The sequence below is a fragment of the Peptoniphilus gorbachii genome, from assembly GCF_016908115.1.
Lineage (GTDB): Bacteria > Bacillota > Clostridia > Tissierellales > Peptoniphilaceae > Peptoniphilus_A > Peptoniphilus_A gorbachii.
On the sequence record NZ_JAFBDH010000004.1, the window covers coordinates 1 to 57,671 of the forward strand.

At 32.0% G+C, this 57,671-nt stretch carries 50 protein-coding genes, 2 tRNA genes, 1 pseudogene, 1 riboswitch and 1 other annotated feature (1 of these 55 running past the window's edge); of the genes and pseudogenes, 15 read left to right on the forward strand and 38 right to left on the reverse strand.

Annotation, left to right across the window (positions count from 1 at the left end; translation table 11 throughout):
* Nucleotides 1-361: 361 nt before the first annotated feature.
* From bioB to JOD41_RS04715, 22 genes are all read right to left on the reverse strand, one after another.
* Nucleotides 362-1,327: a biotin synthase BioB gene (bioB, locus tag JOD41_RS04610; protein WP_205051789.1), complete on the reverse strand. Its 966-nt coding sequence runs from the start codon at nucleotides 1,325-1,327 to the stop codon at nucleotides 362-364.
* A gap of 88 nt (nucleotides 1,328-1,415) precedes the next feature.
* Nucleotides 1,416-2,057: a tRNA (guanosine(46)-N7)-methyltransferase TrmB gene (gene trmB / locus JOD41_RS04615; protein WP_205051790.1), complete on the reverse strand. Its 642-nt coding sequence runs from the start codon at nucleotides 2,055-2,057 to the stop codon at nucleotides 1,416-1,418.
* A gap of 145 nt (nucleotides 2,058-2,202) precedes the next feature.
* On the reverse strand, nucleotides 2,203-2,883 hold the full coding sequence (locus tag JOD41_RS04620; RefSeq protein ID WP_205051791.1) for a DNA/RNA non-specific endonuclease: 681 nt from the start codon (nucleotides 2,881-2,883) through the stop codon (nucleotides 2,203-2,205).
* 148 nt (nucleotides 2,884-3,031) lie between these two features.
* Nucleotides 3,032-3,553: a HutD family protein gene (locus JOD41_RS04625; protein ID WP_205051792.1), complete on the reverse strand. Its 522-nt coding sequence runs from the start codon at nucleotides 3,551-3,553 to the stop codon at nucleotides 3,032-3,034.
* The gene (fni, locus tag JOD41_RS04630) at nucleotides 3,554-4,570 is read right to left on the reverse strand and encodes a type 2 isopentenyl-diphosphate Delta-isomerase (RefSeq protein WP_205051793.1); all 1,017 of its coding nucleotides are present in this window, start codon (nucleotides 4,568-4,570) and stop codon (nucleotides 3,554-3,556) included.
* A 45-nt stretch (nucleotides 4,571-4,615) separates the two neighbouring features.
* On the reverse strand, nucleotides 4,616-5,584 hold the full coding sequence (locus JOD41_RS04635) for a gluconeogenesis factor YvcK family protein (RefSeq protein WP_205051794.1): 969 nt from the start codon (nucleotides 5,582-5,584) through the stop codon (nucleotides 4,616-4,618).
* Entirely contained in the window at nucleotides 5,569-6,435 is an 867-nt protein-coding gene (rapZ, locus tag JOD41_RS04640) for an RNase adapter RapZ (protein WP_205051795.1), read from the reverse strand. Before rapZ ends, JOD41_RS04635 begins: the two co-directional genes overlap by 16 nt.
* A 17-nt stretch (nucleotides 6,436-6,452) precedes the next feature.
* Nucleotides 6,453-7,346 (reverse strand): UDP-N-acetylmuramate dehydrogenase, encoded by an 894-nt coding sequence (gene murB / locus JOD41_RS04645; RefSeq protein WP_205051796.1) that lies wholly within the window; start codon nucleotides 7,344-7,346, stop codon nucleotides 6,453-6,455.
* 163 nt (nucleotides 7,347-7,509) lie between these two features.
* Nucleotides 7,510-7,656 (reverse strand): YvrJ family protein, encoded by a 147-nt coding sequence (locus JOD41_RS04650; RefSeq protein WP_205051797.1) that lies wholly within the window; start codon nucleotides 7,654-7,656, stop codon nucleotides 7,510-7,512.
* Between the two features lie 2 nt (nucleotides 7,657-7,658).
* Nucleotides 7,659-7,874: a DUF2922 domain-containing protein gene (locus JOD41_RS04655; RefSeq protein WP_205051798.1), complete on the reverse strand. Its 216-nt coding sequence runs from the start codon at nucleotides 7,872-7,874 to the stop codon at nucleotides 7,659-7,661.
* A 43-nt stretch (nucleotides 7,875-7,917) separates the two neighbouring features.
* The gene (locus JOD41_RS04660) at nucleotides 7,918-8,142 is read right to left on the reverse strand and encodes a DUF1659 domain-containing protein (protein WP_205051799.1); all 225 of its coding nucleotides are present in this window, start codon (nucleotides 8,140-8,142) and stop codon (nucleotides 7,918-7,920) included.
* Nucleotides 8,143-8,216: 74 nt separating this feature from the next.
* Nucleotides 8,217-8,693, reverse strand: coding sequence for a peptidoglycan recognition protein family protein (locus JOD41_RS04665; protein ID WP_205051800.1), 477 nt, complete (start codon nucleotides 8,691-8,693; stop codon nucleotides 8,217-8,219).
* Between the two features lie 34 nt (nucleotides 8,694-8,727).
* The gene (locus JOD41_RS04670) at nucleotides 8,728-9,309 is read right to left on the reverse strand and encodes a sigma-70 family RNA polymerase sigma factor (RefSeq protein ID WP_205051801.1); all 582 of its coding nucleotides are present in this window, start codon (nucleotides 9,307-9,309) and stop codon (nucleotides 8,728-8,730) included.
* Nucleotides 9,310-10,315: 1,006 nt separating this feature from the next.
* Nucleotides 10,316-10,984, reverse strand: a complete 669-nt coding sequence (locus JOD41_RS04675; protein ID WP_205051802.1) for a hypothetical protein — start codon at nucleotides 10,982-10,984, stop codon at nucleotides 10,316-10,318.
* Nucleotides 10,985-11,090: 106 nt separating this feature from the next.
* Complete coding sequence (locus JOD41_RS04680; protein WP_205051803.1) at nucleotides 11,091-13,784, reverse strand: S-layer homology domain-containing protein; 2,694 nt, start codon at nucleotides 13,782-13,784, stop codon at nucleotides 11,091-11,093.
* Between the two features lie 391 nt (nucleotides 13,785-14,175).
* Nucleotides 14,176-15,297 (reverse strand): pyridoxal-phosphate-dependent aminotransferase family protein, encoded by a 1,122-nt coding sequence (locus JOD41_RS04685; RefSeq protein WP_205051804.1) that lies wholly within the window; start codon nucleotides 15,295-15,297, stop codon nucleotides 14,176-14,178.
* A gap of 89 nt (nucleotides 15,298-15,386) precedes the next feature.
* Nucleotides 15,387-16,313, reverse strand: coding sequence for a glutaredoxin domain-containing protein (locus JOD41_RS04690; RefSeq protein ID WP_205051805.1), 927 nt, complete (start codon nucleotides 16,311-16,313; stop codon nucleotides 15,387-15,389).
* A 166-nt stretch (nucleotides 16,314-16,479) separates the two neighbouring features.
* Nucleotides 16,480-17,085 (reverse strand): ECF transporter S component, encoded by a 606-nt coding sequence (locus JOD41_RS04695; protein WP_205051806.1) that lies wholly within the window; start codon nucleotides 17,083-17,085, stop codon nucleotides 16,480-16,482.
* A gap of 52 nt (nucleotides 17,086-17,137) precedes the next feature.
* A riboswitch (FMN riboswitch) is annotated at nucleotides 17,138-17,250 on the reverse strand.
* Nucleotides 17,251-17,995: 745 nt separating this feature from the next.
* Complete coding sequence (locus JOD41_RS04700; protein ID WP_205051807.1) at nucleotides 17,996-19,432, reverse strand: L,D-transpeptidase family protein; 1,437 nt, start codon at nucleotides 19,430-19,432, stop codon at nucleotides 17,996-17,998.
* A 214-nt stretch (nucleotides 19,433-19,646) separates the two neighbouring features.
* Nucleotides 19,647-19,730 (reverse strand) — tRNA-Leu (locus tag JOD41_RS04705).
* Between the two features lie 188 nt (nucleotides 19,731-19,918).
* Nucleotides 19,919-20,194 (reverse strand): type II toxin-antitoxin system YafQ family toxin, encoded by a 276-nt coding sequence (locus JOD41_RS04710; RefSeq protein WP_205051808.1) that lies wholly within the window; start codon nucleotides 20,192-20,194, stop codon nucleotides 19,919-19,921.
* Nucleotides 20,191-20,412: a type II toxin-antitoxin system RelB/DinJ family antitoxin gene (locus JOD41_RS04715; RefSeq protein WP_205051809.1), complete on the reverse strand. Its 222-nt coding sequence runs from the start codon at nucleotides 20,410-20,412 to the stop codon at nucleotides 20,191-20,193. The genes JOD41_RS04710 and JOD41_RS04715 overlap by 4 nt, the downstream gene beginning before the upstream one ends.
* Before the next feature lie 157 nt (nucleotides 20,413-20,569).
* Here JOD41_RS04715 and JOD41_RS04720 point away from each other — a divergent pair, with 157 nt between their 5' ends.
* The 3 genes from JOD41_RS04720 (at nucleotide 20,570) to JOD41_RS04730 (ending at nucleotide 23,141) form a co-directional block, all read left to right on the forward strand.
* The gene (locus tag JOD41_RS04720) at nucleotides 20,570-20,971 is read left to right on the forward strand and encodes a hypothetical protein (RefSeq protein WP_205051810.1); all 402 of its coding nucleotides are present in this window, start codon (nucleotides 20,570-20,572) and stop codon (nucleotides 20,969-20,971) included.
* Between the two features lie 93 nt (nucleotides 20,972-21,064).
* Complete coding sequence (locus JOD41_RS04725; RefSeq protein ID WP_205051811.1) at nucleotides 21,065-21,955, forward strand: copper amine oxidase N-terminal domain-containing protein; 891 nt, start codon at nucleotides 21,065-21,067, stop codon at nucleotides 21,953-21,955.
* Nucleotides 21,956-22,070: 115 nt separating this feature from the next.
* On the forward strand, nucleotides 22,071-23,141 hold the full coding sequence (locus JOD41_RS04730) for an FIVAR domain-containing protein (RefSeq protein WP_205051812.1): 1,071 nt from the start codon (nucleotides 22,071-22,073) through the stop codon (nucleotides 23,139-23,141).
* Nucleotides 23,142-23,200: 59 nt separating this feature from the next.
* Here the strand turns inward: JOD41_RS04730 and JOD41_RS04735 are convergent, their stop codons facing one another.
* From JOD41_RS04735 to JOD41_RS04760, 6 genes are all read right to left on the reverse strand, one after another.
* The gene (locus tag JOD41_RS04735) at nucleotides 23,201-24,496 is read right to left on the reverse strand and encodes a bifunctional folylpolyglutamate synthase/dihydrofolate synthase (RefSeq protein WP_205051813.1); all 1,296 of its coding nucleotides are present in this window, start codon (nucleotides 24,494-24,496) and stop codon (nucleotides 23,201-23,203) included.
* Nucleotides 24,493-27,144: a valine--tRNA ligase gene (locus tag JOD41_RS04740; RefSeq protein ID WP_205051814.1), complete on the reverse strand. Its 2,652-nt coding sequence runs from the start codon at nucleotides 27,142-27,144 to the stop codon at nucleotides 24,493-24,495. Before JOD41_RS04740 ends, JOD41_RS04735 begins: the two co-directional genes overlap by 4 nt.
* Nucleotides 27,145-27,211: 67 nt before the next feature.
* Nucleotides 27,212-27,413: a binding site (T-box leader), on the reverse strand.
* Nucleotides 27,414-27,710 carry a sodium ion-translocating decarboxylase subunit beta gene (locus JOD41_RS04745; RefSeq protein WP_019107804.1) on the reverse strand — a complete coding sequence of 99 codons (297 nt, stop codon included), beginning with the start codon at nucleotides 27,708-27,710 and terminating at the stop codon, nucleotides 27,414-27,416.
* Nucleotides 27,711-27,773: 63 nt separating this feature from the next.
* Complete coding sequence (gene trpS, locus JOD41_RS04750) at nucleotides 27,774-28,766, reverse strand: tryptophan--tRNA ligase (RefSeq protein WP_205051815.1); 993 nt, start codon at nucleotides 28,764-28,766, stop codon at nucleotides 27,774-27,776.
* Nucleotides 28,759-29,619, reverse strand: a complete 861-nt coding sequence (locus JOD41_RS04755) for a CPBP family intramembrane glutamic endopeptidase (RefSeq protein ID WP_205051816.1) — start codon at nucleotides 29,617-29,619, stop codon at nucleotides 28,759-28,761. Before JOD41_RS04755 ends, trpS begins: the two co-directional genes overlap by 8 nt.
* A 3-nt stretch (nucleotides 29,620-29,622) precedes the next feature.
* A complete protein-coding gene (locus JOD41_RS04760; protein WP_205051817.1) occupies nucleotides 29,623-30,906 on the reverse strand; it encodes an amidohydrolase in 1,284 nt (427 codons plus the stop codon).
* Nucleotides 30,907-31,004: 98 nt separating this feature from the next.
* Between JOD41_RS04760 and JOD41_RS04765 the strand changes: the two genes are divergently transcribed.
* From JOD41_RS04765 to JOD41_RS04785, 5 genes are all read left to right on the forward strand, one after another.
* Nucleotides 31,005-31,652 carry a trimeric intracellular cation channel family protein gene (locus tag JOD41_RS04765; protein ID WP_205051818.1) on the forward strand — a complete coding sequence of 216 codons (648 nt, stop codon included), beginning with the start codon at nucleotides 31,005-31,007 and terminating at the stop codon, nucleotides 31,650-31,652.
* 9 nt (nucleotides 31,653-31,661) lie between these two features.
* Complete coding sequence (locus tag JOD41_RS04770) at nucleotides 31,662-31,973, forward strand: MTH1187 family thiamine-binding protein (protein WP_156700247.1); 312 nt, start codon at nucleotides 31,662-31,664, stop codon at nucleotides 31,971-31,973.
* A 70-nt stretch (nucleotides 31,974-32,043) separates the two neighbouring features.
* On the forward strand, nucleotides 32,044-33,006 hold the full coding sequence (locus JOD41_RS04775; RefSeq protein WP_205051819.1) for a P1 family peptidase: 963 nt from the start codon (nucleotides 32,044-32,046) through the stop codon (nucleotides 33,004-33,006).
* 47 nt (nucleotides 33,007-33,053) lie between these two features.
* Complete coding sequence (locus JOD41_RS04780; protein WP_205051820.1) at nucleotides 33,054-33,803, forward strand: ECF transporter S component; 750 nt, start codon at nucleotides 33,054-33,056, stop codon at nucleotides 33,801-33,803.
* A gap of 1 nt (nucleotide 33,804) precedes the next feature.
* Nucleotides 33,805-34,587: a type III pantothenate kinase gene (locus tag JOD41_RS04785; RefSeq protein WP_205051821.1), complete on the forward strand. Its 783-nt coding sequence runs from the start codon at nucleotides 33,805-33,807 to the stop codon at nucleotides 34,585-34,587.
* 181 nt (nucleotides 34,588-34,768) lie between these two features.
* Here the strand turns inward: JOD41_RS04785 and JOD41_RS04790 are convergent.
* Nucleotides 34,769-34,844: transfer RNA gene (locus JOD41_RS04790), tRNA-Lys, on the reverse strand.
* 101 nt (nucleotides 34,845-34,945) lie between these two features.
* Nucleotides 34,946-35,614 carry a GntR family transcriptional regulator gene (locus JOD41_RS04795; protein WP_205051822.1) on the reverse strand — a complete coding sequence of 223 codons (669 nt, stop codon included), beginning with the start codon at nucleotides 35,612-35,614 and terminating at the stop codon, nucleotides 34,946-34,948.
* A gap of 182 nt (nucleotides 35,615-35,796) precedes the next feature.
* Here JOD41_RS04795 and JOD41_RS04800 point away from each other — a divergent pair, with 182 nt between their 5' ends.
* Nucleotides 35,797-36,450 (forward strand): PepSY domain-containing protein, encoded by a 654-nt coding sequence (locus JOD41_RS04800; protein WP_205051823.1) that lies wholly within the window; start codon nucleotides 35,797-35,799, stop codon nucleotides 36,448-36,450.
* A 157-nt stretch (nucleotides 36,451-36,607) separates the two neighbouring features.
* Here the strand turns inward: JOD41_RS04800 and secA are convergent, their stop codons facing one another.
* Nucleotides 36,608-39,346, reverse strand: a complete 2,739-nt coding sequence (gene secA / locus JOD41_RS04805) for a preprotein translocase subunit SecA (RefSeq protein ID WP_205051824.1) — start codon at nucleotides 39,344-39,346, stop codon at nucleotides 36,608-36,610.
* 218 nt (nucleotides 39,347-39,564) lie between these two features.
* Here secA and guaA point away from each other — a divergent pair, with 218 nt between their 5' ends.
* From guaA to JOD41_RS04830, 5 genes and pseudogenes are all read left to right on the forward strand, one after another.
* The gene (gene guaA, locus JOD41_RS04810) at nucleotides 39,565-41,085 is read left to right on the forward strand and encodes a glutamine-hydrolyzing GMP synthase (protein WP_156700233.1); all 1,521 of its coding nucleotides are present in this window, start codon (nucleotides 39,565-39,567) and stop codon (nucleotides 41,083-41,085) included.
* Between the two features lie 400 nt (nucleotides 41,086-41,485).
* Complete coding sequence (locus tag JOD41_RS04815; RefSeq protein WP_205051825.1) at nucleotides 41,486-42,817, forward strand: RNA-binding domain-containing protein; 1,332 nt, start codon at nucleotides 41,486-41,488, stop codon at nucleotides 42,815-42,817.
* A 117-nt stretch (nucleotides 42,818-42,934) separates the two neighbouring features.
* Nucleotides 42,935-46,657, forward strand: a complete 3,723-nt coding sequence (locus JOD41_RS04820) for a hypothetical protein (protein ID WP_205051826.1) — start codon at nucleotides 42,935-42,937, stop codon at nucleotides 46,655-46,657.
* A gap of 810 nt (nucleotides 46,658-47,467) precedes the next feature.
* Nucleotides 47,468-47,665, forward strand: a complete 198-nt coding sequence (locus JOD41_RS04825; protein ID WP_205051827.1) for a hypothetical protein — start codon at nucleotides 47,468-47,470, stop codon at nucleotides 47,663-47,665.
* Nucleotides 47,666-47,820: 155 nt separating this feature from the next.
* Nucleotides 47,821-48,015, forward strand: a pseudogene (locus JOD41_RS04830) (MobC domain-containing protein); the annotation flags it as partial.
* 288 nt (nucleotides 48,016-48,303) lie between these two features.
* Here JOD41_RS04830 and JOD41_RS04835 read toward each other — a convergent pair.
* The 7 genes from JOD41_RS04835 to kdpF all read right to left on the reverse strand — a co-directional run bounded on the left by JOD41_RS04835 (nucleotide 48,304) and on the right by kdpF (nucleotide 55,899).
* Nucleotides 48,304-50,229, reverse strand: coding sequence for an ATP-binding protein (locus tag JOD41_RS04835; RefSeq protein ID WP_205051828.1), 1,926 nt, complete (start codon nucleotides 50,227-50,229; stop codon nucleotides 48,304-48,306).
* A complete protein-coding gene (locus tag JOD41_RS04840) occupies nucleotides 50,216-50,950 on the reverse strand; it encodes a response regulator transcription factor (protein ID WP_010248337.1) in 735 nt (244 codons plus the stop codon). The genes JOD41_RS04835 and JOD41_RS04840 overlap by 14 nt, the downstream gene beginning before the upstream one ends.
* Nucleotides 50,951-51,041: 91 nt before the next feature.
* Entirely contained in the window at nucleotides 51,042-51,641 is a 600-nt protein-coding gene (kdpC, locus tag JOD41_RS04845) for a potassium-transporting ATPase subunit KdpC (protein ID WP_195443482.1), read from the reverse strand.
* Between the two features lie 10 nt (nucleotides 51,642-51,651).
* Nucleotides 51,652-53,706, reverse strand: a complete 2,055-nt coding sequence (gene kdpB, locus JOD41_RS04850) for a potassium-transporting ATPase subunit KdpB (RefSeq protein WP_205051829.1) — start codon at nucleotides 53,704-53,706, stop codon at nucleotides 51,652-51,654.
* A gap of 8 nt (nucleotides 53,707-53,714) precedes the next feature.
* Nucleotides 53,715-55,457 carry a potassium-transporting ATPase subunit KdpA gene (locus JOD41_RS04855; protein ID WP_205051830.1) on the reverse strand — a complete coding sequence of 581 codons (1,743 nt, stop codon included), beginning with the start codon at nucleotides 55,455-55,457 and terminating at the stop codon, nucleotides 53,715-53,717.
* A gap of 25 nt (nucleotides 55,458-55,482) precedes the next feature.
* On the reverse strand, nucleotides 55,483-55,800 hold the full coding sequence (locus tag JOD41_RS04860; RefSeq protein WP_205051831.1) for a hypothetical protein: 318 nt from the start codon (nucleotides 55,798-55,800) through the stop codon (nucleotides 55,483-55,485).
* Between the two features lie 21 nt (nucleotides 55,801-55,821).
* A complete protein-coding gene (gene kdpF, locus JOD41_RS09320; RefSeq protein WP_099321785.1) occupies nucleotides 55,822-55,899 on the reverse strand; it encodes a K(+)-transporting ATPase subunit F in 78 nt (25 codons plus the stop codon).
* A gap of 286 nt (nucleotides 55,900-56,185) precedes the next feature.
* Here kdpF and JOD41_RS04870 point away from each other — a divergent pair, with 286 nt between their 5' ends.
* Nucleotides 56,186-57,671 carry the 5' portion of a sensor histidine kinase gene (locus JOD41_RS04870; RefSeq protein ID WP_195443494.1) on the forward strand. 440 nt of this gene lie beyond the right edge of the window, so only the first 1,486 of its 1,926 coding nucleotides appear in the window; its start codon is at nucleotides 56,186-56,188; its stop codon lies off the right edge, out of view.

The following is a 57,671-nucleotide window of genomic DNA, read 5'->3' on the forward strand; positions in this document are numbered from 1 at the left end:
TTCTTTTACGAATCTGTGATTCATTACGAATCTTTTTATCTTCACACTATTTAATTATCATGTTTCTTGCTACTTTTTTAAGTAGCTTATTTATTGTACTCTTGTAAGTTCTTTTTGTCAAGTATTTTTTACAACTTTTTTGAAGTTTTTTTACTCGACTTTTACAAAAGTCTTGCTGTCTTAATGAGACAACTATTACAGTTTAACATCTCATCACTTTATTGTCAACAGCTTTTTTGTTATTTTTTAATTTTTTATTAATTTTAAAAAAATAACAGCTGCATTTGTTACAGCTGTTATATATTACTATTTTTATTTTTCTTTGTCAAGTATTTTATAATAAATATTTTAAAGAATATTTTTACACTGCTTTTACAGTATAATCTAGTTCTCTAAATCTTTCCATATCTTCTTCTATGCTGGCTCCCTTTGTAGTTAATAAGACTCCAGATATTGCTGCATTGGCTCCTGATTTAAAGGCTGATTTTCCAAATTCTTCCATTAATGATCTACCACCTGCTAGTCTTATTAGTGCTTTTGGTAGTATAAATCTAAAAGTTGCACAAGTTCTATTTACATCTTCCATTGATAAAGGTTCGTTGTTTTCAAGTGGTGTGTTTTTTATTGGATTTAATAAATTTACTGGAACTGAGTGTACGTCAAGTTCTCTTAATTGTAGTGCCATGTCGATTCTATCTTTATAGTCTTCTCCAAGTCCTATAAGTCCACCTGAGCAAATTTCCATTCCCGCTTCTTTTGCTGCTTTTATTGTGTCAATTTTTTGATCATAAGTATGAGTAGTGCAAATTTCTGGGAAGAAATTTCTTGATGTTTCAAGATTATTGTGAATTCTTGTAATTCCTGCGTCTTTTAATTTTTCAAAGGATTCTTCAGAAATTATTCCACCTGATATACATACTTTTATTCCTGGTGCTTTTTCATAAATCTTTCTTGTTATGCTACAAACTTTATCTATGTCTTTAGCTGTAAGTCCCTTTCCACTAGCTACCATTGAGTATCTTGGAATCCCTCTATTGTATTTATCTAGGGCATCATTTACAATTGTTTCTTCATCTAATAGGTCGTATTCTTTTATATGAGTGTTGTAATGAGCTGATTGTGCACAGAATTTGCAATTTTCAGAACATTTTCCACTTTTCGCATTTATTATAGTACAAACATCAAAATTATTGCCGCAAAAGTATTCTCTAAGTTCATCTGCTGCTTTTGTCAAAGCTTCATAATCGCTATTGTATATTTCTTGGGCTTCTTCTCTTGTTACAGTGTATCCATTTTTTACTTTTTCTTTTAATTCAATAATATCCATCTCTTCAACTCCTGAAATAATTATATATTTCTAAAGGAATATTGTCAATCAGAATAATATTTTAGTTAACATTAAAAATTTTTGAATTTTAATCTCTATAATACTCAAATACGCCGAACTTTATCTTTTGATTTAGCTTTCTGAATTTTCTTTCATATTCAGTAACTATATTTTCTGGATAGTCTTCTAGTTTCATGTCAAATTCTTCAATAAGAGTGGAGAATCCACAGTCAGTAAAATAGTCTAAACTTTCTTCAAATAATTCTAAATCATCTGTCTTAAAATAAATTTGTGATTTTGGCTTTAAAATAATTTTATACTTTTCTAAAAATCTTGGAAAAGTTAACCTTCTCTTCTTATGTTTTAGTTTTGGCCATGGATTACAAAAATTTATATAAATTCTACTTAATTCATTTTTATCAAAATAATCTAAAATATTTTCAGCATTAATTGGCATGGCTCTGACATTAGTTAATTCTTCATCTAAAATTTTACGAGTGGCATAGATAAGTGCATTAGTTTCAATGTCTACCATTATATAATTAATATTCTTATTTCTTTTTGCTGATTCTATAGTAAAAGTGCCCTTGCCTGCGCCAATTTCAAGATAAATTGGATTATCATTTCCAAAAACTTCTCTCCATCTTCCCTTATTTTCTTCACCATTAAAAAATACATAGGGATTTTCACGCATTTCAGGGATTGCAAAATGTTTTTTTCTAAGTCTCATAATACTCTCCTTTTTTTGCTTTAAGCATTATAACATAAGTTGCAAGAGAATCAACAAGATAATTATATTTAATTAAATTTATTTTTCAAAAAAATAAAAGCCCTAAGGCTTTTATAAAATTTAAATATAAATTTATCAAATAAAATCAATTTTTGAAAAGTCTAGTCCTTCCAGTTTTGTAATCAATCCAAACTCGCTTTTCAATATTTTTAACAAAGACCCTGAAATTTATTTTTTTGCCATGGTCTTCAATACTGTAAGCTTCCATAATAAGGCCTCTTGCCACTAATTCATCATCAACAAAAATTGGAGTAACCCTATATCTAACTTTTTTACCAGTATCATTAATATAATTAGCAACAGCATTTTCAAAGGGCAACATTCCCTTGGCATTAAAAGATCTAGTGCCAGTCATAAGATTTTTCCAGTTGTCATTTTCGCCAGTTAACTTATAGGCAATTAAATGACATCTATTATAAACAGCTCCCCCTTCAACAAAATCATAAAACTTTTGATGCCAGCCTGTTGGATAAACCTTAGAAATATCACCTCTGGGACCTTTTGGCATAGACTCGGGACCAATGAGGGCATTAGCAGGTCCAACCCTATTTAAACTATCTAAGTCAGAATAAGATTCAAAATCAGGACCCATCTTCAAATCATCAGAAGAAAACTGAGGCGGATCTTTATCAATTTGATAGTAGGGACTTTTTTCAGTAACCTCATATTTGTTTCCAAAAATATCAAAACTATTTTCAGTAAATAAAAGAAGGGCAACAAGAACAAAAATAGCAGCAATGCCCTTTAAATTTTTATTTTTCATCATATCTTATACACCTTTATTGAAATTAAAAATTTTAATTAACATAACTATTATAGATTATATTAGAATTTAAAAATTATCAAATTTTAATTTTCCAAACTAAAAAAACTCCCTACTTTTATAAAGTAAGGAGCTTTTCCTCTAATTTTTATTAAAATTCGCAAACTATTATTTTGCCAAGGCCTTTTATTTCTATTTTTTCTTTTTCAAGGTATATTGCTGAAAATTTTTCAAATTCTTTTCCATCAACTTTTAAATCTGCATCATAATTAAAAATTACTGCACGAGATTTTGCGTAAAATTCAAAGTTATTGATGTTAAGAGAGTACATTTTTGCGTCATTACCCTTTTTATAAATTAAATTAAAATCCCTAACATCGCCAGAGGATTTTGTTTCGTCATCTCCATTGAAGAAAAGCACTTCAAAGGGAGCTAAGACAAATTTTTCTCCTGCTGTTTCTATATTCATGACATTATTTATTGGGGCAATGTATCTATTAAATCCCTTGTAAGGTGTGTAATTTGAAACTTTTTCATTGCAAGTTGCCGTTGAAATTCTAAAATCAAAATTCTTTTCTCCAACACTTGCATTCTCTGGATAAATAAAAACTTCTGTTGTTACTCCTGCTGACCATTTTGAATCTTTAAATTCATCTTTTTTTATAAATTTCATTTAATCCTCCAATAATTCCTTCAATTTTCCCGTAATCTTGTAATCAACTTTTTGTAGTTCTTCAATATTTTTTGCACCAGATAAAATCATTAGCATCTTAGTTTTTTCAATTAGTCCATCAACATATTTAAGAGTGTATTCATATCCACCACGCACAATGTAAGATAAGATTTCACCACAAATTGCTGTCATTGATGCACCTACTGCTAGACTTTTTACTATGTCTAGTGAATTTTTAATGCCACCAGCAGAAATTATATTTAAGTCCTTTAGATTTAATCTCTTTGCTTCAATTAAAGACATGGCTGTAGGTATTCCCCAAGTAAATAAATCCGAAATATCAGAATTTGGATCTCTCAAATTTTCAATTTCAAGAAAGTTTGTACCACCGTAGCCAGAAATATCCACATATCTAACTCCAAGGTCATAAAGTTTTTTTACAGTTTTTGGAGACATTCCAAATCCAACTTCTTTTACTATAACTGGCACTTCAGATTTTTTTACAATTTCTTCTACATTTTTTAATATGCCAGAAAAATTTCTTTCCCCTTCCACTTGCACAAGTTCTTGTGCAGGATTTAAGTGAATTTGAATTGCATCGGCAGACAAAAGATCAACGGCTTTTTTTGCATCTTCAACGCTAGAAAAACCACTTAAATTGGATATAACAATCCCATCATCTATAATTTCTCTTACAATCTCAAAAGATTTTCTAGAATCTTCATCTTCAAGGGCAATAGTCTGTGAACCAACAGCCATTGGCAAATTAAATTCCCTTGCAACCCTTGCAAGATCTCTATTTATTTCCTCTGAAAGATTGCTACCACCAGTCATGGCATTAATCATAAGGGGAAAATTTATTTTTTTATTTAAAAAATTTACGCTTGTATCAATTTCGTCGTAATTTATCTCTGGAATAGAGTCATTATACAAAAAGATATCAGAAAAAAGTGCATCGCCAACATAAGTAGAGCGAAGAAAATTTTCTATATGCTCTGTCTTTCTATATTTCCTCATTGTATCCTCCTTTAACAAGTAAATAATATCATTTTATAAAAACATTTACAAGAAAGTCCTTTCAAAAATGCAGGAACCAATTTTCTTGCCGTCATGTCTAATAAATCCATCTTTTACATCAATAAATTTTCCCTCAGTTAAGAGGACATTTTTTTCTTCAAAATATTTTCTGTCATCGTCACTGGCAAAAATAGGCATAGATTCTTCTTTCTTGTAATAATAATTATAGACATCATCAGTGGCTCTATAACTATTGGCAATTACTTCGTCAATAAATTCATAACTAGAATGTTTTAAAATTGCCTCAAAATGATCCCTCAAAGAATAATTTTTTGTCTCGCCCCTTTGAGTCATAGCATTGGCAATATAAATTATGTGTGCCTTTGTGTCCCTTAGGGCTTCATTTATTCCAGCCACCAAAAAATTTGGAATAACAGATGTATAAAGAGAACCTGGACCAATAATAACAATATCGGCATCTAAAATTGCCCTTAGGGCATCATCATTGGCACGTGGATAATGAGGAATCATGCTCATTTTTTCAATTCTAGTATTTAACCTATAACACATTTTTGGAATGTAGGACTCGCCAACAACTTTGTCCTTGGAAAGAAATTCTGCCACAAGATGAGTTTCATCTAAGGTTACTGGAATAATTTTACCAGTAACATTAAAAACGCTACTCATTTCAATTAAAGCCCTGTCAAAGGACCCAAAAATATCTGCAAGGGCAGCAATTAAAATATTTCCCACATTTTGATTTTTTAAAGTGCCAGACTTAAATCTGTAATTCAAAAGTTCCTTTAAGGTTTCATCTGTATTAGATAGGGCAATTAAACATCTTCTCACATCGCCTGGTGGCAGGATATTTAATTCTTCACGCAAAATTCCACTTCCACCACCATCATCAGACATGGAGACTACAGCAGAAATATTTTTCGAATAAAATTTTAGTCCACGCAAAATAGTGGAGATTCCCGTACCTCCACCAAGGACTGCTATCTTTTTTTCCATAAATTTTTCTCCATATCTCTGTGAGTTACATAAGTGGACTTATATTCCTCTTTTAGGATTCTTCCAATTTCTTCAGCAATGGCAACAGATCTGTGAAAACCACCAGTGCAACCAATACCTATAGTTAAAACTCTCTTTTGCTCTGCCATATAATTTGGAATCAAAAATTCAAGTAAATCAATGGTTTTTTTAATAAATTCCTTAGTAACATCCCACTTCATTACATAATTTTTGACCTCTTCAGTCTTGCCATTTAAGTCCTTTAACTCCTTAATATAAAAAGGATTTGGCAAAAATCTAACATCAAAAACAAGGTCCGCATCCTTTAAAATTCCACTTTTATAACCAAAACTAGAAACCTCAATAGCAAAATTGTCCTTCTCCTTATAAGAAACAAAGGCCATAAGTTGGGTCCTTAAATTTTTTGTAGAAAGACCAGTAGTGTCAATGACAAAATCAGCATTTTTCTTGACCTTTGAAAGAGTTTCTTCCTCAAATTTGTAGCCCTTAACTATGGAAGCATTCATAGGATGAGGACGTCTAAGCTCCTTATATCTTGCAATAATAGTTTCCATATCTGCATACAAAAACAAAAGCCTAGTCTTGACATTCATTCCCTTTAAATCTTCATAACTAGAGAAAAAAGAATTAAAAAACTCGCCACTTCTAAGGTCCACAACAACTGCAACCTTGTCAAAATTTTTGCTCTTAGCATCAAGAGCCATTTCACAAAACTTTGGCAGAAGGGCAGGCGCAAGATTATCCATGGCATAATATCCCAAATCCTCAAAAACATCTAAGGCATAAGACTTGCCCGATCCACTCATACCAGTAATAATAATAAGTTCCATAAAATCACCAAATAAAACTAATCCCCAATAATTTTAACTTCTCTCTCCAAATTCACACCAAACTTATCATGAACAACCTTTTGTACGATTTCAATAGTTTCAAGAACATCTTTTGCAGTGGCATTATTTTTATTAACAACAAAACCACAGTGCTTTTCACTAATGCCAGCACCATTGTGAGTAAAACCCCTTAGACCTGAATCATCAATTAACTTGCCAGCAAAATATCCACTAGGTCTTTTAAAAGTTGAACCAGCAGAAGGAAGGTCAAGAGGTTGCTTTTCAGCTCGTCTTTTGTCAAATTCCTCGTACTTTTCTCTTATATCATCTTTATTTCCATGGCTTAGAGAAAAAGTTGCACCAAGAACAACTAAATCCCTTTCTTGCACAAGAGAATGTCTGTAAGAAAAATTCATATCCTGGCAAGAAACTTCAATTACCTTAAAATTTTCATCCAAAAGTCTAACACTTTTAATTACATTTTTCATCTCGCCATCATAAGCACCAGCATTCATGACAACACCACCACCAAGAGATCCTGGTATGCCATGAGCAAATTCAAGACCAGTAAGAGAATTTTCCATAGCAAACTCACTTACTTTTTTTAAGCTGACACCGGCGCCAGCATAAATTTCTGTGTCAGAAACTTTTTTCAAGTCCTTCAATTTATTTTTAAGTTTAATAATAATTCCGTCAAAACCCTTGTCTTTCACAATAATATTTGTGCAGTTGCCAAGAATATAAAAATTATAATTATTTTTTTTGATTTCCCTTAAAATTTCAATGAGAGTTTCCTCATCCTTTGGCTTGATAAGAAGTTTAGCAGGCCCACCAAGGCAAAAAGAAGTATGATTTCTCATTGGCTCATCATAAAAAAACTCTCCCAAATTTTCATTTATATTAAAATCCATAAAACACCTCAAAGTTATATTAAATTAATTATAACATTAATAAAAGATATTGGGAAAAATAAAAAACCAAGAGCCTAGCATATTTTTGGGCATAAAAAAAAAGGCTTTCGCCCTATGTAAATTATTAATAAAAATATTAATAACATAAAATAAATAAAATAAACTAATTACTAAACTTTTCTATTGCAGTGCTAAGTTCAACTATAACTTCCTTTAGCTCCTCCATTTTTTTCTCCAATCTCACCAAAAGGTAACAAGAAATAGCAATGGGAAAGCCAATATTTGAAATATTAGATAATAAATCTTCCATGATTAAATTTCATCTTCAGTTCTAGTAACAAGTAGGGCACCATTAAAACTTTTAACATGACCAACCTTGCCATTTACAAGATTGTTGTTAGTTATAATGTCGCCAACAGCTTTAGCTTCAACAGAAGTTATACCTTCTTTTGGATTTAAAATAGTTAAATTCCAAGGATTTCCACCCTCATCTGCAAAACTCATCTTTAAAGTTTTAGTTTGTTTCATAAATACATCTCCTTTCATAAAAAACATCATACTGCCAAAAATATTAGGCTTCACTTTCAAAAACTTCTTCAGTAATTTTAGAAGAAGAAGCAAAATTGCCATCGACTAAATTGCCAATTCCCTTAGATAAATCATAAAGAAAATCATTAGAAGCATTATCATCAATATTTCTAATAGTTATACTTTTCTTTCTAATATTACCATCAGAATTAGTCTTAGTAGTAACAGTCTTTAGCATAGCTTTTTTTTCATTAACCTTAATTGCCATTTTTTTCACCTCCTACTATATATATAGAATAAAAAGTCAAAAGTTACTATGATAAAATAAAAAAATTTTAAAGATTATAAACTTTCCTTAAACTCCCACCACTTTTGCCAATTATTTGCACTCATAGAACGAGGACAAATCTTGTGAGAAGCATCAAAATGACGCACAACCCTTTCAAGGGGAATCTTGTAAAAATCCATGAGAAATCTAATAAGCTGACGAGCATTTTCAAGTGCGAGATTATAATTTCCATCACTATTAATGCAAATTTCAATGCCAATAGAATTAGAATTAGTGATGCCGTACTTGCCATGGCCGTCACCACAGTGCCAAGAAGCATTGGCAGTTTCCACAGTCTCAACAATTCTCTTATCATCAACAAAATAATGAGCAGATGCCTTTCTGTTGCCACCATTAAAATATTTATAATGATTAAGAGCATCAGCACCAGGACTAGGATTTCCCGTATCGTGGACTACAATATAAATAGGCTTAATATTGCCCTTCCTCTTCATATAATTAAATCTAATAAGTTTCTTCTCGATTAACATAAAATCACCTCCAAAAAAATTTTCTAGCAAGCCACTACTTATAATGGCAAGAAATAAACTTCCTAATATTATTTATGGCACTTACCTTTAAATTAATTACAGTTCTCTTAGAAATACCAAGAAAATCAGCAATCTCAGAAAGAGCAAGCCTTTCATAAAAAAACAACCTAACAACAGTTTCCTGCCTTGGAGTGAGAGAATCAATAGCATCCTTTAAAATGCCAAGCCTTTCACTTTCCAAAAAGTCGCCCTCAATATCAACACCAGCATCAAGACTATCAAAAATACTTAAATCTTCATCATCAGAAGAAGGATTGTCATGGACATCACTACTTACCTTTAACAAATATTTATAAGTATCTAAATAAAAATACATAAGACTAAGCTTTACATACTTAAGAAAAGACCTCTTGTTGTCAAAATCTTCAATGCAGGATAAAACAATGGCCTTTCCGTCAGAATAAAGATCGTCAAATTCATTAAAAACTGGGCAATATCTCTTAATAGAAGATCGTATCAGGGGATCAAGCATATCAAGAAGCTTGACCTTGGACCTCTCTTCACCAACGAGGGCAGACCTCAAAACTCTGTTAAAATCTTTATAATCATTCATCATAGAACCCCCTCTTTATGTCTATGAGATTATTATAAAACCTTTGTTTTATTTTGTCAAACAAAAGTTTAAACTTTTTTTCTTTGATAAGAAAAAAGGAAGAAGCTTTTTTGAAAAGCTTCAAGTAAAAAGTTTTTATTTCAAAGCCTGCGGCTTTAGGGCTAATAAGTAAATTATTTTTTTAATTAAATTGTTTTTTAATTTTTAATTCTTTTTTTATTTAAGGAGGGGGTAAAGGGGGCGGCAATGCCCCCTCTACCCCCTCCTTTGACCTCCCCCACACCTCCGTGCCCTGGCAGGGGCCTTTGCCAACAACCCCGAGCAGCAGCCAGCCTAAAATTCAAAACTTGCTCTCTTACATATTTATAATTACAAAATTATTTTTTCATCAGAATTATTTTAAATGCAAATATTTTATTTCATCGAGAGCTTCGCGCGAACCTAATCAACTCAAAGTTCGCTTCGCTCCTTTTCGTTGTTAGAGTTCGACGGTTGAGCGACTGAATTTGCTTCGCAAATATCAATCGCTCATTCACAGTTGAATTTTTTAACGGCTGTCTTGCTTTACGGGGTTTTAAAAGATTACAGTTTGGTTTTACCTTTACAAAAATTCCCCGTTACTATTCTCCAAAAACTTTTATTGCTACAATTAAGATCTATTTAAGAAAAGCTTTAAAACAAAAAATAAACTGAGCAAGAGTGCCCAGCTTATTGGTGTGTAGTAATGTGAACACCTTTTGCTAGAACAGTAAACTTATGGGAGTGTTTAAGATAAGCAAAAAAATCGGTTATGCGTTAAAAATTTTCAACTGTTTGAGCTCGAAGAGCGAGTTTTGAAAATTTAGCATGACCGATTTTTTTGGACTTTCAGCGCGTGGGGTTCAAAGGGGGTGGTTTAAGGAGGGGGAAAAGGGGCCTCGCAATGCCCCTTAACCCCCTCCTTATAAGTGATAAAGCCGACGGCTTTAAAATATAAGTTCTTAATTTTTTCTTATAAAGAAAAAAGAAGCTAATCAGCTTCTTTCTTAATATTTTCCCAAACTTCTTTAAATATTTCTGCAAAAGATTTTTCGACATTACTTCTTAATTTTCCAAAATTTTTTTTGTATTTATAATATGTAAATTTTTTTACCTCATGAGTGTCTTGCGACTCTAATTCAATTATTCCCTTTCTTATTTTAATATTCCTTACTAATTCTCTTCCAAAAATATAATCATTGTAGGTTTTTATTGCATCTAGTGCCTCTTTATCATTTTCATGGTTTATATTTAAGATAATTTCATAATAAAGTTTTCTAACTTTATCTCTATCAATATCTTTAGCTTTGCCAGAACTTGTAAGCACCAGATATTCTGAAAGATTCTCCTGCATCTTATGTAACCACTCTATTCTCTCTTTAGTGACAATTTCCTTGTACTTTTCCCTTTTGTTGTAATAAAAGCCTGCAAAAACACCAATTACAGCAATAAGAGCAGAAAGAACTTTAGCTACAAGATCAGAACTAAGTGCCTTGTAGTGAAGTAATAAAAGAAATACAATAACAAGAATCAAAAGATTAAAGGAACAAATTCCTGTAAATGTGCATAAAGTTTTTTCTTCTGATGATTTATTATTAACAAAATTTTTTTTAATCTCTGCTAATCTTTTATCAATACTTTTATTATTGTCTTCGCTCATACAACCACCTCCTGCCCTAATTTTACCAGAAAAATATTTTTATGTAAAAAGAAAAACCCGAGGTTTCCCTCGAGTTTTATCTTTAAAGTTTAATTAGTTAGACTAATTATTTTGTAAAAGTTGCTGTAATTTCTTCAACCATAGTTTTTCCACCGTTAGTTAAAGTAACTTTAGCTTTTACTGTATCTTCTTTTGCATAAGTTTCTTTAGCATCAACTAATTCAACAACAGCAGTTGATCCATTAGTTACTTTTGCTGCAACTTTAGTTTGTAATTCAGTTAATACTTCTGTCTTAGAAAGTTTAGTATTAGTTAAATCAGCAATTGCTGCAGCTTTAACTAATTCATAATCTTTTCTTAGGTTATCAGAAGCAGTTACTCTTGCAGCTAATGCTGCATCAGCTGTGTCTAGAAGACCTAGAGCAGTGTTAGCATCTGTTTTTGCAGTAGCTACTGCAGTTGTTTTAATATCTGTATTAGCTGCTAATTTTTCAAATTCTTCAACAGCTTTTTCAGCGTTTAGTTTTAATGCTGCATCTACTCTCTTTTGAAGTTCTTCAGATTTTTTAGTAGAAGGTTCATCATTTACTACTTTTACTGCATCAGTTTTTTGTTGAGTTGTAGCTTTGCCTTTTTTAGCTGCTTCTTCTAATTTAGCTATAGCATCTTTTTCAGCTGGTTTTTTGTCTTTGTCAAGTGGAGTCTTCATTCCATCGTTTAATACAAAGTCATAAGCTCTAACTGCTTTATCAAAGTCTTTGTTTTCAGCTTTGAATCTAACATTTTCGCCAACGTATTTTGCTAAAACTTTTGCAAGTTCTTCGTCTACTTTGTAAGTTCTAGTTGTTTTGTTAAGACCTGCATCCCAGTTATCAGATTCAATTCTGATTTCAACTTGGTCTTTACCAACCCAAAGAATTTTACCAACAACAGTGTGGTCTTCGATTCCATTTACAACGTTTAGAACTGATCCTGATTTAGCAAATAGGTCTCTTGTGTCTTTAGAATCTTCAAGAATTGATACAACTTCGATGTCTCTAGCGTCTTTGTGGTTAGCAGTGAATTGTAGGTAGTCACCTTTTTCTAAATCTTTGTATTGTTTAGCGTTAAAGATGTCTGCATCGCCTACATAAAGAAGAGTTTCGTTTCCGAATCTATCTTCTACTCTAATTTCATCGTTGTCAAAGATTTGAGCAACCTTAACTACAGGATATGCTTTTTCATCGCTGTGGTCAAGAAGTTTGTCAATAACGTCTCCACGTACTTCGATAACGTCAAGTAGGTCACCGTAGTTTAGTGGGAAGTTAGCTTTGTTAAGAACATTGTCTCTGTCGTAAAGTTTTCCATCAGTATCTTCTAGAGTTGTAGAGAATTTAGAAGATGAAGAGTTAAGAACTCTGTATCTGTCTCCATCATTGTCTTTAGATACTACGTTAAATACGATAACTTTAGCAGTTTCTCTCTTAGAATCGAAAGATTTTACAGCTGATGTGTGATCATCTGTGTCGAATCCTGCATAAACATTAGGAATCTTATAGTCTTTTCCATAGTTGTGGAAACCGATTAATGAAAGTGCTTCATTAATGTCTTTAACTTCTTTCATAATGTTGTTGTATGGGTTAGCAACATAGATTTCAGTTTTATCGTTAACTTTTAGGTCAGCGAAAACATCTCCATTAGCATAGTGGAATCTGATGTAATCAGCTTTAGTGTTTGAAGAGTTTAATTTAACAGTAGCGTAAGCTTTGTTAATATCTTTTTGAGCAATTTCTTTTAGTGATGCTTTTTCGAAATCATAGTTTGTAGTTTCAGCAGTTGCATCAGCTACACCTTCCCAAATGTGGTTGTCTTTGTCAAGAAGTTCATCTTTTGCGTCAGTTCTTGCAAGAACTTTTGGGTTACCAAGTTCAAGAATGTGAGTTACTTCGTTCTTGTCATTTGTAAGAATTCTTACTAAAGAACCTTTGTAAAGATCTAGATTGTCAACAGTGTTAACTTTAACAATTTGTCTTCTAGTGTTGTTACCATCAACGATAACTGTATCACTTGTGATTTTGTATTCTTTGTCGCTATCTTGGTTAAGAGTAAGTTTGCTATTAGTTAAGTTAGAAACAATACCTCTTGTTTCGTTAGCTGGTACTCTCTTGAATTCTTTCATTGCATATAGAGCATTGTAAACCATAGTGAATGCATCTGCTCTGTTAGCTGCTTTGTCAGAATTTTCGATAGTTACATCATCAGTAATTCCAAGTAGAGCTGCCCATCTCATCCAGTCAGTTGCCCAAACTGCGTGATCATACATATCTTTTGTAAGATCTGTCTTAGCAAGAACTACTAACATTTTAGCAAGTTCAGCGTAAGTTACGTCTTTTTCAGGTTTGAAAGAGTGGTCTGGGTATCCTGCTAACATTGGAAGTCCGTTAGCGTCAGATGGAGAAGTTGTTCCTACTGAAATAACTCCGTTTGCCCAATGTTTAACGTCTACGTCATTGTAGATTTTCATTGAACCTTGAAGTCTTTTAGCAAGATCTTCTTGTCCGTTTGCTAATACAAGTAATCTTGTAATTTCTGATCTTTTGATATTTTTATCAAGACCATAGTTTCCGTCTTCATAGCCTTCAACAAGCTTTTTGTCGATAACATATTGGATTTTATTATCTTTTCCAACTATTTTTTCAACTTTTTCAGAAGCAGCTGGTTTTTTAGCTTCTTCTTTTTTAGCTGTTTCGGCGAAGACACTTGTGAATGTTCCTAGTACCATTACTAGTGCTAGTACTAGAGAAATAATCTTTTTGTTCATTTGTCTTTCGACCTCCTTAAAAATTTTGTAGATTCTACAAAAGTCTCAAACTTTTGTCGCCGAGACTGAACAATCTCGACTCAGAGGTGACAAATAAATATCGCCTTATTTCCGGTTTTATTTAATTGTCATGTTCCTCTTATGTTTCTATTATACACTAGAAATTACCTTTGTAAAATTACAATTACATTACATAAACCTTTGTCTGTGAAGGACTTTTGAAATATTAATGTAATATTATTTTACTTTAGTCTTTTTTAGTGATAACAGAAATGGTCTTTTAACCATGAATAGAATTATAACAAAAAGGTTACATTTTTGCAATTCTTTTTGCACTAACTGAGTTAAGTAGGGGAAAATGCCCCTTTTACACTACTCCTACTTATAAATTTTATTTCATAAGTTCTACAAATCTTTCTTTTAAAGAAATTTTACTTCCAATTCCAAGTTCTTCAAAGACTTCATCTAATTTTTCATATAAGTCTAAGAAATTTTCATAGGATATGTTATTTCCCATGTGTCCTATTCTAAATACTTTTTCAAATATATTTCCTGCACCCTTGGATATTAGGATTCCTTTATTTTTTAGGGTCCTTAAAATGTCATCTGCTATAAAACCTTCTGGCACCATAACTGCTGTTAGGGTATTTGATCTTGAATCTTTTGCGTAAAGTTCAAAGCCTGCTTCTTCAAATATTTGTCTTGTTACTTCTGCGTATTTTTTGTGAAGGGCAATGGAGTCCTTGGCAAATAGTTTATCTAGGGCAAGGTCTAGGGCATAAGTTAGGTTTTCGTTCATTGTATAAGGGAAGGCAAAGCCGTCAGAGTATTCGTAATAATTTAAAAAGTTCATATAATAGGATGGAACTGGTTTTTTTCTTTCTTTTATTGCTTTTTTTGCTCTGTCAGATATTGTTACGAGAGTTAGTCCTGTTGGCGCTGATATGCATTTTTGGGATCCGCCTAAGGCTATATCTACTTTGTAATCGTCAAAGTCAAATTCTTCTCCACCCATGCCTGAGACTGTGTCTACTATTGTAAGGATTCCGTAGGAGTTTAGTAAATTGCAAATACTTTTTACATCGTTTGTGATGCCTGATGGTGTTTCGCAATGTACCATCGTTGCTGCTTTAAAGTCGTGGTCTTTTTCTAGGAATTTTTTTAATTTTTCTATGTCAAAGCCTCGTCTAAAATCATCTTCGTAAATTGTTGGCTCGCCTTCATAAAATTTTACGAAGTCGGCAAAGCCTGCGCCAAAGACTCCGTTATTTAAAACTAGAACTCTGTCGCCTTTTTCTACTAGGTTTATTATTGCTGCTTCTAGCCCTATCATGCCTTCGCCAAGCATTAGGATTGATGTTGCTTCTGTTTTTAATAGTTTGGAGATTTTTTTCTCTACTCCTCTATGTATTTTTTCATATTCTGGATCGATGTCTGGGTTTGTGAGAGTTTTTCCCATTAATGCCATTACTTCGTCGTCAATTGATGTTGGTCCTGCACATAATATTTTCATTTCTGCTCTCCTTTTGTCTTTTTTTTAATTATATTACATGAGGATAAAAAAACAAGCTGCCTTTTGACAGCCTGCTTTTGATTTTGTTTTTATTTGTTTTCTACAAAGTAAGTGTTTTCTTCTATTTGTTTAAATATTTCATCGTATTGTTTTTCTTCGAAGCCAACTACGCATTTGTCTATGCTCTTTCCATCTTTTTCAAGGGTCATTATGTGAGTTGGATAGTAAATTCTGTCGTAGTTTTCTGTCATGTCTTTATAATATTTATCAAAGATTTCGTCTTTTTTTCCTTCGCTGTCTCTAATGTCTCTTGATATATATTTGATTCCTTTATTATCTAAGTATGCTTTTAGTTTTTGGCAGTAAGGACATTCTTCAAAGCCATAGATTAGAAATCTTATGTCTTCTTCTCCTGCTTTTGTTTTGATTTTGTTTATTGGCCCTGTGAAGTAACCTTCTTCATATATGTCTTCTATCTTTGGGTCTTTTGAATCTAATAAAACTGTTTGTGTTTTGAAGTCATAAGCTACTCCAAAGTCTATTATTTTTGCTAGGTCTCTTAGTCGGAAATAGTTGTATCCGTCTATGAAATATCCCTTGAGTTCAATGTCCTTTCCTTGGCTGTCCACTATTTTTTGTTTGTTTGTTTTTGCTATTTCTTCTTCTACTGTTTTTTCATCATAAGTAAAGTCTTCTTTTTGATTTTCGCCCTTTGTTATGATTACTTTTTGGCTTTCATTGTCGTAAGATACCATAAATTTTGCTGGTGTGTCTTTGAGAAGAGCTGCTACATCTCTAATTCTTACGTAGTTAGACCTATTAATTAGGTAAAAATTTATTTTTATATCTTTTCCGTCAAATCTAACTTTTTCTCTTGATGTTTCAGCCAAACTTTCGTCTGATTCTAATTTTGATATTTTAGCTTTGTTTTCTTCTTTTCCTTCATTGCTGTTAGCTAAAGCTGTCATTGGACTTGTAAGGATTAAAAGAGCTAATAATACTGCAAATTTTTTCATAATCTGCCTCCTTTAAATTTATTACTAGTATTTTATCACGATAAATTAAAGTTTAAATGTTATTTTTAAATTTTTTATGGGGACAAAAAAACAAGCTGCCTTTTGACAGCCTGCTTTGATTTTGTTTTTGTTTTTGTTTTTATTTTCCTTTAGTTTTTCTTCACTTTTAGTTTTTAAATAGTGGACTAATTTTTTTGTAGACTAACATCATGACTGCTGATGTTGTGAAGCCTTTTATTAGGTTAAAGGGTAGGACTGAATAGATCATCATTGTGAAAAGTCCTGTGATTTTTGGTGTGATGGCAGATCCCATGGCTATTATTGCATCCATTGGCATTACTTTGCCGTAAAGTGGAAAGACCACGAAGTAATTTGATGCCATGGCAAGTATTGTCATGGAAATTACTCCTGCTGTTAGTGCAATTATTGCTCCCTTATAAGTTCTGTGATTTCTATAGATATAACTTGCTACAAAGGCAAAAGTTGATGATATTATAAAATTTGATAATTCGCCAACTCCTGCTGTCATTGTGCCTTTAAATATTAGTGCCAAGATATTTTTTAGGGCAGCTATTATTATTCCAAATACTGGTCCCATTGTGAAAGCTCCCATTAATACTGGCAAGTCTGATATGTCTAGTTTCATAAAGGGTGGTGCCACAAAGCTAAGGGGTAATTGGAAATACATTAGTATGAAGCCAATTACTGATAGCATTCCTATTTTTGTCATATCTTGTGTTCTTATCATTGTCTTTGTGTTTACTCTATTCATTTTACCTCCTATTGGGGCATAAAAAAACCCCGAACCTTCGGGGTGTGAAAGTTTAAATCATTCTCTCATCCAGACTTTACTGTCGGTATTGGAATTTCACCAATTCAGCTTGCGCTCGTGGACTATACCACCGGTTGGGATTTGCACCCTTCCCTGAAGATTTAAATTGTTATTTTTTTGTTAATTTAATTATATCACTTTGGGGGAGTTTTGCAAGTTTTTTGGAAAGCTTGCTTTAAAACAAGTTTGTAATGTTTTTTTCTTTATTGAGATAATTTTTAATATTAAATCTTTTTTTAATGTTTAATCTTTCTTTTTAATACTGGAGGGGACTTATACCCATTCGGGTACAAGGGGCGTAATTAGAATCGCCCTTACCTGTGCCTGGTGGTACCCCTCCAAACCACCCCTTTCACCCCACGCACGGGATCAGATAATAGAAAGCTTCGCTTTAAAAACGTATAAAATAAGTTTTTTCTTTAAAAAATTTTTTCAATGTTTAATTTTTTTATTTAAGGAGGGGGCATAGGGGGCGGCAATGCCCCCTCTACCCCCTCCTTTGACCTCCCCAACACCCCCGTGCCCTGGCAGGGGCCTCGACCCTCAGCTACGCAAAAAGCCCTCCAGCTAAAAATTTTGAACTCGTTCGCTTCGCTCTCTCAAACAGCAAAATTTTTTTGACGCCTCCGAACTTTTTGCTTACTGCCTGAAAACTTCTACGGCATATTGGAAAAGTTGACTACCTTACCACTTTAACGGGAAGCTGGGTTTTGTTGCGATGTTAATTGTTTATAAGGAGTTTTTTCTCGATTAGTTTTTTATAAAAACATTTATTTCAGATAAATTTCTACACGAATAAAAAATCGACCATGTTGTGTTTTTTACTCATGGTCGATTTTTTTTATTGTTTTTATTGTTGCCCTGCTGGGGCTGGTTGTTGTGCTGGCACCTGTGCTTGTGGGGCTGGTGCTGCTATTTTTTGTGTCGCTGAGTTATAAACTATTACTGGCATGCCGTTAAAGGTTTTTGGATATAGGTTTTTCATTACTGCTGGTGGTATATTTACGCAGCCATGGGAGCCACCTGATAGGTAAATTTTTCCGCCAAAGCTTGATCTCCAATCTGCATCATGAAGTCCAACTCCTGACCAATTTATAGGAAGCCAATAGGATACTTTTGATCGGTAAGTTTCTCCAGTTAAATATCTATTTCTTTCACGAGACCAAATTCTATCTGTGCCTGTTGGTGTTCCGTTTCCATGTGTTGGGTTGCCTGAAACTATATTTGTTTCTAGTTCCAATTTGCCCTTGTTGTAATACCAAAGTTTTTGCCTTGTTAGGTCAACTTCTATATAAGTGTTTCCCACGTCATCAACTGTTCTTGATTGTGCTTCTTGCCTATAAATTGGTTTTATTGTCACTGGCTCATCTTTTTTTAGGGCTGCAATTATTTCGTCCTTGGTTTTTGTCCTATCTGTAATCCAACCATAAATTCCGCCATCAACTTTTACTGTGCCAATGCCTGTGGCGTTAAATATTCTTGAACTTCTAAAGGTGTCATATTTTGCGGCAAGTTTTCCCACGAAGTTTTTAACTTTTTCTTCATCAATATTTAGCTTTCCGTCATCAGACTTAGAATACATGGCAATTATTCCCTGACCTGTTACTTCTTCTTTTCTGTCATCATAGTCGATAGTAATTTTTTTATTGTATAAGCTTTTGTAGGATTCTAATTGATTTTTGATGTAGTCGCTATCTGCTGTTATTTTTGGTTCTTCGTAAAGTCCTGCATCTTCTAAATTTAGTTTTTCCTTTTTGTAGGAAAAATAACCTATAATTGTTTGTCTAAGTTCATCTCTTTTTAGGAAATCTCCATAAACTTCTTTTTCAACTTTAAATTCGCCCTTATCATAAATAACTTTGGCATCTTGTGAATGAACTGATTCATTTTTTAGGGCCTTTAAGTTATTTATTCTATCTGTAAGTGCCTTATCATCGTATTTTAAAATTGTGTCAAGCTTGTAGTTTTTGTCAACTAGGGATGCAAAGGGCCAATAAAGTGGTGTCTGATCTATAAAGCCATTTCCAATTTTTTCTTCAAATTTTATTTCATCTGCTGTGATTTTGTCGTTATTTTTTTTGTCCTTGGCAATTACTTCTAGGGCAAAGTTTTTTGATAGGTCTTGGTAATTTTTTTCAAATTCAGAAATTTTTGTAAGACCAAAGTCGTGTCCATTGACATAGGTCCTAGGCAAATACCTATCTCTAAAGAAGTAAAGTCCCATAATGTATATAAATATTAAAATTATAAGTATAAATGCAAAAAATATTTTAAATGTCTTTTTCATAATTCCTCCAATAAAATACATTATACTCTATTGAATTTTTTTAAAAAGAGATTTTATGAGATTATTAAAAATGTAATTTAATTGTAAACATTTTAATAAGTCAATCTTTTTATGTAATTATTTTCTTTTATTATATGTAGTAATTTTTTTCTATAAATTTATTGGCAGGAAAAAGGGCATAAAAAAACACACAAGATAACTTGTGTGAATTTATTGGTGCGGGAAAGAGGACTTGAACCCCCACTCCGTTGGAACTAGATCCTAAGTCTAGCGCGTCTGCCAATTCCGCCATTCCCGCATGAAGTTTTAACAACAAAATAAATTATACTGAAACTTATATTTTTTGTCAACACTTTTTTAAAATTTTTTTATAATTTTTTTACATTTCATGTAAAAGTTAAATAAAATTTTACAAAAGCCTTAATTTTTTGTTGCTTTTATATTATAACAGCTGGAGAAAAATAATGCTAGAAAAATTTATTTTTTTTAAAATAAATCACTATGAGAACCTGATCTATTTAATATTAAAATTAAATTATTATCAATTTTTTCATATATTAATAACCAATCAGGTTCTATATGACATTCTCTGCAAGCAAAATAATTTCCCGTTAATTTATGATCTTTGTATTTCTCTTCCAAAACTACATCATTTGCAAGTAATTCAATTACTTTAAAAAGTTTCTCTAAATCATGTTTTGATTTTTTTAATCTTTTTAAATCTTTTTTAAAAGATGCTCTAACCTGTATTTTCCTTTTCATAATCTATCTACATACTCTCTAAAACTTTCCATGTCATCAAATTCCGCAACTATTGGATTAGTTTCTTTTACTTCAAAAGGTATAGCTCTTTCACTAACAACAGCTTTTGCAAAAACATTAAAGGCTGTAGACATACTCATACCCATAGACTCACAAATTCTTCCAAATTCATTTTTTAAATTTTCATCTAGTCTTATGTTTAAATTTACATTAGCCATAATAACACCCCTCTTTCTATTTATATTATATCACTTTGCGTGTATTTGTGAATATTTTTTTGAATATCTTTAAGAAATCATGTGATTTTTTTTAGATTTAAATATTCTTAAATGGGTAAATTATTAAAATAAAATTATATTAGAAAGAGTTGATTGTTTGAATTTTAAAGATAAAATGAGAAAATTTATGATTGGAAGGTATGGTCAAGATGAGCTTGGTAAATTTATTTTGTCCTTAGCTTTGATTCTTTTAATTATAAATTTATTTGTTAAAACTGCCGCCCTATCTGCTGCCGCTTTAGTCTTAATTATTTATTCTTATTACAGAATTTTTTCTCGTGATGTAAGGGCAAGGTATGCTGAAAATAAAAAATTTTTGACAAGCCTTGATCCTCTTAGGAGAAAATTTTTCTCATCTAAGAATAAATATGACAATAGAAAACTTTACAAGTACATAAAATGCCCTAAGTGCAAATTTGAAATGAAAGCGCCAAAAAACAAGGGCAAAATTAGAGTTACTTGTAAAAAATGCGGTGAAAAATTTATAGTGAAATCTTAAAAGTTCCCTTTTGGGGGACTTTTTTTAATCTTAATATTTTTGTAAATTCTTTTAAATAATTTTAATGTTATAATTAACTAAAGGAGTGATTTTATGAAAAAGAAATTTATATTTTTATTATCTTTTTTATTACTATTTTCTAGCGCAAGTGCTATGGGACAAAAAAAGATGACCCTTGTCATAAATAATATAGTCTTTGAGAAAGATTTTGTGGTGAAAAATAATAGGATCCACATTCCCCTTCGCCTTGTTTCTGAAAATTTAGGTGCCGATGTAAATTGGAAGGAAGATGCAAGATCAGTTGAAATTATTAATAAGGGCAAGAAAATTGTTTTTTATGTTGATTCTAATGAGTATAGGATTGATGATATTGTCTATACAATTGATTCTCCTTCTTTTATTCTTAATAACACAACTTATGTACCTGCAAGGGCCCTTGCCAATGCCATGAAGGCAAAACTAGAATGGAATGAAGAAAAGTTTTACTGCAACATTAATAATGGTTATGAAATTGACCCAACTCGTGATGTCGATCCTATGAAGGACGGAAAAGATCTTGCGACTATTGACAAAATTAGAAAGGTAACAGATCTTGCTGGCTATTTAAAAGATGGAATTATAAAAGTTGAAGAAGTGGATGGCGGCAAGGTTTATGAGTTATTTTTAAAGGATTATGAAAAGAAAAATTTGTCTATGAGATTTATTTTTGACAAGAAAAATAATTTAACTTCTTATAAGTTTGACTACTTCCCTAATGAAAAGTATCCTTTCTTAGAAAAACATTTAAGTGAAGAAGATTCTAAAAAAGTTGCTCGTGAATTTATGGATATAGTTGGCGACAAAAAAAGATTTTTAAAGGACAAGGAATTAAATGCCAATCAACAAGTTACACCTGAAGCTGGAACTTATAATTATTATACAAAGTCTAGTCTTGTAGCTGTTGATGCAAGTGGCGGTTTTGTTTACGCTTATTCTAATTATTAATGTTACAGAATTATTAAAATTTGTAAATTTAATCAAGAATTAAGCTAATGGAATTGATTTCCTAGAGATTTTCTGTATAATTAAGTTATCTTATATTTTTTAGGAGGAATAAAAAATGAACAAAAAAATTACATCACTATCACTAGCAGGAGTTATGCTTTTATCTACTGCTAGCCCAGTACTTGCTGCTACTGAAGAAAAAACTGAAGTTAAAGCACCTACTAAAATTGAAGAAGCACTAAAAAAAGGCGAAGAAAAATTTGCTAAAGTTAAAGAAGATGGCAAAGAAATCGCTAAAGATGCTAAAGAAGCTATGACTGATGCAAAAGAAAAAGTTGAAGTAAAAGGCAAAGAAGCTGTAAAAGAAACTAAAGAAGTTGCAAAAGATGTCAAAGAAGATGCTAAAAAAGTTAAAGAAAAAGTTGCAGCTAAAGACGTTAAAGCTTCAAGCCAAAAAGTTAAACTTAATGGTAAAGATGTTGTTATCTACGGATACATTATCGACAATTACAACTACTTCAAACTTAGAGATGTTGCTGCTGTATTAAAAGATACTGAAGCAAAATTTGGCGTTGAATATAAGGATGCAGTTGCTACTCTAACTAAGGGTGCTGACTACAAAGTTGCTGATACTGATCAAAAAGAAGTTAAGAAAGTTTCAAAGGGAATTCTTACTAATGACAAAGTAATGGTTGGAGACAAAGCTCTTACTGCTACTGCTTACAAAATTGACAACAGCAACTACTACAAATTAAGAGATCTTGGAGAAGCTCTTGGATTTGGTGTTGACTTTGATAAGGCTACTAACACTGTTTTATTAACTTCTAAAGAAGCTGAAGTTAAAGAAGAAAAAGTTGCTCCTAAAGTTGAAGAAGTTAAAGCTTCTCTTGAAAAAGAAATTGCAAAAGAAAAAGCAGTTCGTGAATCTGAAGAATACAAAAAATCTGACGTAAAAGTTCAAACTAACTACGAAAATGCTATTGCTGCTGCAAAATCAATTGTTGATGACAAAGAAGCTAAACCAGAACAAATTGAAAATGCTCTTAAAGCTCTTGTAGAAGCTCAAGAAAAACTTGGACTTAAAGCTGAAGCTAAAGTAGAAGAAAAGAAAGAAGATAAAAAAGAAGTTAAAGAAGTTAAAGACGAAAAGAAAGACGACAAAAAAGAAGTTAAAGAAGCTAAATAATTTAACTTAATTTTAAAAGACCATGGAAAAAATCCATGGTCTTATTTTTTTATTTATTTTTATATGCTGTAGTCGTAATTTAAAATTCTTGCCCTTGCCTCGCTTACAAAGTAAAGGGAGCCTGTTATTAAAATTAAATCGCCATCACTGTATTTTTTCTTGTAATGCTTTATAGCATCTTCAACAGTCATAACTTCTGCAGAAAGTCCATAGTCTGATGCTTCTTTTTTTAACTCTTCTGGGCTTGTTCCCCTCTTGTAGTCTAAATTCACGAAGATGACTTCATCTGTGTAAGATGAAATTTCTTCAAGCATTTTTTTGTGCTCCTTGTCAGATAAAATTGACATGATGAGGTAAAGTTTTTTGAATTTGAAATTTTCAATGGACTCCACTAATTTTTTGATGCCATCAAAGTTGTGGGCGCCATCTAAAATTATAAGTGGATCCTTTGAAACAATTTCCATCCTCCCCTTCCAAGTGGAAGTTTTTATTCTCTCTCTTATTTTTTCTGTGGAGATTTTTAAAATTCCCTTTTTGTTTAAGAGATAGAGGGCATAAATTGCTCCCAGGGCATTTTCCACTTGGTAATTTCCAATTTGACTTAAGGAAAATTCTTCCCATTCACCTAATTTTACCTTGAAATCTATTCCCTTTAAGTCAGATTTTAAAATTTCACTTTCTAAATCCTTTGTGTAATAAATTTCTGCAGATTTTTTTTCTGCTTCTCTATTTATTACTCCTAGAATTTTTGGATCTTTATTTGTTGTAAGGACAAGTCCCTTTTCTGTTATTATGCCTGCCTTGGCATCAGCAATTTCCTCGATAGTGTTTCCTAAATATTCCATGTGGTCCATGGAAATTGATGTGATTATGGAAATTAATTTTTCTCGGCTTGTAAAAATATTTGTGGAGTCGGCACGACCTCCCATGCCAACTTCTAATACAGCCAAGTCAACTTTTTCTCTGTCAAAATAAATTATTGCCATTATAGTCAAAAATTCAAAGAGGTTAAGTTCGCCATAGTCTTTTATTATTTCCGGCTCCTTACTTATTATAAATTCGCCAATTTCTGCAAAGTCCTTTTGTGAAATTTCCTCGTCGCCAATTTTTATTCTGTCGCAATAAGTTATGAGGTGGGGCGAAACAAAAGACCCAACTTTATAATCTTCCTTTAAAACATCTTTTATGAAATTTACAGTTGATCCCTTGCCATTGGTGCCTGCCACATGAATTACTTTTAAATTCTTATGAGGAGAGTCAATTTTTTCCAAAAACTTTTTGATTCTCACATTGCCCTTGGACTTAAATTTTCCAATTCTCTTTTCAATGTTTTTTACAACTTCAGTGTATGTCATAGATTTTTTTCAACCTTTGCAATTTGTTCTTCCACTGTCTTTAAAATTTCTTCGTACTTTGTAACTTTTTCTTTTTCTTCCTCAATTAATTTTGCTGGTGCCTTTGAAACAAATCCTTGGTTAGATAATTTGCCTTTGGCTCTTTTTAGTTCAGCTTCTGCATCTTTCTTGTCCTTTTGAAGTCTCTTTAATTCCTTTTCAAAGTCCACAAGTTCCTTTAGTGGAAGTTGAATTTCTGCTCTGTCGAGAACTATGGCAATATTTTCTGAATTTTTCCTGCTTTCATCGTCAGTTATTTCAACAGAATTTGAATAACCAAGGTTTAGTAAAAGTCCCTTTGTTTCTTCAAAAATTTCCTTAATTTCTTGGTCCTTAGTGTAAACAAGAGTGTTGGATTTTTTTGAATTTTCGATGTTCATTTCACTTCTTGCATTTCTAATTTCACGAATTGCATTTTCAATGTATTCTGTGGCTCTTTCTTCCTTTTCAAATACAAGTTCTTCCCTGTATTCAGGCCATTTAGAAACAATTAGGGCATTTTCCCTATTAGGTAGGGCTTGCCAAATTTCTTCTGTGATATATGGCATAAATGGATGAAGAAGTTTCAAAATATTTTCTAATACATAAAGTAAAACTTTTACTGTGTTTGTTTTTTCTTCTGCATTATCTGAATACAAAACTGGTTTTACAATTTCAATGTACCAGTCACAGAAATCTGACCAGATAAAGTCGTAGATGTCATCTGCTGCAAGTCCAATATCATACTTTTCGATTTTTTCTGTTATTGATTTTATAACTTTTTGTAATTTTGAAAGGATCCACTTGTCTTCATAGTGAAGTTTTTCAAGGTCAAAGTTTGAATCTGTAATTTCATCAGACATATTCATCATGAGAAATCTTGTTGCGTTCCAAAGTTTGTTGGCAAAGTTTCTGTTTGCTTCAACTCTCTTAGTGTAAAATCTCATGTCATTGCCTGGAGTGTTTCCAGTTACAAGAGTAAATCTAAGGGCATCAGCGCCGTAGTCTCTTATGATATCAAGTGGGTCAATGCCATTTCCTAGTGACTTTGACATTTTTCTTCCTTGGTCATCTCTTACAAGTCCATTTAAAAGTACATCCTTAAATGGAAGTTTGCCTGTTTGTTCAAGGGCAGAGAAGACCATTCTTATTACCCAGAAGAAAATTATATCGTAGCCAGTTACAAGTACATTTGTTGGATAAAAATACTCGTATTCTGGAGTTTTTTCTGGCCAACCCATTGTTGAGAAAGGCCAAAGGGCAGATGAAAACCAAGTGTCAAGTGTATCTTCGTCTTGAGTGTAAGTTTTTCCTTCATGTCCCTTAGTATTAGATGGATCAGTTTTTGAAATTACAATTTCATCGTCAGAATCAGAGTACCAAACTGGAAGTCTGTGTCCCCACCATAATTGTCTTGAAATATTCCAGTCGCGAATATTTTCTAGCCAATTTTCATAAATTTTTCCAAATCTTTCAGGAACTATGTTGAGATTTCCCTTTCTATATTCTTCAAGAGCTGGCTTTGCAAGTGGTGCCATCTTTACGAACCATTGCTTTGAAATAAGTGGTTCAATAACTGTCTTACATCTTTCGCAATGACCCACAGCGTTGTGGTGGTGCTTTTTGCCAATGTAGTAACCAAGCTTTTCGAAGTCTTCTATTATTTTCTTTCTAGCTTCATATCTTTCCATGCCAGCATAATCGCCTGCATTTTCATTTAAGTAGCCCTTGCCATCCATGATTACAAGTTGACCAAGATCATGGCGAGAGCCAACTTCAAAGTCGTTAGGGTCGTGAGATGGAGTGATTTTTACTGCACCAGAACCAAAGTCCATTTCAACATACTCGTCGGCAATGATTGGAATTTTTTTGTTGCCCATTACTGGAATCATTACATATTCGCCAACTAGGTCAGTGTATCTTTCGTCAGCTGGGTTTACTGCAATGGCAAGGTCTCCAGGAATTGTTTCTGGTCTTGTTGTTGCAATTTCAATTCCACCTTCCCTATCTGCAAAAGGATATTTGAAGTACCAAATATTTGAATCAGTTTCAATATGTTCAACTTCTGCATCAGAAATTGAAGTTTCGCAAGATGGACACCAGTTTATAATTCTATTGCCACGATAAATTAGTCCTTTTTCATAAAGTTCTATGAAAACTTCTTCTACTGCGTTAGATAAATTTTCGTCAAGAGTAAAACTTTGTCTTGACCAGTCGCAGGAAATGCCAAGTTTTTTAAGTTGGTTTACAATATTTCCACCGTATTCGTGAGTCCAGTCCCAAGCTTTCTCCAAGAATTTTTCTCTGCCAATGTCTTCCTTATCTATGCCTTCTTTTCTAAGTTTTTCTACAACTTTTGCTTCTGTGGAAATAGATGCGTGGTCAGTGCCTGGAATCCAAAGGGCAGAATAGCCTTGCATTCTCTTTGTCCTAATTAAGACATCTTGAATTGTGTTATTAAGAGCGTGACCCATGTGAAGGTTGCCTGTTACATTTGGAGGTGGCATAACAATAGAGTAAGGTTTTTTATTTTCATCAACCTCTGCCCTAAAATAATTATTTTCCATCCAATAGTCATAAATTTTCTCTTCAAAATCCTTTGGATCATAAGTTTTGTTTAACTCTTTCATTTTTCCTCCTCGAAATTTATATTTTGTATATTATTTTATATTTTAAAAATAAAAAGCGTCCTCCATCCCTAAGGACGAAAGACGCGGTACCACCTTAATTTTTATTTTTCAATAAACACTTTAAAATCTTTAACGAGATAAGTCGTCTCTGGCTACTAGATTCACCAAAGAAGCAAAAAAGCTACAATCGTAAAGTTTATAAAGACCTCCCAGCAAATAGTCTCTCTCTATCTATAAATTTTTACAATCCTCTTTTTTATTGCTTGTTTTTATTTTGATTTAGTATAAATCTGTGTTGGACCATCTGCTCCACCAATAATTACTATACCTTTATCTTTGTCATTGTTTTCTTTCTTTTCAGTATAAATCTGTGTCGGACCGTCTGCCCCACCGATAATTTCTATACCCTTATCTTTGTCAGTCTTTTTATTTGTTTCTGTATAGATTTGAGTTGGACCGTCTGCTCCACCAATTATTCCAATAGCTCCAGCTTCATTAGCATTATATCCATATAAGACTCCTGCACCTATTAAGTTAATGGCTACTACAATAATTATTTTATTCATAGGACACCTCCCAATTTATATAAAAGATACCACAAAAATCCTCCAAAATCAATAAGAATTCGATTATCTAGGGATAAAACCAACCTTTTTATAAACTTTTCTTAGGGTTTTGTTGGCAAGATAGGATGCCTTTTCTGCTCCTTCTTTGTAGACAGATTCAAGATATGCCTTGTCAGATCTTATTTCTTTAAATCTTTCACGTAAAGGTCTTAGGCCTTCAACTACAACTTCGCCAAGGTCTTCCTTAAATTCTCCATAACCAAGATTTTCGTACTTCTTGACAATTTCTTCTGGGCTCATGCCAGAAAAAGATGCGTGAATGTTGATGAGGTTCTTTAGTCCAGCTTGTTCATCAGAATACCTAAACTCGCCAGATGAATCTGTAACAGCTCTTTTTATTTTCTTTCTAGTGTCATCTTCTGAATCTAAAATTAAAATAAAGGCGTCTTTATTTGAATCAGACTTAGACATCTTTGAAGATGGATCTTTAAGTGACATAATTCTCGCCCCAACTTTTGGTGTCAAAATTTCTGGAATTGTAAAAGTTTCAGAATATCTTGAATTAAATCTTTGTGCCAAGTCCCTTGTGATTTCAATGTGTTGCTTTTGGTCTTCGCCTACTGGCACATAAGAAGTGTTGTAAAGCAAAATATCTGCCGCCATTAGGACTGGATAATTAAGTAGTCCTGCTTGGACATCAGTGTATTTTTTTGACTTATCCTTAAATTGTGTCATCCTTTGAAGTTGACCAAGACCTGTCATTGTATTTAAAACCCAACCAAGTTCAGCGTGAGCTGGCACGTGAGACTGAATATAAATTATTGACTTCTTTGGGTCAAGACCTGCTGCAAGATAAAGGGCAAGGACATCAAGAGTGTTCTTCCTCAAATCCTTTGGCTCTTGTGCCACAGTTATGGCGTGCATGTCAACAATACAATATAGACAGTTGTATTCATCTTGAAGTCCAATAAAATTCTTCAAGGCTCCAATATAATTTCCAATAGTTAGAGAACCTGAAGGTTGAATCCCTGAATAAACTATTTTTTTATCATCCATTTTTAACTCCCTTTCTTTTTTCTAAATAAAATATAATAAGTATGCTTATGATTTCAATAAAAGTTACTACAATGCTTCCTTCTGGTCCATAAATTTTATCATAAAGATTATAATTTAAAACTTTAAAATTAAATAGGCTGTCAAAGCCACTAAAACCACTGACATTTAAGCCATAAATCATTGCCATGGAAAAATTCCATCCTGCGTGGACTCCAGAAGTCACCATAATATTGTCTGTGTAAAATAATAATTTTGCAAAAAATATTCCCACTAAAATTGTGTTTAGGGTGGATAAAATTGTCACGCCCTCATTGCCAAGGTGCAAAAGTCCAAAGAAAAGAGATGGCAAAATAATTGCAATTTTCTTTCCATATTTATCAAATAAGGCTCTTGTAAGTATTCCTCTAACTAAAACTTCTTCTGATGTAGATTGGATGAAAAAGGCTATAAAGTAGCCTAAGAAAATCAAATTAAGATTTCCCATATTTATAGCTTGAAATCCTAAAACTCCCCTTCCTAAATCCACAAGTAGATAGATAGAAATTTGCAAAAATCCAAAAAATAAGCCAAGAGCAATATTTTTCGCAAGCTTATCTTTTTTGAAATAAATGTAGTCAAATTTCTTCTTTAATAAAAATTTTACAAATAATATTGCTGCCGATAATTGTCCCGTTGTCCCCAATAACATTATGAGATTGGCATTTTTATAGTCGCTGTTAAAGTAGGTCTGTCTATAAAAAATTAAGGACAGGGCAAGCATAATCCCAGCAGTGAAGATGGCGATCATTGCAAGTAAAATTATTATTTTAAAAATAATTTTAAAAAAATTTTTTATTTTTCTTTTTTCTTCCATACTCTATCTACTTTTTATATCTTCCCATCTCTTATTAACCACTTGTCTAACTTTTTCTTCATCAACATTTACAAGTTCCCTATCTCTCATAATAAATTTCCCGTCGCAAATCACTGACTCAACATCATGAGAGTTTGCTGAATAGACAAGAGATGATATGAGGTTATTTCTCGGTGTGAAGGAATTTGAATTTAAATCAAAAACTGTAAGGTCGGCTAGATAATCTTCCTTTATAAGTCCAAGCTTTTCAAAGCCAAGGGCCTCTGCTCCATTTACTGTTGCCATCTTTAAAATTTCTATAGCTGGCACAGCTTTTTCATTCATGGTAACAGCCTTATTTACAATGCCTCCTATGTGCATTTCTTCTACAAAATCTTGGTTGTTATTTGATGAGTCGCCGTCAGTTCCCATAGCCAATTTAATATTTTCCTTTAGCATTTTATCAACTGGCGTAAAGCCGCTGGCGAGCTTTAAATTCGAACTAGGATTATAAACTGGGTAGAATTTTTTATTTTTTACAAGTTCAATTTCTTCATCAGTAATGTGAACGCAGTGGGCTGCAATTATTTGGCTATCAAGTAGTCCCAAAGTGTTTACATATTCTATTGGCGTCATTCCATATTCTTTTTTTGAATTTTCCACTTCTGTTAAAGTTTCAGAAAGGTGAATGTGAATAAGATGATCGTATCTTTCAATAGATCTCTTTGAAATTTCTCTTAAAAATTCTGTAGAACATGTGTAAATTGCGTGAGGTGCTGGAACAACTTTTATTCTGCCGCCGCATTTATTTTGATAGTTCTTGTAAAGCTGATCAAATTCTTCAAGCTTTTCTTCGCCCTTTCCATCTACATCTGTCATGCCACGAGTTAGGACTCCACGAATTCCAGATTCAACTGCTGCGTCGCCAACCCTATCCATTTCATAATACATGTCGCAAAAAGATGTAACACCAGATTTTATGTTTTCTATAATAGATAGCATTGATGACCAATAAATATCTTCTGCATTGAGTTTTGCTTCAATGGGCCAAATTTCATTTTCAAGCCAATCCATAAGTGCCAAGTCGTCAGCATAATTTCTAAAATAGGACATGCCAAGATGAGTATGGGCATTTACAAAACCCGGTGTAAGAAGTTTATTTTCTCCATTAAAGACTTCATCTGCATCAAGCTTTAAATTTTCGCCGATTTTTTTTATTTTATTTTCTTCAATAAAAATATCTGCACCGTCAATTATTTTTTCTCTTTCTATATCTAAATAAGAAATATTTTTTATAAGTATACTCATAATTCCTCCAATAGTAATATTATAACAAAGTTTAAAAATTTTTTTCAATTTATTGAAATTTCTCACTTCATAAAATTAATCTTTGATATAATAAATTCATGAATGGGAATTATTTAGAATTTAATGTTTTTTTCGACATCATTGGCACCATTGCCTTTGCAATTTCTGGTGCCATACTTGGATGCAAAAAGAAAATGGACATACTTGGTGTAATCGTTTTAGGTCTAGTAACAGCTCTTGGGGGTGGATTCATTCGAGACTTGGTCCTTGGTATAACGCCACCAAAGATGTTTCAAAATTCAACTAATGCGGCAATATCCACTATCTTTTCGATTTTAGTTTTTATTTTATATTCAATTAGAAGGGACTTTGAGAAGTCACACTGGATTAAATTAATGAATAAGTTTATGATTATTACAGATACCATTGGTCTTGCATCTTTTACCATAACTGGAATGGCGACAGCAATATCCCTTGGTTATGACAAAAAATTTCTTTTAATTTTTGTAGGCTCAATTACTGGAGTTGGCGGCGGAATGCTTCGTGATGTCTTATCAGGCTCAATTCCCTTTATCTTTCGGGAGCAAGTTTATGCCGGTGCCTGCATACTTGGTGCCACAATTTTTATAATAGCAAGACATTTTTGTAATTATCAAATTTCAATGGTTATATGCTTTTTTGCAGTTTTAATCATTAGACTTTTAGCTGTAAAGAAAAATTGGAATTTGCCGAGAATATCAAATTAGGAGGAAAAAATGGCAGTAGCAGAATTAACACTTATACCTATTGGAACAAAGACAACATCTGTTAGTAAATACATAGCAGGTGCTCTTGATTCAATTGGAGAAATTGAAGGACTAACTTATGAACTTAATGCAATGGGAACAACAATTGCTCATAAGGACTTAAAGGTTTTATATGATGTAATAAGAAGAATGCAAGAATCCGTCTTTGAAAATGGAGCAGATAGAGTTTACTCTGTTGTAAAAATTGACGATAGACGCGACAAAAATTACACTTTTAAGGATAAAATTACATCTGTTAATGAAAAGAGAAAAAATAAATAAAAAAAATTAAGCCTCATCAATGATGGGGCTTTTGATAAATTATTTTGAAAAAATTTTTGGAGGAGGAAATATGTACGAAGGATTTTTAACTGATGTCAAGGGAATAAAACTTGGTCACGCAGAAGATAAGCTCGCCCTAACTGGTACAAGTGTAATCTTGTGTGAAAAAGGTTTTACTGCAGGAGTTGACGTGCGTGGTGCTGGACCTGGCACTCGTGAAACTGATCTTTTAAGAGCAGAGAACTTGGTTCAAAAGGTTCACGCAGTTTTTTTAACTGGTGGCTCTGCCTTTGGTCTTGATGTTGGCGGCGGCATCATGAAATTTTTGGAAGAAAAAAATGTAGGCTTTGATGTTGGTGTTGGAGTAGTTCCCATAGTTCCTGGTGCAGTTTTATTTGATCTTGCAGTTGGCGATTCTAAAGTTCGTCCTGATTTTAAAATGGGTTATACTGCAGCAAAAAATGCAAGAGAAAAAGATGAAAGCATGGGAAATCTAGGTGCAGGATCTGGCGCAAGTGTTGGTAAAATTTTGGGAAATGATTTTGCCATGAAGTCAGGCATAGGTCAATCTTCAGTAAAAGTAGGCGACCTCATTGTTTCTTCCATTGTGGCTTTAAATGCTCTTGGCGATATTTTTGATTATGAAGATGGAAAAAGAATCGCAGGAGTTTATGATAGAAAAAATAAAAAATTTTTAGACACTTGTGCCCTTTACGAAAAGAGATTAAACGATTATAATCAATTTAGCTCAGCCAACACAACAATTTCTCTTGTTGCAACAAATGCAAAGCTAACAAAGGCAAATTGTAATAAGATCTCACAAATGGCTCATGATGGTTACGCAAGATCAATTAATCCTGTGCACACTATGAACGATGGAGATACTATTTTCACACTTTCAAGTGGCGAAGTTGCAGCAGATATTAATTTAGTGGGAATTCTTGCGGCAAAAACAATTTCTAGGTCTATTGCCAATGCAATTTATTCAGCAGAAGATTCAGGCGGGCTAGTAAGTTATAAAAGCATCAAATAGTATTGATGCATGAAGGGTATCTTTATGAACCCTATCTGGAGGTAAAAATGAATAAAAAAAATGATCGTAACAGAAAACTTGTAATAGCTGCTATGTTAGGTGCAATTACAGTTGTCCTAAGTCTAACACCCCTTGGACTAATTCCCCTTGGTGTTATCAATGCCACAACAATGCACATACCAGTAATAATTGGAGCTATCGCTGAAGGCCCTGTAGTTGGAGCAATGGTTGGACTTATATTTGGAGTTTCATCTCTTTTAAATGCAATTTTAAGAAATGCAAGTCCCGTTGCCTTTGTCTTTTATAATCCACTTATTTCTGTTGTGCCTAGAGTTTTAATTGGAATAACTTCTTATTACTCTTACACTGCAGTAAAAAAATTAGAAGACAAAAATTTGAGAAATCTTACAAAAATTTTGTGGGGACTTGTTTCACTTTTCTTGGCATATTTACTTTATAGAAATATTACAAATGGTGGCTCAACTTTAAATATTACTTTTGTAGTAATTCTTCTTTTACTTTGTCTTGGATTTTTAGTTTATTCCTTTAAGTCAAATGAAAAGGACTTTCCTATTGCCATAGGTGCCTTTGTTGGCTCAATGACTAACACAATTTTAGTTCTTGGAGGAATCTATTTACTCTATGCCAAGAGATATGTAGAAGCTATGAATATACCAATGGAAAATGCAAAATCAGCAATCCTTGGAGTATCTGTAACATCAGGAATACCTGAAGCAATTTTATCTGTTATTATCACTACAGCAGTTATAAAAGCTTTAAAAGCAAGAAAGGGTTAATATGTTACTTGCAATTGATATAGAAAATAAAAATACCAATTTTGGCATCTTTGAAGGCGAAAAACTTGTCACAAATTTTTCTATAATGACTGACAAAAATAGGTCCACTGAAGAAATTAAACTCACTATTAAATTAATATTAAAGGATAAAAAAATAGATTTATCTGACATATCTGACATAATACTTTCAACAGTTGTACCTGAACTTAATTCAAGTTATGAAATTATTTCAAGAGAAATAATTGGCAAAAATCCCATAGTTATATCTGCTGGAGTAAAAACTGGTTTAAATATAAAATGCGAAAGCCCAAGAGAAGTTGGCACAGATAGAATTATAAGAGCAGTGGCAGCTACCGGAAGATTTAAAGAAAATATTATAATAATTTCTGCATCTTCAGTTACCACTATTGACTATATCAATGATAAAAAAGAATTTCTCGGCGGACTTATCCTTCCTGGCATAAGTCTTCTCCAAGATTCACTTGTTAGAGGATCTGGAAAACTTCCTCGTGTAGAAATAAAAAAGCCTGAAGATATTATTGGGAAAAATACAGAAAAGGCAATTCAAAGAGGAATTTATTTCGGCTACAATAAAGCTGTTTTTGGAATAGTGGATGAAATAGTGAAATTCCACTCACTAAAAAAAGAAAATACAAAAATTTTAGTAACCGGATTAAAGGCTCATCTTCTTGCAAATGAAATTTATACTTTTGAAGAAGATCAGGTACTGGGAATTAAGGGTTTAAAAATAATATATGACTTAAACAAAAATAAGGCTTCTTGATGAAGCCTTTTTATTTGTCTTTTTATTAATTTTATAAAAAATTATTCGAGCCAAAAAATTTCCTAGCATTAGCCTAAATTTTGTGCGTAATTTCAGTCTTATCTATAAAAATTCAGACATCTTTTAAAATTTATAAAGCAAAGAAAAAAGCTTGCAAACACTAGATTTACAAGCTTTAAGATGGTGCACCTTTACGGACTCGAACCGTAGGCCCACTGATTAAGAGTCAGTTGCTCTACCAACTGAGCTAAAGGTGCAAAATTTACAATTTCATTATGAAATTTTTACATCAAACAAATATGTCGATGCAACAGAAATAATTATAAATAAAAAAAACACTCTTGTCAAGTGCTTTTTTTTAAATTCTAAACATTTTATAATCTGCCTGTTCTTCAAACATCAAATAGATATTTTCAATAGTTTTTTCACTGGCTTTTCTTGCTTCATTGGGCTTTTGTTCCTCAATGAGTTTATAAATTTTTTGCAAATTATTGTAATGTTTTTTGTAATTTTTTTTGTCTCTAAAAATAAAATTTCCAAACCTATAAAGTCTCTGATTAATCATATTCATGACTTCAACTAAAATTTCATTGTTTAGACATGATACAAGTGCCATATTCCACTCGATAATTAAATTTTGAGCCAACTCTTCGTCTTTGTTTTCGATTGCCACTCTTAAGTCCTCATTTACCTTTTGAAAATACTCAGTTTTTTCATTAAAACCCTTTTCTGCTAATAGTTCTACTGCAAGAGGCTCCAAGGATTTCCTTACTATATAAAGATTTTTAGCTTCTTTAACGGAAATTTTGGAAACAATAAAGGACTTTCTTGGGAAACTTGTAACGAGTCCATCCTCTTCCAATTTTTTCAAGGCTTCTCTAACTGGTGTTCTACTTACTCCAAGTTTAGAAGCGATTTCCATTTCAATTAATTTATCCCCTGGAAGTAATTGGTTTTTTAAAATCTTTTCTTTTAAATCTCTATAAACTAAGTTGCTAAGAGATTTTTTGTTGCTTCGAAGATCCAAAACTGCACTCTCCTATTTAATAAAATGTTTTCCTAATTCCTAGGAAGTATTTAAATTATTATATCACATAAAGGACACTTTAACATATATTTAATTATAATTATTTACATAAAGTTTACAAAAAATAATTAAGGGTAAGATGTTATAGAAAGAAATTTAAGATTTATTAATTAGGAGGAAATATGAATAAGAAAATTTTAGTTGGAACTTTAGGTCTTAGCTTAGTGCTTACACTCTCAGCTTGTAATGGTGCAAATAAAACTGCTTTAGAAACAAAAAATAATGCAGCAGTAACTACTAATAACAAGAAGAATGTAAGTGAAGAAAATAAAAATGCAAAGGAAACAGAAACTGTTGATCCAGCTAAAGCAAAAGTAATAGCTGATAAAAGTATGAGCCTTGACTTGTCAGCAGCAAAAATTACAAAGGAAGAAGCCTTTGATAACTTTAAAAAACTTCATGCTGATGCAAAAATCGAATCTCTTGGATTAGAATCTGAAGGCGCAAAGCTACTTTATAAAATCGGCGGTTATGATGCAGAAAAAGAATATGAAGTTACAATTGATGCAGAAACTGGAGATGTTGTTAAAGACGAATTCGAAGCAGAAAATACTCAAAACCAAGTTGCTGATCTTCAAAAGAATATGCTTGCATCAATTGACGGTTTTGTGGAAAAAGCAATAGCAGAAGCAGGCGATGGTTTCATAGCAACAGACTACACTCTTGAATTTGACGATGGAAAATACATTGTTGAAGTAGAAGTTGAAAAAGACGGCAAAGATATATCCTACGCTTATGATGTTGCATCTGGAAATTTAATTGAAAAAGATATGTAATTAGTAAATAATTATTTTAAAAGAGGGTTCGCCCTCTTTTTTTCTTGATCTTAATTAGTAATACTTTGCAAAAATACTATTTATAATAATTATAAAAAAATATTTTGAACATTAAAAAAACTCTGGCGCAATAACACCAGAGTTAATTTATTTTTTATTATTCAAATTTTCCGTGACAGTTTTTATATTTTTTTCCACTTCCACATGGGCATGGATCATTTCTTCCAACCTTTTTTTCTTTTCTTACAAAAGGTTTTTGTTTTCCGTCATCTGGATTTACAGTTTCAACTTCTTTTGCAACTCTAACTCTCTTTACTCTTTCAGGATTTACTACATGATAAAGCATTCTAACAGTGTCTTCTTTGATTGATTCGTTCATTTCTTCGAACATATCAAAGCCTTCTTCTGCATAAGCTCTAACTGGATCAGTTTGTCCAACTGCACGAAGTCCAATTCCCTTTCTTAGTTGATCCATGGCATCAATGTGATCCATCCATTTTTGGTCAACATTTTGAAGTAAAGCAACTCTTTCGATTTCTCTGAATTTTTCGTCTCCAAAGTCTTCTTCTTTTTCCTTGTATTTTTCATCAGCAAGTTCTTTAATATATGCCTTTAAAGATTCTGCTATTGGATTTTCAAGTCCCTTTAAGAAATCTTCTTGGAAATCAAAAGTATTTATTCCAAAGCTTCTAATTGATTCAAAGTCTAAATAATTTTTGTTGTTGTCATCAAGCTTGTTGTAGAAGTCAATAGTCTTATCAATTACATCATTTCTCATTGCTACTATGTCTTCTTTTAGGTTTTCGCCTTCAAGAACTCTTCTTCTTTCAGCATAGATTACTTCTCTTTGTTTATTCATAACATCGTCATATTTTAAGACATTTTTACGAATACTAAAGTTGTTGCCTTCTACTTTTCTTTGTGCTGATTCAATTAGTCTAGTTAAAATTTTTGCTTCAACTGGTTCATCTTCTGGTGAATCAATTTTTACCATTGTATCTTTAAATTTGTCGCCAGCAAAAAGTCTAATTAAATCGTCATCTGCTGATATATAAAATCTTGAAGAACCTGGGTCTCCTTGACGACCTGAACGACCACGTAATTGGTTATCAATACGTCTTGACTCATGTCTTTCCGTACCAATTATTCTAAGTCCGCCAACTTTTTTAACTTCTTCAGCTTCTTTGTCAGTTTCTTCCTTGAATTTTTTAACAAGAGCTTGATAATCTTCTCTAGCTTTTAAAATTTCTGGATCATCTGTCTTGAAATATGAGTCTGCATATTCAAGCATTTCTTCTTCCATGCCTTGCTTTTTAAGTTCCTTCTTTGCAAGGTATTCTGGGTTACCACCAAGTACAATGTCGGTACCACGACCAGCCATGTTAGTGGCAATAGTTACTTGACCAAAACGACCTGCTTGTGCAACTATTTCAGATTCTTGTTCATGCTTTTTGGCATTTAAGACATTGTGCTTAATTCCTGCACGTTTTAAATATTTTGAAAGAGTTTCAGATTTATCAATAGAAATTGTACCAACTAAAACTGGTTGTCCCTTTTCATGTGCTTCTTCAATTTCTCTAGTTACAGCTTTGAATTTTGCATCTTCATTTATATAAATATGGTCATTGTCGTCTTCTCTTATTACAGGTTTATTTGTAGGAATTTCAACAACGTCAATATTATAAATATCTCTAAATTCGCCTTCTTCTGTCATGGCAGTACCTGTCATACCAGAAAGTTTATCATACATTCTGAAGTAATTTTGGAAAGTAATTGTAGCAAGAGTTTTTGATTCAGCTCTTACTTCTAGTCCTTCTTTAGCTTCAATAGCTTGGTGAAGACCTTCAGAATATCTTCTACCATACATTAGACGACCAGTAAATTCATCAACGATTATAATTTCGCCATCTTTTACAACATAGTCAATATCCTTGTGCATTGTGCCAGCAGCCTTTAGGGCTTGGTTAATGTGGTGAGATAATTCCATGTTTGATGCGTCTGATAAGTTTTCAATTCCAAAATATTTTTCAGCCTTTTCAATACCCTTATCAGTAAGTGTTGCAGTCTTGTCTTTTTCATTTATAACATAGTCAACAGTTTCTTCTTCAAATTCTCTGTTAAATCTTTCAAGATCAATTTCATCTTGGCTCTTGATTCTGTGAGATAAAGTATTTACAAAATCTCTTGCTCTAACATAAAGATCAATTGATTCATCGCCTTGACCAGAAATAATAAGTGGTGTTCTAGCTTCATCAATTAAAATTGAGTCAACTTCGTCGACAATACAGAAGTGAAGTCCTCTTTGTACCATTTCTTCTTTATAGATAACCATGTTATCTCTTAGATAGTCGAAACCAAATTCATTATTTGTACCATAAGTTATATCAGAATTATAGGCAATCTTTCTTTCATCTTGGTCCATGTCGTGGATAATACATCCAACAGTAAGTCCCAAAAATTCATAAACCTTACCCATCCAATCTCTATCACGGCTTGCCAAATAATCGTTTACTGTAACAATATGTGTACCCTTGCCTTCAAGAGCATTTAAGTAAGCTGGAAGTGTAGCAACAAGTGTCTTACCTTCACCTGTTTTCATTTCAGCAATTCTACCTTGGTGAAGAACAATACCACCGATAACTTGAACTCTAAAGTGCTTCATGCCTAGCACTCTCCAAGCAGCTTCTCTAACAACAGCAAAAGCTTCTGGAAGCAAATCGTCTGTAGTTTCACCATTTTTAATTCTATTCTTAAATTCTTCAGTCTTTTCTTTTAGTTCAGTGTCTGAAAGTTTTTCCATTTCGCCTTCAAGACTCATAACTTTATTTACAAGGGGCTCGATTTTTTTTAGTTCCCTATCACTGTAGGTACCAAAAATCTTTTCCATTAAACCCATTTTACCACTCCTTTTACCTGACGTTATATTCTATCATTAAATGGCATATTTTACAATAAAAACAACTTCATTTATTACCTCTATAAATTATATTGTTAGAAATATTTAATGTCAATATAAATAGCTTAAATACTTAATTTAAATTGAACTTTAAGTCGCATTAACTATACAAAATAAAAATTTTATTATAAAATGTAGTTAATAACGAGGAGGTTAATATGATACTAGTAGTTGACTTTGGTGGCCAATACAATCAGTTAATAGCAAGAAGAATAAGAGATCTTAACATCTATTGCGAAGTTGTACCCTACAACAAGGCCTTAAAAGAATTAGAAAATAGAAATAATGTAGAAGGAATAATATTTACAGGTGGACCAAATTCAGTATATGAAGAAAGTGCACCAAAAATCGAAAAAGAAATCTTTGACAAAAATATTCCAATACTTGGACTTTGCTACGGAATGCAAATAATGGCATACACATTAAAGGGCGAAGTAGTAAATGCACCAAAAGAAAGAGAATTTGGAAAAACTGAAATATATACAGAAAAATCAGAAATATTTAAAAATCTTTCAGAAAAAGAAACAGTTTGGATGAGCCATGTAGATAGAGTTGAAAAAGTTCCAGAAGGCTTTGAAGTAATAGCTCATAGCAAAAACTGTCCAGTGGCAGCCATGGCAAATGTTGATAAAAAACTTTACGCCCTACAATTCCACCCAGAAGTAAACCATTCAGTTCACGGCAAAGAAATGTTAGAAAACTTTGCAGTAAATATTTGTGGTGCAAAAAAAGATTGGACAATGGAAAATTATGCAAAGAAAGCAATAAAAGAAATAAGAGAAAAAGTTGGCGACGGAAAAGTCCTCCTTGCCCTATCAGGTGGAGTTGACTCATCAGTAACAGCAGCCCTCTTATCAAAAGCAGTTGGAGAAAAACTAACTTGCATCTTTGTAGACCATGGACTAATGAGAAAAAATGAAGGCGACGAAGTAGAAGAAGCCTTTAAAGATTCAGGTATGCACTTCATAAGAGTTGACGCAGAAAAAAGATTTTTAGAAAAATTATCTGGCGTGACAGATCCAGAAAGAAAGAGAAAAATAATTGGCGAAGAATTTATAAGAGTCTTTGAAGAAGAAGGACAAAAAATAAAAGCAGTGGACTTCTTGGCACAAGGAACAATTTATCCTGACGTGATCGAATCAGGACTTGGCGACTCAGCAGTAATAAAATCCCACCACAATGTAGGCGGACTACCTGACTTTGTAGACTTCAAAGAAATAATCGAGCCACTAAGAATGTTATTTAAAGACGAAGTGCGTGACCTTGGAAGAGAACTCGGACTTGCAGACTATTTAGTAGATAGACAACCCTTCCCTGGACCAGGACTTGCCATAAGAGTAATGGGAGAAATCACAAAGGAAAAACTAGACATACTTCGTGATGCAGATAAAATCTTTAGAGACGAATTAGAAAAAGCAAAGCTTAAAGATATAAACCAATACTTTGCAGTCCTAACAAATAATAGAACAGTTGGAGTAATGGGCGACTTTAGAACTTATGACTATACCCTTGCCCTTCGTGCAGTGTCAACAACAGACTTCATGACAGCAGACTTCACAAGAATCCCTTGGGAAATCTTGGATAAAGTATCAACAAGAATAGTAAACGAAGTAAATCATATCAATAGAATAGTATATGACATAACATCAAAACCACCAGCAACTATTGAATGGGAATAATCGAAAAAAAATTAAAAGCTTTGTAAAATCAACGGTTACAGAAGATGAAAAACTGTAACTGGGACTAAAATGGGAACATTTGTAAAAAGAATAAATTGAATAATTCTTCCAAGTGGTTTACATTCGGACAAAAAATTAGACCGTAGTCTTAGGCTGCGGTCTTTTTGCGTACATATTTTGATTTTAGAATCTTGATTTTATATAATTATGTAGGTTGTTATAAATTAGGTCATTAATTAAGGTAAATAAAATATTGAAAAATATAAAGACCATAAGAGGATATTTGAGGAAACATTTAGATTATATAGCAAACAAGTAAATTATGCGACAATAAAATGTCGGTTTGAATTCTAGCATTGTCGCAAATGTGATATAATAATTATAATAGAGGAGGACTGCAATGAGCCGATATATTGAATCAGAAACAATTGAATTAAAAGAAAAATACAAAGATACAATTACAAAGGAAATAGTATCTTTCCTTAATAGTGCAGGAGGATCAATTATTATCGGAGTAAAAGATGATGGTGTTGTAGTTGGTGTTGATAAAGTTGATGAAATTCTTAGAAAAATATCTGATATTATAACAACTAAAATAGAGCCGAACCCACAAAATGAAATCAGTTCAGAACTAAAATTTGATGAAGGAAAAACTCTAATAGTTATTCATATAAATAAAGGCCATCATCATATTTATTGTCAAAAGAAATATGGATTCTCTTCTACTGGTTGCACAATACGAATCGGAACAACCTGTAAAGAGATGACACCGGAACAGATAAAAATTCGATATGAGAAAAAATTTATAGATAATGAATACATGCTTAAGAAAAAATCAAATTCATCAGATTTATCGTTTAGGGAACTTAAGATATATTATTCAGAAAAAAATTATCATTTGGAAGATAAATCTTTTGAAACGAATTTAAACCTAAGGAATGAAGCCGGAGAATATAATTTATTGGCAGAACTATTATCAGATAAAAATAATATTCCATTTATTTTTGTAAAATTCCAAGGACAGAATAAAGCTTCTATATCTGAAAGAAGTGACTATGGTTTTGGATGCATATTGACTACTTATGGAAAAATAAAAAACAGATTGCAGGCTGAAAATATATGTATTTCTGATACGACAGTTAGACCAAGAAAAGACACCTATTTATTTGATTTTGACTGTGTAAATGAGGCAATTTTAAATGCTTTAGTTCATAACGATTGGACAATCACTGAACCACAGATTTCAATGTTTAATGATAGACTTGATATATTATCACATGGTGGACTTCCTAATGGAATGACAAAAGAGCAATTTTTTGATGGAATAAGTAAACCGAGAAACGCAACATTGATGAGGATATTTCTAAATATGGGACTAACTGAACACACCGGACATGGGATTCCAACCATTGTAGAAAAATATGGGAAAGATGTTTTTGAAATTGAAAGTAACTATATTAGATGTACTATTCCTTTTGAGCAAAGAGTAATTGAACAAATAGACAATAAAAATGTCGGTTTGAATGTCGGTTTGAATGTCGGTTTGAATAAAACTGAGAAGAAAGTCATCGAGCTTCTAATAGAGGATCAAAGCCTTACATCAATTGAACTTTCAGAAAAAATAGGCGTAACAAAGAGAACTATCGAAAGAGCATTTAAATCTTTACAAGAAAAGAACATGCTAGAAAGAATTGGATCAAAGCGTGATGGAAATTGGATTGTTATTAGGTAAATAATTAGATTTATTGTAAGAAAGTATAGTGGATAAAATATTATTCGTAGAAGAAAAATGTAAATAGCATATGGTATTAGTGGTATGCTTTTATTTGTTAATAAAGGAGTTGTTGAAATGCTTGATTTACTGCTAGATGCTATTGCATCACTTGGAATTGCTGGGGCTCAAGATGTTTTGACTTTGGCAGGGGAGAGCGCATTAAAAAAATTTAAAAAATCACATGAATGGAAGAAATTGATTATTGGGACTAGTGAATTTTTCATTAAAAATGAACAAGAAGAAAGCTCATTTTTTGGTGACTTGGAGTTGGTACTATCCAAAGAAAATTTATCTAAGGTTGCAAAGGATTTAAAGACTGAAGATGGTTATGTTTTGAAACATAAGCTATATAAGGTTTTTATGCAATTAATGAGCAAATATGAGATTCCTTACGAAATTGCTGAATCATATACCATGAGAATCATGTATGCAGTGCTGGAACAGCTAAGGACTATAAGTCCTCAGAAATATGAACACTACTTTCTTCAGGAATGGAGAGATGAACAAGAAAAAAACTTTTCAGAATTGCAAAATCGTATTGAAAAGATGTCAAGTGAGCTTGCGATTTATAATCGTGAGCAAGTTGCAATTGCATCTTCAGGGAAGATGGATATTGATCTTAGAAGAAGCACATATTGTCCATCTATTGGTATTGATTTTTTCATTATCGATGACGAGCACTTTCAAGATAAATTTGAGAATTTGAGATATGATGAATTAGTATTCATAAGAGGACATAGTAAAGAAGAGACAGTTTATTGTATTTTAAACGAATTATGGAGGCTTAATGATAAACGTCCCATATATGTTGTTAAGAATTTCAAATCATGGGAAAAACTTCAAGTAATGGGAAATAAGGGGAATATATATATTCCATTGTTTTATTCTGATGAGATAGCAGCAATAGAGAACAATACTAATATTTTTGTAATTGATGAAAATACTCCTGTATTTGGTAAGAGTGTTTTAGAATTGCGACCAAGAACATGGGATACATTATCCAAATGCTTACAAGAGGCGGGATTAGAGTATAGTAAAGCCTATTCTTTATTATCGGATACACATGGTTTATATAGCCAGATGAAAAAGCAGATTTTTAGAGGCGAATATCTAAAAAATCCTGCGTGGATGGGTGGAATAAGTGAAAAAGCAAAAAAAACTTGTCTTCTTATTGGGAGTTGGGAGGAAATTGAAGGTGATAAGATAATAATTGAATCTTTATATGAAGATTCATATGATAAATTTATTGAGGAGGTTCTTCCATATGCAAAAGGAGAAGATCCTCTTCTATACATGATTAAACGTAATGGTTCAATTTCATATTATTTAGCAAGCATTGAGAACACATGGAGTTATATCAATGTATTGAATAACGAAAAAATTTGGAAATCATTTATTACTGTACTGTTTGAAGTGATTAATGAATCTGAAAATTTATTTACTTATGATAGCAGCGAAAGACTTATTGCGCAATTTAAAGGTGAAAAACTATTTTGGTCTGAAACAATAAGAAAGGGCATGTTAAAGACTTTACTTATTAAGGGGGCATATCAGAATGATGATGAAACTCAATTGTTCCTTAACAAATTAGTTGAAGATATTTTAAAATATGTCAAAACAAAAAAACAATGGATTTACATATCGAAAATTTGGCTAGAATTATGTGAGATTTCTCCTGTATCAGTAGTAAAAAGAATTGAAGATGAATGGGATGAGAATACGGGATTATTATCTCTTTTTCAGGACCAGTCAAATGAATTTATTTTTGAGGGAAATCCTTATATTGACATTTTATGGGGGATTGAACAACTCATTCTACAAAAAAATTTCTTTTGGCCTGCTTTTAGATGGCTTCTTAAATTAGACTCACAAAAGTTTGAGTATAAATCAAATTCTCCTAAAGATACATTTGCAAAGGTGTTTTGTACATGGATGAATTTCTCTCCATTACAGAATGCAGAAGAAAAAATTGAAGCAGCAGAAATAGCCTTCAAAATTGATTCTGTTAATATGTGGGAGCACTTGTTTTCAGCAATTGATTACAATGGGAGAAGTATATTTGGTGAATTATCAGCGCCGAAATATCGTGAACATTATAACCCACAATCTACAACAATAGTTGAAATGAAAAAAACACAGCTGGGATATTTAAAATTATTAATGAAACACATGGATTTTTCAGCAAATCGATGGGAAAAAATAATTGGTTTATCAATTGGATTTTCAGATGAATTGCGAAGAGTGATTTTCGAACAGCTTTCCTATGAATTAAGTCAAATGTCTGATGAAGAAGTAATGCAAATTAAAAATAAAATTCGTAATATCATTTATAGACATAGGTTTTTTACATCATCTGATTGGTTAATTTCTGAAGATATTATTGTTAAATATGAAAACCTTCTTGATGAAATACATATTAATATACCTGAGTATGAATATAGTTATTTGTTTAAAAATAGCTATGATTATCCACTACTACATCCTGTACCATATGATAGAGAAGGATACTGCAATGAAAACGATAAAGCTAAAGAAAACCTTATTAAAGAAAAAATCTTGGAATTTCAAGCTATGAATTATGATTTGTCAGTATTAGCAAAAGTATGTGCTAATGAGTTGTATTCATCTTTAGGTAGATATCTAGCGAAGTATTGGAATGATTGGAAATGGGATTTTGAAGTGTTTAAATGCTTATTACGAGCACAAGCATCAGGGCAGATTGCTTTTGATTATTTGTATGGTTTTAATGAAGAAAAATATATAGACTATAGTTTGATTATTGATGATTTAACAAGTAGTGGATATAAAGTAAATATATTGGCAAGCGTATATAGAATTGAAGCTTCTAGGACAAAAAGTATTCCGCTAGTAACAAAAGCTTCAGAATCAATTCAGAAGGAGTTTTGGAAGAACTCTATTCATTGCGATAAATGTAATGATACATGGGTATTAATGGAAAGTAAGAAATATGCCAATTTAGACGTATATTTGGATCAGATTCATCAGATACACTATAGAAAACCTTTGACCGCAGAAAAAATATTTGATTGTTTTAACGGTATTGAAAAAATTCCTCATTCACAAGCAAATCAGATGACAGGTTATCATGTTGAACAGTTAATTAGTGTGGTTCAGGATGCATATATTGACGATACAGAGAAATGCAACAGAATATCACAGATTGAAATTTTTTTTATGAATTTAATGAAATGGGATAATATGAAGTGTTTCCATAGAATGATAAAACAGTCACCCGAATTACTAGCAAACCTTGTTGCTGTGATATTTAAAAAAGATCATGGATCAAAAGACGATTTATTAAATAATCAAGAGTATATCAATAATATGTATTCAATTTACGATAAAGCTCATTTTTGTCCTGCCGAAATTGATGGTGAAGTAGATGAAACTAATCTCGAAGAGTGGGTAAAAAAATATAAGAACTTATTAATAGAGAATGATCAAGAAAGTTTGTTTACAATAACACTTGGTAGATTATTTTCTTTTTCACCCTTAGGTGATGATGGACATGAGCCATGTTACGCAGTAAGAAAGATGATTGAAAAATACGGAGATGAAAATATGATTAATAGTTATCAGATTGCTGTGTTCAATCGACGTGGTGTTTTTAGCCCTTCTGCAGGAAAAGAAGAAATGAGTATGGCTGAAGAATTTAAAAATAATGCTGAATATTTAGAATCACTTTATCCAAAGACTGCAAATATCTTTTATAAATTATTTGAAAGTTACAATCATGAATCTAAACGAGAAAGGATGGATGCTGAAATTGGTTGGTAGTGTATCTATTCTAAAACAGACTTAAAAAGAAAAAGCAAATTGAATATGAACCTGAGCTAGGTGAATTAACTGATGAATGAAAGCAAATAATTGATAAATTAATAGATGAGGGATTTAAATTTGATATAATTTAAAATCAACTAAACATAGATATATTTTCGTAGATAAATGTTATGAATTTAATTACAAGGAAGAAAAGAAAAGCAGTTCCATGGGAACGAGGATTTTGATTTAACAGAAATAAATAAAAGCATTTAAAAATATGTCACAAATACCTTGTGCAGATTATATTGACCATACATAATGCATACATGGTAAAACAATTAGAATTTAAAATATAAAAATTGTAAATGATAATAAATCCATTGAAGAAAAAATTTTAAAAGTTGATGAAAATTATTTGAATTACTCATCTCTAAATGAGGTTAATTATTTAGCTTTTAATGAAATTAGTATAGAGATCTTTATGGTTTAATAAAAGCAAAAGCAATTGATGAAGATAATAAGAATTATTGTGAGGCTAGTTTTGATGATTGGCTACAGGGTAAGGGAATTGAACAGATAGAACATATAAAAGATTAACAAAAGATGAAGGTATTAAAAACGAGACAAAAACATTACCTAAATTAATAAGAAATGTAATACATAATCCAGATAATAAAAATAAATCGTATTGCAGTGAAGACCTCAGATAACATATCGAAAGACTTAGAGAAATATATAAGGAATATAATTTTTATATAACAGACTGGTACTGGGACTGGGACTGGGACTAAAAATTTGAAAACGTCCTATAATTAGGTGGATTTGGTGATATTAGAAAAAATAGAATCTAGTATTTTGAACGGTTTGGGATATATCGGACGTTTGGAAAAGAAGAATGGGAGTAAAACTCCCCTGTGTGGTAGTTTTACCCGAAAAATAGCGCAGAGCGCGGAGAGCAGTGAAACTGCGATTTTCGGTAGTAGCAAAAAAACAAAAAACTTTGTGAAATCAATGGTTACATAAGATTAAAAACTGTAACTGGGATTAAAATGGGAACATTTGTTAAAAAGAATAAATTGAATAATAGTTCCAAGTGGTTTACATGAGGACAAAAAATTAGACCGTAGTTTAAAAACTGCGGTCTTTTTGTGTATATATTATTTATGAGGATTAATCTATTTAGACATCTCCAATGGTTACTTTCAAATACAACAAACAATATAAATCAGATTGCAAAGGCAACTAATACTACTGGTGTTATTTACAAAAATGAAATTGAAACAATGAATAAACAGATAGAAAAATTATCAAGAGAAATATGGCAGATTCATTCCCTACTTCTTAATAAATCGAAAGAAAGTTCTGGTGATTAGTATGGCAATTACAAAAATACATCCTAAAAATCAACTCTAAATTTTCATGAAAAATTGACAGTTTATCAAGCCCAAGTAAAATTAAGTAAAACTCCAATTCTAGAGGAATGGATAAACATTGATAAATAAAAAAATGTATCAGCCCTTACCCTTTTTTATCGGGATTAAGGTTGATACACAAAATTGTTTACAGACCCGGGTCACCTTATTTAATTTGGTAGCTCTTTTTAATTGTATCATATTATAATTCTTTTATATTTGTACAAAGTATAAAACATAGTTTATCGTTTATTGGCTAGCTTTCAAATCCATAGTAAATACAGATCCACTTGGTATATTATCCGTTACACTTATTTCGCCACCATGGGCCTTAACTATAATCCTACAAAGATATAAGCCTAGACCTATACTCCTCTTGCTATCGATGATTTTGTTATTAGCCGAATAGAATTTTTGGAATATTCTTTTCTTATCGGCATCTTCAATTCCTTTTCCATTATCTGCCACTTGGATTATGACTTTGTCTGCATCTTGGTAGGCTCTTATATTGATACTTGACCCTTCAAAAGTATATTTTATAGCATTATCTACAAGGTTTATGATGACTTGTATTATTAACCTCACATCCATATCAGCCATTAGGTAGTCATCATCTATATCAACAGTTATATTGTGATTTTTTTTATCTCTGCTTACATGCTTTAGGGCATCTTCTATGACTTCTTCAACCATTTGTGGCTCTATTTTTAGTTTGCTTTTACCTTCTTCAACTCTAGTTACTGAAAGTAAATTTTCTATAAGATTCAGTAGCCACTGTGAATCATCATAAATATCTCTATATAGCCCTAATTTCATTGTTTCTGTTAAGTTTTCCGAATTATTAAGTAGTATATCAGAATTACCATAAATAGTAGTTAGGGGCGTTCTTAAGTCATGGGAGATTGATCTTAAAAGATTTGTTTTCAATTGCTCATCTTTTATTCTCAAATTAGCTTCGTTTTTATCTTTTAAAATTTTTTCTTTCTCTAAAGCCAAAGACATATATCCAAGGATTGCTAGTAAAATTTTATTTTCTACGGAATCTAGCCTATCTTTACCCAAATGTATACCTATAACCCCATACACACTTGTATTATATCTGATTGCATAATATAAGTACTTGGCATCTGGCAAATATTCTGTGCCAGCACCTGCACTTTTGTTTTTGGCAAATACCCACTTTACTATTTCTAATTCTTTGAGAAATTCTTTATCAGCATCCCTAAAATCATCCTTGAAAATTAGTGGATCCTGAATTTCCCCATCTACTATATCGTAATAAACTATATTTCTATTTAGTAGGTTTGATAATTGATTACAGCCTGTTTCTATGATTTCGTGTTTGGATATTTTAGTCTGTAAAAGTTGATTTGTTTCTAACAAAAGCTTTGTTATATATGTCATATTTGATGAGTTCTTTTCATTTTTTCTTATCTTGCTTGCTAGCTTACTTGTCAAAAATGATACTATTAATAAGACTAAAAAAGTAATAATATATTCAGGATTAGATACTGATAAACTTAAAGTTGGCTTAGTAAAACAATAATTAAAGGCTAATACGCATATTACAGATGAAATAAAACTCACTAATTCATCATAAGTTACAAGGGCAATAAAAAATACACCTAGTATATAGATCATTATTATATTTGCATCACTGTAGCCAAAATCATAAAATATATAACCTATTAGAGTGCTGATTGCTAGTATAATAAAAGCAATTAACAAATCTTTTGATATATTTTTGTTTTCTTTAAATCCATAAGTTTTGACCTTATCATTTATTGGAACAGCGTAAATATCTATTCTGTCAGATTTTTTTACCACTTGATCATATATGCTGGTATTTAAAGATAATAGCTTAAAATCATTTCGGTTTTTTCCTATTACAATTTTTTTTACTTTATATAGTTTTGCAAAGTTTACTATTTGGCTTGCTATATCGTCATCATATATAATCTCAACCATGGCCCCCATGTTTTCCGCTAGACTTAAATTGTCTTGTAGGTAGTCATTGTCCTTTTTTCCCTGAAACTTATCTCTATCAGATACATATAGAGCAATTAGTTTAGCTTTTTCATTTTGAGCTATCTCATTGGCTTCTTTTATTACCTGACTATTAGATTGGGATTCAGATATACATACTAATATCAAATTTCTATCAATTAAATCCATTTATTTCATCTTCCCCTGATTTATTGATTCTAATCATCTTGTAGCCAACTCCAACATGAGTTTGGATATACTTATCGTCAGTTAATTTTTCTATCTTTTTTCTAAGAGAGGTCATATACACTCTCAAAGAAGAGAGATCAGATGCTAGGTAATTGACCCAAATGTTTTTTAGGATGTATTGATGTGTGAGAACCTTGCCAACATTTTCTGCTAATAAACATAATAAACTATATTCTATTGGCATTAAATGTATTTCTTCACCTTTAATAAATACGCTTCTCGAAGGATAATCTATTCTTATATCTCCATTTTCAAATGAAATTTTGTCTTCAACACTATTATTTTCAGCATAGTTTATTCTTCTTAAGGTTGACCTAACTCTTGCAAGAAGTTCATCAACATTAAATGGCTTGGTCAAAAAATCATCTGCCCCTGCGTCCAAGGCTTCTATTTTATCTTCATCATGGGTCCTAGCGCTAATTACTATAATTGGAGTAGTCGAAAAATCTCTGAATTTTTTTATTATTTCTATTCCGTCAATGTCAGGCAAACCCAAGTCAATAAAAACTATGTCATATTTATTTGAAGTCATTAGCTGTAGAGCATTTTTACCATCAATCGCTAGGTCATATTCATAATCATTTATCTGCAATGTTGTTGATATCAAGTTTCTCACAGCTCTGTCATCTTCTACCACTAATATCTTTATATTTTCATTCATATTTACTTACCTTCTTAAAGCATACTTTGTGAAAAAATAATTTTAGGCCCCAAGATATGATCTCATGGGACCTTTATCAATCTTGTAATATTTATTTGTTCATTTCACTAATCAAATCTATATTTAATTCCAATACATTTACTCTTTGTTCACCAAAGATTCCTAATATTTTTTCTTTTGTGTTTTTCTTGATTAATTGTTCTATACTTTCCTTAGAAAGTCCAGTATTTTTTGCTATCCTATCAACTTGTAACTCGGCTGCTTTTAGGGAAATATGAGGATCAAGCCCTGAAGCAGATTGACTGATGATATCTTCTGGAATATCCTCTTTTGATACAGTTGGGTTTTCTTTCAAAAACTTATCAACATCCTTATCAATTCTCTTTTTTAAATCAGGATTACTTACCGCGAAGTTTTCACTACCAGAGGCTAGCGACCCAGATTTTCCTCTATAAACATTGTAGTTGACAGCTGATGGTCTGCCATGAAATAATTTTGGATCGGTAAAATCTTGGCCTATTAATTCAGATCCAACTACTTCATTATCTACTTTTATTAAACTACCATTTGCTTGTTTTGGGAAGATTAATTGAGCTATTCCCGTCATAAAAAGTGGATAAATTATACCACATACTATAAATGCAAATATTGTTAAATAAAATGCACTTTTATATTTTTTTATAAATTTCATTTAGTCTCCTTCATATTCCTAATACACCAAGTAAAGGAAATACTAATATATCTATTAGTTTTATACCCATAAAAGGACAAATTACACCACCAAGTCCGTAAATCAACATATTCTTTCCTAACATTTTTGAAGCTGACATCGGTTCATATTTAACACCCTTCATTGCCAAAGGAATTAGACAAGGAATAATAATTGCATTAAATATTAGTGCTGAAATAATAGCACTTGATGGACTATTCAATCCCATAATGTTCAATACTTTCATTTGAGGTATAGCAAGAGTAAATATAGCTGGTATTATAGCAAAATATTTGGCAATATCATTAGCAATAGAAAATGTTGTCAAAGAACCTCTTGTTATAAGTAGCTGTTTACCAATCTCTATAACTTCCAATATTTTGGTTGGATCTGAATCCAAATCAACCATGTTTGCTGCTTCTTTTGCTGAACTTGTACCACTGTTCATAGCAATACCAACATCAGCTTGAGCCAAGGCTGGAGCATCGTTGGTTCCATCTCCTGTCATGGCTACAATTTTACCTAGGGCTTGTTCTTTCTTTATGGATTCTATCTTATCCTCAGGTTTACATTCTGCTATATAGCCGTCAACACCAGCTTCTGCTGCAATTGTAGCTGCAGTAAGAGGGTTATCTCCAGTACACATTATGGTCTTTATCCCTATTTTTCTAAGTCTTTCAAACCTTTGTCTAAGTCCTGGCTTAACCGTATCTTTCAAATAGATAATTCCATAAATTACATTATCTACACAAACGACTAGTGGAGTACCCCCTAATTTTGAAATACTTTCTACTTTTGCTTGTAGGTCGCTTGGTACATCTCCACCTCTTTCAGTAATAAACTTTATTATCGCTTCCCCAGATCCCTTGCGTATCATGACACCGTTTTTTAAATCGATCCCACTCATCTTGCTTGCTGCAGTAAATTCTACAAAAGACGCATCTTCGTAATCTGCTGGATTAACTTTAGAACCCAATTTTTTTGCAAGTTCGACTGTAGATTTACCTTCAGGGGTGTCATCTTTTAGTGATGATATCATGGCATATTCTATTAAATCTGATTTGTCGATTCCATCGACATTTATAAAATCACTAGCTAACCTATTTCCAAAGGTTATTGTTCCCGTTTTGTCTAGAATCATTGTATCAACATCACCACAAGCTTCTACAGCCTTGCCTGACATTGCTATGACATTGAATCTAGTAACCCTATCCATACCAGCTATACCGATTGCGCTAAGTAATGCACCAATTGTAGTAGGGATTAGGCAAACCATTAAAGCTATCAATGTAGAAACTGAAATTTTTACATTAGAATAGTTAGCTATTGGATATAGGGTTATGATAACTATCAAAAATATAATAGTTAAGGAAACCAACAAGGTATTTAGAGCAATCTCATTTGGTGTTTTTTGTCTAGAGGCTCCTTCTACAAGAGATATCATCTTATCCAAAAATGATTCACCAGGATCTGAGCTTATACGAACTTTAATCCAGTCTGATACAACAAGTGTACCTCCCGTCACTGAAGAAAAATCTCCTCCACTTTCTTTAGTTACTGGTGCGGATTCACCAGTGATTGCAGATTCATCAATACTTGCTATACCTTCAATTATTTCACCGTCATTAGGGATTATTTCGCCTACTTTTACTAAAACTACGTCTCCTTTTTTTAGGTCATTACTAGAGATTTCAATTTCTTTTCCATCATCTAAAATTTTTCTAGCCTTAGTATCCTTTTTTGTTTTTTTCAATGTCTCTGCTTGTGCCTTTCCCCTACCTTCAGCTACGGATTCGGCGAAATTTGCAAATAGTAAAGTTATAAACAAAATAATGGAAACAAGCATATTGTATTTACTTGCATTGTCGCTTCCATCATTTATCAAATTTGGGAAAAAAGCAAGTAATAGACAAATTATAAATCCAATTTCTACTACAAACATTACAGGGTTTTTTATCATATACTTAGGATTTAATTTTAAGAATGCCCCTTTAATAGAAGTCTTCATTATATCTTTACTTATAAATTTTGTTTTCTTATTAACCATATTTCCTCCTATAGTACCAACCATTCTGCTATTGGTCCTAAAGCTAGTACTGGCAAAAATGTTAGTGCTGCAAATATATAAACAATTATTACTAAAATAATTGAAAAAGTTAAGTTATTAGTTTTTAATGTTCCAGCAGTTTCATTGATATCTATTTTTTTAGAAAGATTTCCTGCTATTGCTAGCTGGATAATAATAGCTAAATATCTTCCAAAAAACATTACTAATCCACAAGTTATATTCCAAAAGATTGTATTGTCAGCCAAACCTTCAAAACCAGAGCCATTATTCGCTGCTGATGAAGAATATTCGTATAGTATTTGACTTAGTCCGTGGAATCCTGGATTAGTAATACCCTCAAGTCCAGGATTTATACTAACTGCTAGTGCAGAAAAACCTAGAATCAAAAGTGGGTGAATGATAATTGATAAAGCTGCAAGTTTCATCTCATTACCTTCAATTTTTTTACCTAGATATTCCGGTGTCTTACCAATCATAAGACCGCATATAAATACTGCTAAGATAGCATAGATTAACATATTCATAAGTCCTACACCTGCTCCACCAAATACAACATTTAACATCATGTGAAGCAAAGGAACTAGGCCACCCAAAGGTGTAAGTGTATCATGCATATTGTTAACAGTTCCAGTAGTAAATGACGTTGTAACTGTCGTAAATAATGAAGATTGGGCAATGCCAAAACGCATCTCTTTTCCTTCCATATTTCCCATATTGTGAGATATTCCAGAAAGACTTGCCCCGTTTACACCATTAAGCTCATTATGATAACAAATACCCAAGCCTATTACAAATAATATGGACATGGCAATAAATATTGACTGGCCTTCTTTGCCCAGCCAAACTTTCTTAGCCATAGCTTTATCTGTGTGCTCTGGTATTTGTTTATTTTCACTTGCTGATTTTTTAATAAACTTATCATGTGCCATCTTTCCAAAAATGAAAACACATGATCCTGGCAATAACATCATAGAAATTAATTCTATAATATTTGAAATAATATTAGGGTTTTCAAAAGGAGTTGATGAGTTGGCTCCGAAAAATCCTCCACCATTAGTACCCAAATGTTTAATTGCTTCCAAAGCAGCTACAGGACCAGCACCAAGTTCTTGGTTTTTGCCCTCAATAGTTTTAATTAAAATATTAGAATTAAAGTTTTGGATAACTCCTTGAGACACCAATAATAATCCAACAATAATAGATGCTGGTAATAAAAATCTTGTTATGATTTTTATAAAATCTACAAAAAAGTTTCCCATCTTCTCTCCAAGTATTCCTCTTATCATTGCTACGCAAGCTGCATATCCACTAGCTGCTGAAGTGAACATCATCATAATAATCACAAACATTTGAGAAAAATATGACAAGCCTGATTCACCAGCATAGTGTTGCAAGTTAGTATTAGTCATAAAAGAAATAATTGTATTAAAAGCTAAAGTTTCCTCCATAGAGCCTATTTTATTTGGATTAAATATCCCTATAGATTGAATTCTAAGAACTAGATATGAAAGTAGAGCCAAACACGCATTTAAAAGAATCAATGACAATGCATATTCTTTCCAGTCCATATCACTTTTTTCAATCTTTAAAATTTTAAAAATTCCTGAATCCACTTTATCAAATAAAGGATCAGCGAATGTTTTTTTATTGTTAGTCATTTTATATAAGTAATTTCCACATGGAAATATAATGACTAAGAATATTAGTAATGTTAATAATATTTGTAACATAATCTCTCCTACTTACACAATTTTCTTACGAAAATATATATTTTTTATTTGTGCCATATATTCCTAAATTTTCCAAATTTTTACTAGCAGGTTCATAGCAAGGGTCTAATGCCCAAGCAGCCCTGAAGTGTTTCATAGCCAATTCATGGTTTCCTCTTATTTCCATCAAAATACCTAACAAATTGTGAGGAACTGGACTATGTGGATAATCTTTCATTTTATCTTTTACCAATTCTAAACATTCGTCAAGGTTTCCCAAATCAATTTTTAATTTTATTAAGGAACAAAAATCATTCAAACAATTATTAAAATCACATTTATTTAAATTCATAATTTCCTTCATACTTATCTCCCAAAACTATATTTAAAATTTCTCAGGGTTAATCAGTGCATAAAACAAATAGCATAAAACCCCTAAAATAACAATTAATAATAGTAACATATAAACCTCCACAATAATTAATTACTTGTAATTTTTTTATCTATCCAATGGACAAATAATTTTAATATTAAAAATGAAATGATAATTATAGCTATCATAATAAGGTCTAACATTAATCACTCCTCCTATTCTCTAACTATATGTGTAATATACCAACTTTTACCTTAAAATAGTTTTAAAATATACACCATAGACATTAAAATTGTATTAAAATCCACTGATTTTGCCTTTTTTTTTAATATATATAGTAAAATAAAATCAGAAATAAATAAAGAAGGATAATTTTATGGAAAAAAAAGGTGAATTGACAATCTTCTTCGGATACTGTGCAGGTGTCGGCAAGACATACAATATGCTAGAAGTTGCCCACGAAAAGTACCTAGAAGGCATAGATGTGGTTGTTGGTTATGTAGAACTTCATGATAGAAAAGATACTCTAGCATTAATGAATGGTCTAGATATAATAGACTATAAAAAAATAAACTATAAAGATCATATTTTTAATGAACTGGATATAGATAAGGCCCTAGATAGAAAACCTGACATCATATTAGTAGATGAGCTTGCCCATACCAATGCACCAGGCAGTAGACATAAAAAAAGATACCAAGATGTAGAGGAATTACTTAGAGCAGGCATTGATGTATACACAACATTAAATGTCCAACACCTAGAGAGCCTTCATGATATAGTAGAATCAATTACTAATATAAAAGTCAATGAACGTATACCTGATTATGTTTTTGATAATGCTGACCATATAAAAATAATAGATATTGAAGTAGAACAATTAATTGAAAGATTAAAGGAAGGAAAAATATATAATTATTCCCAGTCTAAAAAAGCCCTAGATAATTTTTTTACTATAGATAATCTTATCTCGCTTAGGGAAATAGCTTTAAGAAGATATGCTGATAAAATAAATTTATATACTGACGAAAAAAATAAACCATTTTTAAAAGAACATATACTAGTGTGTCTTGGCCCATCACCTACTAACCAAAAAGTAATCAGAACTGCTTATAGGATGGCTAACTCTTTCCATGCAGAGTTTAGTGCCCTATATGTAGAAACATCTGAAAGCAAAAATTTTTCTAATACAGAAAAAAATAACTTACAAAAAAATATAGACTTGGCTAAACATCTAAAAGCTAATATCGTTTCTTCTTATGGTGATGATATATCATTTCAAATTAGCCAATATGCAAAACTTAGTGGAGTATCAAAGCTTGTCTTGGGAAGATCCTCACAGAAAATATCATTTTTGAATAAAACAACTATAATTGATGAGATTACTAAGGATGCTCCAAATCTTGATATATTCATAATCCCTGATGCTAACAGTGAGTATAAGAAAAAAAATATAAGGCTAGATGAATTTGTGCATTTTGATAGAGAAGATCTGATAGTAACTTTGCTCATACTGTTAGCTACAACTGTACTATCTTATGCCTTATTTATTTTTGATTTTAATACAACTAACATAGTTTTGCTTTATACTCTATCATCCTGCATAGTTGGATACACAACAAAACACCCTATATACAATATGCTTGCTCTCTTGCTAAATATCCTTATTATAGATTTTATATTTATACCACCCTATTATTCTTTGAGGATTTACTCAAAAGAGTATCTGATGATATTTATAATAATGATCATAGTTTCTTTTTTCATTAGCCTAATGCAAAATAGACTAAAAAAGGAAAATATACTAACAACTCAGCAGTCACACAGCTTAGAGGTTCTGCTTAAAACAAGCCAGAGATTGC

Coding starts and splice junctions, on each gene's coding strand:
- kdpB (WP_205051829.1), bottom strand. CDS start 53,706: ATGGTTAATAAGAAAACAAAATTTATAAGTAAAGATATAATGAAGACT.
- JOD41_RS04740 (WP_205051814.1), bottom strand. CDS start 27,144: ATGAAAGAGTTAAACAAAACTTATGATCCAAAGGATTTTGAAGAGAAA.
- JOD41_RS04635 (WP_205051794.1), bottom strand. CDS start 5,584: ATGGAAAAAAAGATAGCAGTCCTTGGTGGAGGTACGGGAATCTCCACT.
- JOD41_RS04735 (WP_205051813.1), bottom strand. CDS start 24,496: ATGACATACACTGAAGTTGTAAAAAACATTGAAAAGAGAATTGGAAAA.
- JOD41_RS04690 (WP_205051805.1), bottom strand. CDS start 16,313: ATGAAAAAATTTGCAGTATTATTAGCTCTTTTAATCCTTACAAGTCCA.
- JOD41_RS04700 (WP_205051807.1), bottom strand. CDS start 19,432: ATGAAAAAGACATTTAAAATATTTTTTGCATTTATACTTATAATTTTA.
- JOD41_RS04695 (WP_205051806.1), bottom strand. CDS start 17,085: ATGAATAGAGTAAACACAAAGACAATGATAAGAACACAAGATATGACA.
- JOD41_RS04620 (WP_205051791.1), bottom strand. CDS start 2,883: ATGATGAAAAATAAAAATTTAAAGGGCATTGCTGCTATTTTTGTTCTT.
- JOD41_RS04715 (WP_205051809.1), bottom strand. CDS start 20,412: ATGGCTAATGTAAATTTAAACATAAGACTAGATGAAAATTTAAAAAAT.
- JOD41_RS04765 (WP_205051818.1), top strand. CDS start 31,005: ATGAATGGGAATTATTTAGAATTTAATGTTTTTTTCGACATCATTGGC.
- kdpC (WP_195443482.1), bottom strand. CDS start 51,641: ATGAAATTTATAAAAAAATATAAAAGTGCATTTTATTTAACAATATTT.
- rapZ (WP_205051795.1), bottom strand. CDS start 6,435: ATGGAACTTATTATTATTACTGGTATGAGTGGATCGGGCAAGTCTTAT.
- murB (WP_205051796.1), bottom strand. CDS start 7,346: ATGGATTTTAATATAAATGAAAATTTGGGAGAGTTTTTTTATGATGAG.
- JOD41_RS04785 (WP_205051821.1), top strand. CDS start 33,805: ATGTTACTTGCAATTGATATAGAAAATAAAAATACCAATTTTGGCATC.
- fni (WP_205051793.1), bottom strand. CDS start 4,570: ATGAGGAAATATAGAAAGACAGAGCATATAGAAAATTTTCTTCGCTCT.
- JOD41_RS04665 (WP_205051800.1), bottom strand. CDS start 8,693: ATGTTAATCGAGAAGAAACTTATTAGATTTAATTATATGAAGAGGAAG.
- guaA (WP_156700233.1), top strand. CDS start 39,565: ATGATACTAGTAGTTGACTTTGGTGGCCAATACAATCAGTTAATAGCA.
- JOD41_RS04800 (WP_205051823.1), top strand. CDS start 35,797: ATGAATAAGAAAATTTTAGTTGGAACTTTAGGTCTTAGCTTAGTGCTT.
- JOD41_RS04660 (WP_205051799.1), bottom strand. CDS start 8,142: ATGGCAATTAAGGTTAATGAAAAAAAAGCTATGCTAAAGACTGTTACT.
- bioB (WP_205051789.1), bottom strand. CDS start 1,327: ATGGATATTATTGAATTAAAAGAAAAAGTAAAAAATGGATACACTGTA.
- JOD41_RS04745 (WP_019107804.1), bottom strand. CDS start 27,710: ATGAATAAAATAATTATTGTAGTAGCCATTAACTTAATAGGTGCAGGA.
- JOD41_RS04770 (WP_156700247.1), top strand. CDS start 31,662: ATGGCAGTAGCAGAATTAACACTTATACCTATTGGAACAAAGACAACA.
- JOD41_RS04725 (WP_205051811.1), top strand. CDS start 21,065: ATGAAAAAGAAATTTATATTTTTATTATCTTTTTTATTACTATTTTCT.
- JOD41_RS04650 (WP_205051797.1), bottom strand. CDS start 7,656: ATGGAAGATTTATTATCTAATATTTCAAATATTGGCTTTCCCATTGCT.
- secA (WP_205051824.1), bottom strand. CDS start 39,346: ATGGGTTTAATGGAAAAGATTTTTGGTACCTACAGTGATAGGGAACTA.
- JOD41_RS04780 (WP_205051820.1), top strand. CDS start 33,054: ATGAATAAAAAAAATGATCGTAACAGAAAACTTGTAATAGCTGCTATG.
- trmB (WP_205051790.1), bottom strand. CDS start 2,057: ATGAGACTTAGAAAAAAACATTTTGCAATCCCTGAAATGCGTGAAAAT.
- JOD41_RS04820 (WP_205051826.1), top strand. CDS start 42,935: ATGCTTGATTTACTGCTAGATGCTATTGCATCACTTGGAATTGCTGGG.
- JOD41_RS04680 (WP_205051803.1), bottom strand. CDS start 13,784: ATGAACAAAAAGATTATTTCTCTAGTACTAGCACTAGTAATGGTACTA.
- JOD41_RS04730 (WP_205051812.1), top strand. CDS start 22,071: ATGAACAAAAAAATTACATCACTATCACTAGCAGGAGTTATGCTTTTA.
- trpS (WP_205051815.1), bottom strand. CDS start 28,766: ATGGATGATAAAAAAATAGTTTATTCAGGGATTCAACCTTCAGGTTCT.
- JOD41_RS04840 (WP_010248337.1), bottom strand. CDS start 50,950: ATGAATGAAAATATAAAGATATTAGTGGTAGAAGATGACAGAGCTGTG.
- JOD41_RS04685 (WP_205051804.1), bottom strand. CDS start 15,297: ATGAAAATATTATGTGCAGGACCAACATCAATTGACGACGAAGTAATG.
- JOD41_RS04860 (WP_205051831.1), bottom strand. CDS start 55,800: ATGAAGGAAATTATGAATTTAAATAAATGTGATTTTAATAATTGTTTG.
- JOD41_RS04675 (WP_205051802.1), bottom strand. CDS start 10,984: ATGAGCGAAGACAATAATAAAAGTATTGATAAAAGATTAGCAGAGATT.
- JOD41_RS04670 (WP_205051801.1), bottom strand. CDS start 9,309: ATGATGAATGATTATAAAGATTTTAACAGAGTTTTGAGGTCTGCCCTC.
- JOD41_RS04855 (WP_205051830.1), bottom strand. CDS start 55,457: ATGTTACAAATATTATTAACATTACTAATATTCTTAGTCATTATATTT.
- JOD41_RS04710 (WP_205051808.1), bottom strand. CDS start 20,194: ATGAAAAGGAAAATACAGGTTAGAGCATCTTTTAAAAAAGATTTAAAA.
- JOD41_RS04625 (WP_205051792.1), bottom strand. CDS start 3,553: ATGAAATTTATAAAAAAAGATGAATTTAAAGATTCAAAATGGTCAGCA.
- JOD41_RS04755 (WP_205051816.1), bottom strand. CDS start 29,619: ATGGAAGAAAAAAGAAAAATAAAAAATTTTTTTAAAATTATTTTTAAA.
- JOD41_RS04835 (WP_205051828.1), bottom strand. CDS start 50,229: ATGGATTTAATTGATAGAAATTTGATATTAGTATGTATATCTGAATCC.
- JOD41_RS04760 (WP_205051817.1), bottom strand. CDS start 30,906: ATGAGTATACTTATAAAAAATATTTCTTATTTAGATATAGAAAGAGAA.
- JOD41_RS04775 (WP_205051819.1), top strand. CDS start 32,044: ATGTACGAAGGATTTTTAACTGATGTCAAGGGAATAAAACTTGGTCAC.
- JOD41_RS04815 (WP_205051825.1), top strand. CDS start 41,486: ATGAGCCGATATATTGAATCAGAAACAATTGAATTAAAAGAAAAATAC.
- kdpF (WP_099321785.1), bottom strand. CDS start 55,899: ATGTTACTATTATTAATTGTTATTTTAGGGGTTTTATGCTATTTGTTT.
- JOD41_RS04655 (WP_205051798.1), bottom strand. CDS start 7,874: ATGAAACAAACTAAAACTTTAAAGATGAGTTTTGCAGATGAGGGTGGA.